This window comes from Enterobacter sp. CP102 (assembly GCF_025152625.1).
GTDB lineage: Bacteria > Pseudomonadota > Gammaproteobacteria > Enterobacterales > Enterobacteriaceae > Enterobacter > Enterobacter soli.
Map to the genome: position 1 here is coordinate 4077136 of NZ_CP104014.1, position 57671 is coordinate 4134806.

51 protein-coding genes, 1 tRNA gene and 1 pseudogene (2 of these 53 only partly in view) are annotated in these 57671 nt (G+C 54.3%); 31 read left to right on the forward strand and 22 right to left on the reverse strand.

Going from position 1 to position 57671, the window contains the following annotated elements; genetic code table 11:
* Nucleotides 1–245: the 3' end of an urease accessory protein UreG gene (gene ureG / locus N1249_RS19210; RefSeq protein ID WP_259832098.1), read on the forward strand. Its footprint begins 373 nt before the window's first position; only the last 245 of its 618 coding nucleotides appear in the window; its start codon lies off the left edge, out of view; the stop codon is at nucleotides 243–245.
* A gap of 35 nt (nucleotides 246–280) precedes the next feature.
* Here the strand turns inward: ureG and N1249_RS19215 are convergent, their stop codons facing one another.
* On the reverse strand, nucleotides 281–2329 hold the full coding sequence (locus N1249_RS19215) for a S8 family serine peptidase (protein ID WP_259832100.1): 2049 nt from the start codon (nucleotides 2327–2329) through the stop codon (nucleotides 281–283).
* A 302-nt stretch (nucleotides 2330–2631) separates the two neighbouring features.
* Between N1249_RS19215 and N1249_RS19220 the strand changes: the two genes are divergently transcribed.
* Nucleotides 2632–3306 carry a response regulator transcription factor gene (locus tag N1249_RS19220; RefSeq protein ID WP_259832101.1) on the forward strand — a complete coding sequence of 225 codons (675 nt, stop codon included), beginning with the start codon at nucleotides 2632–2634 and terminating at the stop codon, nucleotides 3304–3306.
* Between the two features lie 16 nt (nucleotides 3307–3322).
* Here N1249_RS19220 and tsaD read toward each other — a convergent pair whose 3' ends face one another.
* Nucleotides 3323–4336 carry a tRNA (adenosine(37)-N6)-threonylcarbamoyltransferase complex transferase subunit TsaD gene (gene tsaD, locus N1249_RS19225; RefSeq protein WP_259832103.1) on the reverse strand — a complete coding sequence of 338 codons (1014 nt, stop codon included), beginning with the start codon at nucleotides 4334–4336 and terminating at the stop codon, nucleotides 3323–3325.
* Nucleotides 4337–4572: 236 nt separating this feature from the next.
* Between tsaD and rpsU the strand changes: the two genes are divergently transcribed.
* The 5 genes from rpsU to N1249_RS19250 all read left to right on the forward strand — a co-directional run bounded on the left by rpsU (nucleotide 4573) and on the right by N1249_RS19250 (nucleotide 11886).
* Nucleotides 4573–4788 (forward strand): 30S ribosomal protein S21, encoded by a 216-nt coding sequence (gene rpsU / locus N1249_RS19230; protein WP_001144069.1) that lies wholly within the window; start codon nucleotides 4573–4575, stop codon nucleotides 4786–4788.
* 115 nt (nucleotides 4789–4903) lie between these two features.
* Nucleotides 4904–6649, forward strand: coding sequence for a DNA primase (dnaG, locus tag N1249_RS19235; protein ID WP_259832104.1), 1746 nt, complete (start codon nucleotides 4904–4906; stop codon nucleotides 6647–6649).
* A 171-nt stretch (nucleotides 6650–6820) separates the two neighbouring features.
* Nucleotides 6821–8668, forward strand: a complete 1848-nt coding sequence (gene rpoD / locus N1249_RS19240; RefSeq protein ID WP_259832106.1) for an RNA polymerase sigma factor RpoD — start codon at nucleotides 6821–6823, stop codon at nucleotides 8666–8668.
* Nucleotides 8669–8828: 160 nt separating this feature from the next.
* A complete protein-coding gene (locus N1249_RS19245) occupies nucleotides 8829–9878 on the forward strand; it encodes a YncE family protein (protein WP_259832108.1) in 1050 nt (349 codons plus the stop codon).
* A gap of 10 nt (nucleotides 9879–9888) precedes the next feature.
* Nucleotides 9889–11886, forward strand: coding sequence for a TonB-dependent receptor domain-containing protein (locus N1249_RS19250; RefSeq protein WP_259832109.1), 1998 nt, complete (start codon nucleotides 9889–9891; stop codon nucleotides 11884–11886).
* A 30-nt stretch (nucleotides 11887–11916) separates the two neighbouring features.
* Here N1249_RS19250 and mug read toward each other — a convergent pair whose 3' ends face one another.
* On the reverse strand, nucleotides 11917–12423 hold the full coding sequence (gene mug, locus N1249_RS19255) for a G/U mismatch-specific DNA glycosylase (RefSeq protein WP_259832111.1): 507 nt from the start codon (nucleotides 12421–12423) through the stop codon (nucleotides 11917–11919).
* A 124-nt stretch (nucleotides 12424–12547) separates the two neighbouring features.
* Between mug and N1249_RS19260 the strand changes: the two genes are divergently transcribed.
* The 3 genes and pseudogenes from N1249_RS19260 to N1249_RS19270 all read left to right on the forward strand — a co-directional run bounded on the left by N1249_RS19260 (nucleotide 12548) and on the right by N1249_RS19270 (nucleotide 14959).
* Nucleotides 12548–12623 (forward strand) — tRNA-Ile (locus tag N1249_RS19260).
* A gap of 502 nt (nucleotides 12624–13125) precedes the next feature.
* Nucleotides 13126–13296: pseudogene (locus N1249_RS23300) on the forward strand (hypothetical protein); the annotation flags it as partial.
* A gap of 493 nt (nucleotides 13297–13789) precedes the next feature.
* On the forward strand, nucleotides 13790–14959 hold the full coding sequence (locus N1249_RS19270) for a DNA repair protein (RefSeq protein ID WP_259832115.1): 1170 nt from the start codon (nucleotides 13790–13792) through the stop codon (nucleotides 14957–14959).
* Here N1249_RS19270 and N1249_RS19275 read toward each other — a convergent pair whose 3' ends face one another.
* On the reverse strand, nucleotides 14960–15724 hold the full coding sequence (locus N1249_RS19275) for a siderophore-interacting protein (protein ID WP_259832121.1): 765 nt from the start codon (nucleotides 15722–15724) through the stop codon (nucleotides 14960–14962). It lies immediately after the preceding gene.
* 225 nt (nucleotides 15725–15949) lie between these two features.
* Between N1249_RS19275 and N1249_RS19280 the strand changes: the two genes are divergently transcribed.
* The gene (locus tag N1249_RS19280) at nucleotides 15950–16444 is read left to right on the forward strand and encodes a PadR family transcriptional regulator (protein ID WP_409193152.1); all 495 of its coding nucleotides are present in this window, start codon (nucleotides 15950–15952) and stop codon (nucleotides 16442–16444) included.
* Here the strand turns inward: N1249_RS19280 and N1249_RS19285 are convergent.
* Nucleotides 16441–18000, reverse strand: coding sequence for a methyl-accepting chemotaxis protein (locus N1249_RS19285; RefSeq protein ID WP_259832123.1), 1560 nt, complete (start codon nucleotides 17998–18000; stop codon nucleotides 16441–16443). The two genes, N1249_RS19280 and N1249_RS19285, sit on opposite strands and share 4 nt — an antisense overlap.
* A 338-nt stretch (nucleotides 18001–18338) precedes the next feature.
* Nucleotides 18339–19859: a PAS domain-containing methyl-accepting chemotaxis protein gene (locus tag N1249_RS19290; RefSeq protein WP_259832125.1), complete on the reverse strand. Its 1521-nt coding sequence runs from the start codon at nucleotides 19857–19859 to the stop codon at nucleotides 18339–18341.
* 435 nt (nucleotides 19860–20294) lie between these two features.
* Here N1249_RS19290 and ygjG point away from each other — a divergent pair, with 435 nt between their 5' ends.
* Entirely contained in the window at nucleotides 20295–21674 is a 1380-nt protein-coding gene (ygjG, locus tag N1249_RS19295) for a putrescine aminotransferase (RefSeq protein WP_041162132.1), read from the forward strand.
* Nucleotides 21675–21712: 38 nt separating this feature from the next.
* On the opposite strand, the gene lsrG is transcribed toward ygjG, so the two are convergent.
* The 6 genes from lsrG to lsrA are packed head-to-tail and all read right to left on the reverse strand — an operon-like array spanning nucleotide 21713 to nucleotide 27398.
* Nucleotides 21713–22006 carry a (4S)-4-hydroxy-5-phosphonooxypentane-2,3-dione isomerase gene (gene lsrG / locus N1249_RS19300; RefSeq protein WP_259832127.1) on the reverse strand — a complete coding sequence of 98 codons (294 nt, stop codon included), beginning with the start codon at nucleotides 22004–22006 and terminating at the stop codon, nucleotides 21713–21715.
* Nucleotides 22003–22890 (reverse strand): 3-hydroxy-5-phosphonooxypentane-2,4-dione thiolase, encoded by an 888-nt coding sequence (lsrF, locus tag N1249_RS19305; RefSeq protein ID WP_182062540.1) that lies wholly within the window; start codon nucleotides 22888–22890, stop codon nucleotides 22003–22005. The genes lsrG and lsrF overlap by 4 nt, the downstream gene beginning before the upstream one ends.
* Before the next feature lie 11 nt (nucleotides 22891–22901).
* Entirely contained in the window at nucleotides 22902–23903 is a 1002-nt protein-coding gene (gene lsrB / locus N1249_RS19310) for an autoinducer 2 ABC transporter substrate-binding protein LsrB (protein ID WP_259832129.1), read from the reverse strand.
* A 1-nt stretch (nucleotide 23904) separates the two neighbouring features.
* On the reverse strand, nucleotides 23905–24882 hold the full coding sequence (gene lsrD, locus N1249_RS19315; protein WP_259832131.1) for an autoinducer 2 ABC transporter permease LsrD: 978 nt from the start codon (nucleotides 24880–24882) through the stop codon (nucleotides 23905–23907).
* The gene (gene lsrC / locus N1249_RS19320) at nucleotides 24883–25914 is read right to left on the reverse strand and encodes an autoinducer 2 ABC transporter permease LsrC (protein WP_259832133.1); all 1032 of its coding nucleotides are present in this window, start codon (nucleotides 25912–25914) and stop codon (nucleotides 24883–24885) included.
* Nucleotides 25911–27398 carry an autoinducer 2 ABC transporter ATP-binding protein LsrA gene (gene lsrA, locus N1249_RS19325; protein WP_259838223.1) on the reverse strand — a complete coding sequence of 496 codons (1488 nt, stop codon included), beginning with the start codon at nucleotides 27396–27398 and terminating at the stop codon, nucleotides 25911–25913. Before lsrA ends, lsrC begins: the two co-directional genes overlap by 4 nt.
* Nucleotides 27399–27613: 215 nt before the next feature.
* On the opposite strand from lsrA, the gene lsrR reads away from it, so the two are divergent.
* From lsrR to N1249_RS19340, 3 genes are all read left to right on the forward strand, one after another.
* A complete protein-coding gene (lsrR, locus tag N1249_RS19330; protein WP_014071831.1) occupies nucleotides 27614–28585 on the forward strand; it encodes a transcriptional regulator LsrR in 972 nt (323 codons plus the stop codon).
* Nucleotides 28586–28622: 37 nt separating this feature from the next.
* On the forward strand, nucleotides 28623–30203 hold the full coding sequence (gene lsrK / locus N1249_RS19335) for an autoinducer-2 kinase (RefSeq protein WP_259832140.1): 1581 nt from the start codon (nucleotides 28623–28625) through the stop codon (nucleotides 30201–30203).
* A 189-nt stretch (nucleotides 30204–30392) separates the two neighbouring features.
* Nucleotides 30393–32414, forward strand: a complete 2022-nt coding sequence (locus N1249_RS19340; protein ID WP_259832147.1) for an NADPH-dependent 2,4-dienoyl-CoA reductase — start codon at nucleotides 30393–30395, stop codon at nucleotides 32412–32414.
* A gap of 82 nt (nucleotides 32415–32496) precedes the next feature.
* Here the strand turns inward: N1249_RS19340 and rlmG are convergent, their stop codons facing one another.
* A complete protein-coding gene (gene rlmG / locus N1249_RS19345) occupies nucleotides 32497–33633 on the reverse strand; it encodes a 23S rRNA (guanine(1835)-N(2))-methyltransferase RlmG (protein WP_259832149.1) in 1137 nt (378 codons plus the stop codon).
* An 85-nt stretch (nucleotides 33634–33718) separates the two neighbouring features.
* Here rlmG and N1249_RS19350 point away from each other — a divergent pair, with 85 nt between their 5' ends.
* From N1249_RS19350 to sstT, 4 genes are all read left to right on the forward strand, one after another.
* Nucleotides 33719–34222 (forward strand): YgjP-like metallopeptidase domain-containing protein, encoded by a 504-nt coding sequence (locus N1249_RS19350; RefSeq protein ID WP_259832151.1) that lies wholly within the window; start codon nucleotides 33719–33721, stop codon nucleotides 34220–34222.
* Nucleotides 34223–34292: 70 nt separating this feature from the next.
* Nucleotides 34293–35291: a Gfo/Idh/MocA family protein gene (locus tag N1249_RS19355; protein ID WP_259832152.1), complete on the forward strand. Its 999-nt coding sequence runs from the start codon at nucleotides 34293–34295 to the stop codon at nucleotides 35289–35291.
* 250 nt (nucleotides 35292–35541) lie between these two features.
* Complete coding sequence (locus tag N1249_RS19360; RefSeq protein WP_259832153.1) at nucleotides 35542–36507, forward strand: TerC family protein; 966 nt, start codon at nucleotides 35542–35544, stop codon at nucleotides 36505–36507.
* 208 nt (nucleotides 36508–36715) lie between these two features.
* Nucleotides 36716–37957 (forward strand): serine/threonine transporter SstT, encoded by a 1242-nt coding sequence (gene sstT / locus N1249_RS19365; RefSeq protein WP_259832159.1) that lies wholly within the window; start codon nucleotides 36716–36718, stop codon nucleotides 37955–37957.
* 16 nt (nucleotides 37958–37973) lie between these two features.
* Here sstT and N1249_RS19370 read toward each other — a convergent pair whose 3' ends face one another.
* From N1249_RS19370 to uxaC, 3 genes are all read right to left on the reverse strand, one after another.
* Complete coding sequence (locus tag N1249_RS19370; RefSeq protein WP_259832160.1) at nucleotides 37974–38528, reverse strand: YgjV family protein; 555 nt, start codon at nucleotides 38526–38528, stop codon at nucleotides 37974–37976.
* 78 nt (nucleotides 38529–38606) lie between these two features.
* On the reverse strand, nucleotides 38607–40094 hold the full coding sequence (locus N1249_RS19375) for a UxaA family hydrolase (RefSeq protein ID WP_259832161.1): 1488 nt from the start codon (nucleotides 40092–40094) through the stop codon (nucleotides 38607–38609).
* Nucleotides 40095–40111: 17 nt separating this feature from the next.
* Nucleotides 40112–41524, reverse strand: a complete 1413-nt coding sequence (gene uxaC / locus N1249_RS19380; protein ID WP_259832162.1) for a glucuronate isomerase — start codon at nucleotides 41522–41524, stop codon at nucleotides 40112–40114.
* Nucleotides 41525–42001: 477 nt separating this feature from the next.
* On the opposite strand from uxaC, the gene N1249_RS19385 reads away from it, so the two are divergent.
* The 11 genes from N1249_RS19385 to N1249_RS19435 all read left to right on the forward strand — a co-directional run bounded on the left by N1249_RS19385 (nucleotide 42002) and on the right by N1249_RS19435 (nucleotide 49384).
* Complete coding sequence (locus tag N1249_RS19385; protein ID WP_259832163.1) at nucleotides 42002–43300, forward strand: MFS transporter; 1299 nt, start codon at nucleotides 42002–42004, stop codon at nucleotides 43298–43300.
* A gap of 188 nt (nucleotides 43301–43488) precedes the next feature.
* Complete coding sequence (exuR, locus tag N1249_RS19390; protein ID WP_014071843.1) at nucleotides 43489–44265, forward strand: transcriptional regulator ExuR; 777 nt, start codon at nucleotides 43489–43491, stop codon at nucleotides 44263–44265.
* Between the two features lie 343 nt (nucleotides 44266–44608).
* Nucleotides 44609–45271 carry a DedA family general envelope maintenance protein YqjA gene (yqjA, locus tag N1249_RS19395; RefSeq protein WP_259832166.1) on the forward strand — a complete coding sequence of 221 codons (663 nt, stop codon included), beginning with the start codon at nucleotides 44609–44611 and terminating at the stop codon, nucleotides 45269–45271.
* A 2-nt stretch (nucleotides 45272–45273) separates the two neighbouring features.
* Complete coding sequence (gene mzrA / locus N1249_RS19400) at nucleotides 45274–45657, forward strand: EnvZ/OmpR regulon moderator MzrA (protein WP_259832168.1); 384 nt, start codon at nucleotides 45274–45276, stop codon at nucleotides 45655–45657.
* A 153-nt stretch (nucleotides 45658–45810) separates the two neighbouring features.
* Nucleotides 45811–46179: a DUF1090 domain-containing protein gene (locus N1249_RS19405; RefSeq protein WP_259832171.1), complete on the forward strand. Its 369-nt coding sequence runs from the start codon at nucleotides 45811–45813 to the stop codon at nucleotides 46177–46179.
* Nucleotides 46180–46207: 28 nt separating this feature from the next.
* Nucleotides 46208–46513, forward strand: a complete 306-nt coding sequence (locus N1249_RS19410) for a YqjD family protein (RefSeq protein WP_014071847.1) — start codon at nucleotides 46208–46210, stop codon at nucleotides 46511–46513.
* 2 nt (nucleotides 46514–46515) lie between these two features.
* Nucleotides 46516–46914 carry a phage holin family protein gene (locus N1249_RS19415; RefSeq protein WP_259832172.1) on the forward strand — a complete coding sequence of 133 codons (399 nt, stop codon included), beginning with the start codon at nucleotides 46516–46518 and terminating at the stop codon, nucleotides 46912–46914.
* Nucleotides 46911–47207 carry a YqjK-like family protein gene (locus N1249_RS19420; protein ID WP_259832175.1) on the forward strand — a complete coding sequence of 99 codons (297 nt, stop codon included), beginning with the start codon at nucleotides 46911–46913 and terminating at the stop codon, nucleotides 47205–47207. The genes N1249_RS19415 and N1249_RS19420 overlap by 4 nt, the downstream gene beginning before the upstream one ends.
* Nucleotides 47208–47460: 253 nt before the next feature.
* Entirely contained in the window at nucleotides 47461–47853 is a 393-nt protein-coding gene (locus N1249_RS19425) for a DoxX family protein (protein ID WP_014071850.1), read from the forward strand.
* 70 nt (nucleotides 47854–47923) lie between these two features.
* A complete protein-coding gene (locus N1249_RS19430) occupies nucleotides 47924–48910 on the forward strand; it encodes a glutathione S-transferase family protein (RefSeq protein WP_259832178.1) in 987 nt (328 codons plus the stop codon).
* 108 nt (nucleotides 48911–49018) lie between these two features.
* On the forward strand, nucleotides 49019–49384 hold the full coding sequence (locus N1249_RS19435; RefSeq protein WP_259832181.1) for a DUF805 domain-containing protein: 366 nt from the start codon (nucleotides 49019–49021) through the stop codon (nucleotides 49382–49384).
* Between the two features lie 41 nt (nucleotides 49385–49425).
* On the opposite strand, the gene yhaJ is transcribed toward N1249_RS19435, so the two are convergent.
* Nucleotides 49426–50328 carry a DNA-binding transcriptional regulator YhaJ gene (gene yhaJ, locus N1249_RS19440; protein ID WP_259832184.1) on the reverse strand — a complete coding sequence of 301 codons (903 nt, stop codon included), beginning with the start codon at nucleotides 50326–50328 and terminating at the stop codon, nucleotides 49426–49428.
* Nucleotides 50329–50432: 104 nt separating this feature from the next.
* Between yhaJ and N1249_RS19445 the strand changes: the two genes are divergently transcribed.
* Entirely contained in the window at nucleotides 50433–51134 is a 702-nt protein-coding gene (locus N1249_RS19445) for a pirin family protein (protein ID WP_259832187.1), read from the forward strand.
* A 38-nt stretch (nucleotides 51135–51172) separates the two neighbouring features.
* On the opposite strand, the gene N1249_RS19450 is transcribed toward N1249_RS19445, so the two are convergent.
* From N1249_RS19450 to tdcD, 5 genes are all read right to left on the reverse strand, one after another.
* Nucleotides 51173–52474: a serine dehydratase subunit alpha family protein gene (locus tag N1249_RS19450; RefSeq protein ID WP_259832189.1), complete on the reverse strand. Its 1302-nt coding sequence runs from the start codon at nucleotides 52472–52474 to the stop codon at nucleotides 51173–51175.
* A gap of 21 nt (nucleotides 52475–52495) precedes the next feature.
* Nucleotides 52496–53827 carry an amino acid permease gene (locus tag N1249_RS19455; protein WP_259832192.1) on the reverse strand — a complete coding sequence of 444 codons (1332 nt, stop codon included), beginning with the start codon at nucleotides 53825–53827 and terminating at the stop codon, nucleotides 52496–52498.
* 261 nt (nucleotides 53828–54088) lie between these two features.
* On the reverse strand, nucleotides 54089–54499 hold the full coding sequence (locus N1249_RS19460; RefSeq protein WP_259832194.1) for a Spy/CpxP family protein refolding chaperone: 411 nt from the start codon (nucleotides 54497–54499) through the stop codon (nucleotides 54089–54091).
* Nucleotides 54500–54652: 153 nt separating this feature from the next.
* Nucleotides 54653–56947 carry a formate C-acetyltransferase gene (gene pflB, locus N1249_RS19465; RefSeq protein ID WP_259832197.1) on the reverse strand — a complete coding sequence of 765 codons (2295 nt, stop codon included), beginning with the start codon at nucleotides 56945–56947 and terminating at the stop codon, nucleotides 54653–54655.
* A gap of 15 nt (nucleotides 56948–56962) precedes the next feature.
* Nucleotides 56963–57671, reverse strand: the 3' portion of a protein-coding gene (gene tdcD / locus N1249_RS19470) for a propionate kinase (protein ID WP_259832199.1). The gene runs 500 nt beyond the window's last position; only the last 709 of its 1209 coding nucleotides appear in the window; its start codon lies beyond the right edge, outside the window; it ends in the stop codon at nucleotides 56963–56965.

The following is a 57671-nucleotide window of genomic DNA, read 5'->3' on the forward strand; positions in this document are numbered from 1 at the left end:
TGATCGACGTTGCCGAAGGCGAGAAAATCCCGCGTAAGGGCGGGCCGGGGATCACAAAATCCGATTTTCTGGTGATCAATAAAACCGACCTCGCGCCGTACGTTGGCGCCTCGCTGGAGGTGATGGAGCGTGACACCAACCGGATGCGCGGCGAACGTCCGTGGACCTTTACCAACCTGAAGGCGGGTGACGGTCTGGCAACGATCATTGGATTTTTAGAAGAGAAAGGAATGTTGCGGATCTGAATAAAAAGGCCTGGCACAATGCCAGGCCACGATAATTATTTGCAGCTGTTATTCGATGACCCTTGTTCACGCCATGCGCCCCACTGGCCGCCGGTTCCCGGTGTTTCCTGACCCGGGTTGACATACCACTGGTTGAACCACACTTTACCGTTGTAAGACACTTTGGTGCATTTGACTGGATAGGCAATTTTGGCGTTATAGGCCGGTGCCGTATCGGTGGCAGGTGTATCGTCTTTTGCCGTGGTGTCATCCTTCGCCGGGGTGTCGTCTTTCGCTGGCGTGGTATCATCCTTCGCCGGCGTGTCGTCTTTCGCTGGCACAGCGGGTTTAGTGACTTTTATGGTCATACTATCTACAGCAGTACGTCCGTCCGCTCCGGTTGTGGTCAGCGTAAAGGTGGCTTCCCCCTCCGTATTCGCCGGGATCACCGCATAGGCGTGAGCAGCGTCAACGCTGTTCACCTGCGCACCGTTCAACCGCTCCTGCACGAAGAAAGTGCCAGCCCCTTGAGTCACGCTCCAGTTATACGACCTGGCGTTCAGGCTCTTACTGCCATCAAGGGGATAAGTACTGACACCCGTCATCGGAGAGACCATGGCGTAATCCGCACCGGCCACCGCCGTAGGTGCCGGGATCGCAACATCTCCGCCATCCTTCAACGCCAGGATGCGGGCGACGGCGCGCTCCATATCGGGCTGTGTCCCCACTCTCGCAGAGTCACCGTTCGCGAGCGGCGTGCCGGTCTCAGCAAGAATTTGACGCATCTGCCGCGGCGTAACCGTAATCCCGTGAGCTTTGGCAATGCCTGACAGACTGGCCACCACACCCGCCACAATTGGCGTGGCTGACGATGTCCCGCCAAAGGTACTGGTATAAGTGGCGTTGGTCCTGTTATAGAGATTGCCGTAACCGGTTGTGGTGACATCATTACACCCCCTTGAGGAGCTGGTCACGCGCGAACCATAGGTGCTAAAACTCGCCTTTTTACCGTCTTTTGAGCAGAATGCTCCGGCGATAATTGCACCGGAATCCCGGACGTTAAGATCCCACTTACCATTAAATGCCGGCGAATCCAGATTAATGTTTCCGTTAGCTGCGGAGGTAATAACAAACACGCCTTTATCGGTCAGTGCCTTAATGACGTTGTAGTAACTGTCCAGCCATTCAATAGGAATATAACAGTTACTGGTACAGGTTCCTGCGATTTCACCGCCGTAGGTCTGCATGTTTAGCGAGACAACATCCCCCGCTTTTAAGAGTGGGATAACGTTATAAAGGTTCGATGCTGGCCACGCGGCATAGCCGATTTGGCTTTTATCACTTAACCCGCGTACGCCACTGCCAATATCCCGCGCCGCTAAAATTCCGACAGACGCGGTATTATGTTCCCGTTCTTTACAGTTTACATCATTGGGCCCCTTTACGAAGGCCATAGGCGGTAAATTCACATGGTTAGTATTCCAGCCGCAATTTTCAGATGAGACGATCGTGATATCCTCACCTTCATTGCCTTTATACTGATTAACACTATTGCGGTTAACCCCACCCATATAATAGCCGGCACGCTTATCGGTGGGGGCTTTCAGATAATCCTGCAGATCCCGATAATCAGGTACCGATACTGCACCAAGATTATTATTCGCTGATGACTTTAATTTCGTCGAGGCCTGTTCTGTCTCCTGAAAAACAGGCAACGCTTCGGGATAAACGGACTCCACATCCTGATTCTGTTCAAGCCCGATGATGATATTCTCGATATAGTTTCGATCCTGCTTTTTATCTGCAGGCAGCGTAATACGCAGATAACGATCAAACCCATAGCGTTCATTCAGTTTAGTCAGTTCAGCAAGACGTTCACTGCTCAGGTTTTCCGCATGATACATGCGGGTTGCAACCAAAGAGGGATCGTTGATTTTCAGCTGATAAGACTTCGCTTTACCGGGTTTCAATTTAATAACAATTGCGTCATACGACACCCCCTGTATAACCTGCGGTTGTTCCTGCTGCACCGAAGGCCCGGTTTGCGCGTACGCTGTGCAGGTGAACGCTGCACAAATAAGCATTGATAAGATACTTTTTTTCATTTTGCCAATATTCCTTTATGACGGGGTAAATAATTTTCCTTTTTCAAAATTAAAATATAATCGCCAAACGAAACAGCAGAGTGTTCTTTTAATTAATAAGATAATTCTGCACCTTCGTTTTAAGAGAAAAGTTATATACACAGCAAAAAATCAATTAATAAAGAGAATAAAAATACTCTCAATAGTCTTTTCAGGACGGCAGTGAAGGCTACTGGATTTTTTTAAATTAAAGTATCCAGGGAAAGGCAATCAATATACGCGGGTGGCAGGTAAAATATCTCTCTTTTAAACTGGAGAATGCAATGTTAACAAAAATAGTGATTGCCGATGAACATCCTCTTATTCGCCGGGGCGTACGGGCGATGATTGAGGGCATAGGCATTTCTTTTGCAGGCTCCGGCAGCGTTCCAGCTTTTTCGCCAGCGGGTGAGACCGGATCAACCGATGCGTTATTGACCCTGCTGGCGGAGAATACGCCCGACATTCTGCTGCTCGGGTATACGCTGAACACCGCGCAACGCCCGGGGCTGTCAAGCGACAGGGACGGGCTGGCGCTGGTGAGAGGATTGCATCAAAAATATCCAACGCTAAACATTATTCTGTTGTCTCCGTTTAAAAGCCCCCAGTTGATCCGTCTGGCGATTGAGGCAGGAGCAAAGGCCTATGTCAGCCACTCTCTGGGTGAGAAGACCCTGCGCAACGCGCTCATCTGCGTGATGAAAGGTGAGATCTATATCGAACCAGCATTGATGAAAGGTATTCTTCAGAGCGAAGCATCGCTGTCAGCCCGAGAGATAGACGTACTGCGGTTACTCTGTAAAGGGGGAAACCTGACGGATGTTTCGCGTCAAATGCACCTGAGCATCAAAACCGTAAGTGCACATAAAATACGGGCAATGGAAAAATTACAGGTAAAAAATGATTGTCAGCTTTACGGTCTGCTTGCCAGAACCCGGATGTTTGATATTGCGTTTTGACACCCGGGTTAAGGGTTCAGGCTGCGGGTAATTCCGCCAGCGGCCAGCGCGGACGTACGGACACGCTCAGGTCAGACGTTGCCCCGGCGTTCAGACGTACCATCCCGGCGTAGGCAATCATCGCCCCATTGTCGGTACAAAACTCCGGACGCGCGTAGAACACTTCGCCGCGACGTTTTTGCATCATCTCTGCGAGCTTCGCGCGCAGGGTACGGTTAGCGCTCACGCCCCCCGCCATCACCAGACGCTTAAAGCCGGTCTGATCCAGCGCACGCTTGCACTTGATCATCAGCGTATCCACCACTGCATCTTCAAATGCGCGGGCGATGTCCGCACGCGTCTGATCGTCGTTTTCGTTATTGCGAATAGTATTGGCCGCGAAAGTTTTCAGGCCAGAGAAGCTGAAATCCAGCCCCGGGCGATCGGTCATCGGACGCGGGAAGACAAAACGCCCTTCCGTACCCTGAGATGCCATTTTCGACAGCATCGGGCCGCCAGGATAATCCAGCCCCAGCAGCTTGGCGGTTTTATCGAACGCTTCACCGGCCGCGTCGTCGATAGACTCGCCCAGCAGTTCGTACTTGCCAATGCCCGTCACGCTAATCAGCTGGGTATGGCCGCCAGAAACCAGCAGTGCTACAAACGGGAATTCTGGTGGGTTATCTTCCAGCATTGGCGCCAGCAGATGCCCTTCCATATGGTGTACCGGAATAGCCGGAACATCCCAGGCGAACGCCAGCGAACGCCCGACCGTTGCGCCAACCAGCAGCGCACCGACCAGACCCGGGCCTGCGGTATAAGCAACTGCATCGATATCTTTTGCGCTCAATCCGGCTTCTTTCAACGCCGCCTGAATCAAAGGAACCGTTTTACGTACGTGGTCACGAGAGGCCAGTTCAGGGACAACGCCGCCGTAATCAGCATGGAGTTTCACCTGACTATACAGTTGGTTGGCGAGCAGCCCTTTTTTGTCGTCGTAAATCGCGATGCCGGTTTCATCGCAGGATGTTTCTATACCCAGTACACGCATGGCTTGTTTTACCTCATTTCAATACCGCGCAGTGTAGAGCCTGGGCGGGTTGATGTAAAACTTTGTTCGCCCCAGGAAGAAGGCTCGTGTATACTCCTCACCCTTATTAAAGTCCCTTTCAAAATCGCATCGGTGCTTTACAAAGCAGCAGCATTTGCAGTAAAATTCCGCACCATTTTGAAATAAGCTGGCGTTGATGCCAGCGGCAAACCGAATTTATTAAAGGTGAGAGTTACATGCCGGTAATTAAAGTACGTGAAAACGAGCCGTTCGACGTAGCACTGCGTCGCTTCAAACGTTCATGCGAAAAAGCAGGTGTTCTGGCGGAAGTTCGTCGTCGTGAGTTCTATGAAAAACCAACGACCGAACGTAAACGCGCTAAAGCTTCTGCTGTGAAACGTCACGCGAAGAAACTGGCTCGCGAAAACGCACGCCGTACTCGTCTGTACTAATCTGTTGAGGGCTACAGCCCTCAATTGACAGACAGAGTAGTAGTCGTAAGGCCGTGCTTCCGGAAGGAATGCGCGGCTTGTTTTCGTTTATAAGTCGCTTAATTTTTTGGGGCATATGGCCGGAAGAATCCCACGCGTTTTCATCAATGACCTGCTCGCCAGAACCGACATCGTCGATCTCATCGACGCGCGGGTAAAGCTGAAAAAGCAGGGCAAGAATTACCATGCGTGCTGTCCGTTCCATAACGAAAAAACCCCCTCTTTCACCGTAAACGGTGAAAAACAGTTTTACCACTGCTTCGGCTGTGGCGCTCACGGTAATGCCGTCGATTTTTTAATGAATTACGACAAGCTCGAGTTCGTTGAAACCGTCGAAGAACTGGCGGCGATGCACAACCTTGAAGTGCCGTATGAAGCAGGCAGCGGGCCCAGTCAGATAGAGCGCCATCAACGCCAGACGCTGTATCAACTGATGGACGGCCTGAACTCGTTTTACCAACAGTCTCTTAAGCACACTGCTGCTGAGCCTGCGCGTCAGTATCTGACTAAGCGCGGACTGAGCGACGATGTCATTGCGCGTTTCGCTATTGGTTACGCCCCGCCCGGCTGGGACAACGTGTTAAAGCGTTTTGGCGGCAATAGCGAAGATCGTAAATCACTGATCGATGCAGGAATGCTGGTCACCAATGACCAGGGACGAAGCTACGATCGCTTCCGTGAACGGGTGATGTTCCCGATTCGCGACAAGCGTGGCCGGGTGATTGGTTTTGGTGGTCGTGTACTGGGCGATGCCCTGCCGAAATACCTCAACTCCCCGGAAACCGATATTTTCCATAAGGGCCGCCAGCTTTACGGTCTTTATGAAGCGCAACAGGATAACGCGGAACCTCAGCGTCTTCTCGTCGTCGAAGGGTATATGGATGTTGTCGCACTGGCACAGTATGACATCAACTATGCCGTTGCTTCGCTGGGGACATCGACAACTGCCGACCATATCCAGCTGCTGTTCAGAGTGACCAACAACGTCATCTGCTGTTACGACGGTGACCGTGCCGGACGCGATGCAGCCTGGCGAGCACTGGAAACGGCGCTGCCGTACATGACCGACGGTCGCCAGTTGCGCTTTATGTTTCTGCCTGACGGCGAAGACCCGGATACGCTGGTGCGTAAAGAGGGCAAAGCGGCGTTTGAAGCGCGGATGGAGCAGGCACAGCCGCTCTCCACGTTTTTGTTTAACAGCCTTATGCCGCAGGTCGATTTGAGTACGCCTGATGGCCGTGCGCAGCTCAGTACGCTGGCACTGCCGTTGATAAGCCAGGTGCCTGGCGAAACGCTGCGTATTTATTTGCGTCAGGAGTTAGGCAACAAGCTCGGCATTCTGGATGACAGCCAGCTTGAACGTTTAATGCCAAAACTGGCTGAAACCGGGGCGGTTCGCCCTGCGCCACAGCTAAAACGTACAACCATGCGTATACTGATAGGGTTGCTGGTGCAAAACCCTGAGCTGGCACCGTTAGTACCGCCTCTCACAGGGTTAAATCAGGAAAAACTGCCTGGACTTGGCTTATTTTCAGAATTGGTCAACACTTGTCTGTCGCAGCCAGGTCTGACCACCGGACAACTTTTAGAGCACTATCGCGGTACAAAAGAGTCCGCAACCCTTGAAAAACTGTCGATGTGGGACGATATAGCAGATAAGGATATCGCTGAAAAAACCTTCACCGACTCGCTGAATCATATGTTCGATTCGATGCTTGAGCTGCGCCAGGAAGAGTTGATTGCTCGCGAGCGCACACACGGCCTAAGCAGCGAAGAACGCCGGGAACTCTGGATGCTAAACCAGGAACTGGCGAAGAAATAAAAGACAAATAAAGACAAAAGTATTTAACGGCTTAAGTGCCGAATATCGATCGGGAAGCCCCCGGCAGCCGCACTGAGAGGCAGCGGCAAAAATATAAGTACGCCCTCGCTTTAAAGGTTGGCAGCACCATCGCCAACACCAATCAAACGAATTAAGTGTGGATACCGTCTTATGGAGCAAAACCCGCAGTCACAGCTGAAACTTCTTGTCCAACGTGGTAAGGAGCAAGGCTATCTGACCTATGCCGAGGTCAATGACCATCTGCCGGAAGATATCGTCGATTCAGATCAGATCGAAGACATCATCCAAATGATCAATGACATGGGTATTCAGGTGATGGAAGAAGCACCGGATGCCGATGATCTGTTGCTGGCTGAAACCTCCAACAACACTGACGAAGATGCGGAAGAAGCTGCTGCACAGGTACTGTCCAGCGTGGAATCTGAAATCGGGCGCACCACTGACCCGGTCCGCATGTACATGCGCGAAATGGGCACCGTTGAACTGTTGACCCGCGAAGGCGAAATCGACATCGCTAAGCGCATCGAAGACGGGATCAACCAGGTTCAGTGTTCCGTTGCCGAATACCCGGAAGCAATCACTTACCTGCTGGAACAGTACGACCGCGTTGAAGCTGAAGAAGCGCGTCTGTCTGACCTGATCACCGGTTTTGTTGACCCGAACGCAGAAGAAGACATGGCGCCGACCGCCACTCACGTCGGTTCTGAGTTGTCCCAGGAAGAGATGGATGACGACGAAGACGAAGATGATGAAGACGGCGACGACGACAGCAGTGATGACGACAACAGCATCGACCCTGAGCTGGCCCGCGAGAAGTTCGGTGAACTGCGTACGCAGTACGAACTGACCCGTGACACCATCAAAGCAAAAGGCCGTAGCCACGCCGCTGCTCAGGAAGAGATCCTGAAACTGTCTGAAGTATTCAAACAGTTCCGCCTGGTGCCAAAACAGTTCGACTACCTGGTAAACAGTATGCGCGTCATGATGGACCGCGTGCGTACCCAGGAACGTATCATCATGAAACTGTGTGTTGAACAGTGCAAAATGCCGAAGAAGAACTTCATCACGCTCTTCACCGGCAACGAAACCAGCGAAACCTGGTTCAACGCCGCTATCGCGATGAACAAGCCATGGTCTGAAAAACTGCATGATGTGAAAGAAGACGTGCATCGCGGGCTTCAGAAACTCCAGCAGATTGAAGAAGAAACCGGCCTGACCATCGAGCAGGTGAAGGATATCAACCGTCGTATGTCTATCGGTGAAGCGAAAGCCCGCCGTGCGAAAAAAGAGATGGTTGAAGCGAACTTACGTCTGGTTATCTCTATCGCTAAGAAATACACCAACCGTGGTCTGCAATTCCTGGATCTTATCCAGGAAGGCAACATCGGTCTGATGAAAGCGGTAGATAAATTTGAATACCGTCGTGGTTACAAGTTCTCCACCTACGCAACCTGGTGGATCCGTCAGGCTATCACCCGCTCTATCGCGGATCAGGCGCGCACCATCCGTATTCCGGTGCATATGATTGAGACGATCAACAAACTCAACCGTATCTCCCGCCAGATGCTGCAAGAGATGGGCCGTGAGCCAACGCCAGAAGAGCTGGCTGAACGTATGCTGATGCCGGAAGACAAGATCCGCAAAGTGCTGAAGATTGCCAAAGAGCCTATCTCCATGGAAACGCCAATCGGCGACGATGAAGATTCGCATCTGGGTGATTTCATCGAGGATACCACCCTCGAGTTGCCGCTGGATTCTGCCACCACCGAGAGCCTGCGTGCCGCAACGCACGACGTTCTGGCTGGCCTGACCGCCCGTGAAGCAAAAGTTCTGCGTATGCGTTTCGGTATCGACATGAATACCGACCACACGCTGGAAGAAGTGGGTAAACAGTTCGACGTTACCCGCGAACGTATCCGTCAGATCGAAGCAAAGGCGCTGCGTAAACTGCGCCATCCAAGCCGCTCTGAAGTGCTGCGTAGCTTCCTGGACGACTAATCGGTCCTCGATGAAAAAGCTCCCTCCGGGGAGCTTTTTTTTTGGGGATTTTCCACAGAGTACAAAAATTAGTAGGTACCACCGCAATAGATGCAATTGTAAATGATATTTATTTTCATTATCATTTTTCTTTTCGTAAACTACTGTAAAGAAAAATTACATGAATTTCAAAATATTAAAAAATCAATCTCTCTGCGCGCTCGCGATTTCTCTGGCCCTTCATGCGGGTTCTGCCTGTGCAAAGGACTTCTCCGAGGATCGGTTTACTTCCCAACCGCTGGGTCACGGCGTTTACGAACTGGCTTATGATGCCGGACAAAACGCGGTCTATGCGGCGTCCGCCCCCTCTTTCGATAAAGATAAAACCGCCGGTGAAATGTTCCTGCTTTCAGCTGATTCGCTGAAGGTTGATAAGCGGATCGCGACCCAACGCCGCCCCTTCGCCGTTTCACTGGATGAAGCCAACCACATTCTCTGGTCAGGCAATGCGCTGGATGGCTCATTAACTCTGCTGGATACCCGCACCAACAAAGAAGTGAAGACACTCCAGCTCGCGGATGATGAAAACAAAGCGCACGTCCGCGAAGTGGTCCTCGATAAGAAACACCAGCGGCTCTACGTCTCCGGGATTGGCAGTGAAGGCAAAGGCGTGCTGTGGGTAGTCGACACTAAAAACCAGACGCTTGCGCATACCCTGAAAGGGATGGATCCGGTCGGTTTTGCGGTCAACGAATCCGACGACAAAGTGTATGCCGTCACCGGCAAAGGCGAACTGGTAACGCTGGATGGCAAAACGTCCCAGGTTATCTCCCGCGTGAAAGTTGACCCGTCCGAGCCAAAACATTACTTCCTGAATATCGCCCTGAACCCCGCCAAAGGCGTAGGTTTTATCGCCGATACCAATACCGCAGATGTGCTGGTTGTACAGCTCGATTCCGGTAAGTTAGTGCACCGCATTCCCACGCCGAACTCCATTGCCGCCGTCTACAACCCGGCGCGCAACGAAGTGTACGTTACCCATCGCAATGCCCGTCAGATAAGCGTTATCGATGCCAACACATACAGCCTGAAACACACCATTAAAACGGCTGCCATGCCCAACAGCATGGTGCTTTCTCCGGACAGCAAAACGCTCTTTGTCAGCGTAAAGCAGGATGAAAAAGCCACCCAGGCTGACTATGTGCTCAAACTCGATTTAACCCAATTCTGAGGATTGCTTTGTGATTAACCAGACACGTACGGCGCTGGCGATTTCGCTCGCCCTCGCCAGCCTTCCTGTGGCCGTTTTCGCCGAGGAGACAACTCCCGCTAATGAAGATCAGATGGTGGTCACCGCCACCGGTTTCGCCCAGGAGCGCCGCGAAGCACCGGCGACCATCTCCGTGGTCGGCGAGAAAGAGCTGAACACCCGTTCGAACCAGAACGTGACCGAAGCGCTGCGTGAAATGCCCGGTGTATTAGTGGGGAACGGTAACGGGAGCCTTGCCACCGGCGATGTGCAGATGCGCGGCATGGACTCCACGTATACCTCCTACATGGTCAACGGCATCAAACAAGGGACCCGCGAGTCCCGCCCTTACGGCCACCATATCGGCACAGAAGCGGCATTCCTGCCCCCCCTTGCGGCTATCGAACGCATCGAGGTGATCCGTGGGCCGATGTCCTCGCTGTATGGTTCAGACTCCATTGGTGGCGTGGTGAACGTCATCACCAAAAAAGGCTACAACCTGGATAAATGGACCGGGGTGCTGGAGGATAACTACTTCCTTCAGGAGAAAAGCGAGTACGGCAACACCAACCAGACCAATGCCTTTTTGATGGGGCCGGTTATTCCTGGCAAACTCGGCGTGAGCGTGGCGGCGGATTACCTTGATCGCCGTGACGATGACAGCCAGAACGATGAGCGTTTTGTTAAGCACCAGGCCGGCAACCTGGATGCCACCATTAATATGGCCCCGACCGACACCCAGCTGTGGGATTTGAACGTCGTTAAAGGGCATCAGGTAAAATCACACAACGATAAAGCCTGGCAATGGGACTTCGACCGGGACGCCGCGTCGTTATCCCAGCACGCGTGGTACGGCGACGACCTGGTGGAAGTGAAGAACTTCATCAGCTACGAGAACGCCAAAACCGAATACCGCGTGCCAGGCATGAGTTCGCAGTTTATCAAGCAGAAAAACTATGAAGCCAACAGCGCTAACACCTTTAATCTTGGCGATCATAAGCTGACGCTTGGCATCAACTTCACCCGCAACGAACTGGATGATACGTTCGGCATCGCCGACAAAGAGGTTCCGGGGATCACGCCGGTCAGTGAGATCAGCCGCAACGGCTGGGCCGTGTTTGCTGAAGACGCATGGATGATGGTGCCGGACTTCACGCTGACCACGTCGGCACGTCTCGACCACGACAGCTACTTTGGCTACCACGTGACGCCGAAGCTCTACGGGAACTGGACGATTGATGAAAGCTGGGCGCTGAAAGGCGGTGTATCGGCGGGGTATAAAAAGCCTGACCTGCGTGAGAACAACGAAGGCTTCACCAGTGTCTATGGCTCTTATCCTTACTCGTATATTGGGATCGGTAACGATGACCTGAAGCCAGAGCAAAGCGTTAACACCGAGCTGGGCGTCTACTGGCAGCAGGATACGCTGGCACTGGATGCCACCGTGTTCTTCACCAAATTTAAAGACAAGATCAGCGACTACACCATTTGTACTGCAACCGCCACGCAGAAGTGTATTTACAACAGCTATGAAGCTGAAGAAGTGTCCCAGTATTTCAACGTCAGCGACGCGGAAATCTATGGTCTGGAGCTGAATGCAGACTGGCAGGTCACTCCTGCGCTGAAGGCTAACGCAAACTACACCTACACCCACAGCGAGCAAAAAAGCGGCCAGTATAAGGGAGAGGCGCTGAACGAATTCCCGAGCAGTATGGCCAACCTGTCACTGACGTGGAATGCGCTCAACGACCTGGAGCTGTGGACCACCAGCAACTGGCGCAGCAATACGCCAAACACCGGTAAATCCACCTCAACCGAGGCCTATGCGCTGGTCGATTTAGGCGCCCGCTACCATCTCAACAAGAGCATTACGCTGATGGCGGGGGTTTACAACCTGTTCGACGTGAACCCGATTTACAAGACGTCCTATAACCAGTCTTCCATCCTGGAAGGACGCCGCTACAACATGGGCGCGCGATTCGAGTTCTGATAGTGACGCCGGAGCCTCAGGCTCCGGCAGTTACAGCCCGCGCACAACTAACGCTTCATCGAGTTCGCGATACGCCTCAACCAGCTTATCCAGCGTCGCCCTGTTCAGGCCGCTTGGGTTTGGCAGCACCCACACCTGCGTGACGCCGATAGTGATGCGTTGTTTACCCCACTGTGTCCCGCGCTGGCTAAATGCCTGCTCATAAGCCTGCTTACCGAGGATCGCCAGCGCCGCAGGCTGGTAGTCTTCAATCTTTTTAATCAGCTCGCGCCCGCCGCTGCGCAGTTCGTGCAGATTCACTTCGGTTGCCTGCACCGTTGGCCGCTCAACCAGCATGGTGATGCCACATCGTGTATCCAGCAGATGCTGTTCCTCTTCGGGCTTCAGCAACCTGTCGGTAAACCCCGCCTGGTGGATAACCTTCCAGAAGCGATTACCCGGATGAGCAAAGTGAAAACCGGTGTGCGCCGAGGACTTACCGGGGTTGATACCGCAGAACACCACCCGCAGGCCGGGGGCAAGAATATCGTTGATCATGTTTACTCCGATCGATACATCATCCGGGAAGTATAAAGGATTGATTATGCATTGTTTATAAAAACAGCAGGCAGGTGTGAATGGCTGGATTGCTGCGGGGAGTTACTTTATAATTCACCGCCACGGCCCCTTAGCTCAGTGGTTAGAGCAGGCGACTCATAATCGCTTGGTCGCTGGTTCAAGTCCAGCAGGGGCCACCAGACTTGATTAAGGGCTTAGATAAGAAATTATCTAAGCCCTTTTTCTTTGCTTCACATTTGCGTCGGCCAGCGTTTTACGCCTTTCTGAAGGCTCCCAATATGTTCTTTCGCTTATGATTTTCAGCATAAGTCCAGCCATAAAGAGATCAGCGTTCTTGTTTAAAAGGAAAAATAAACCCGAAACGTTCATTCGATGTATTTTTTAAAATAAAAGTAAACATTAGCTCACTGTAAAAATGGATCGTTAGTTAATTAAAATAAATACAATCAGAAAACAATTTAGATGCAATAAAATAACACATTGCAACAAGTTATATAAATAAAAACCATTTAAAATCAATCAAAGAAAATAAAAACAATCAAAATAAAAAACATCTATACAAGAAACCAAAAATAAAAGCATTATATCAACCAGAGCTAGCTATTAACTCAAGTCCAAAAAAGTGAAAAACACTCCCCATCAGAAATGGAAGCAACATAAATTTAGTCTGGGTAATAACAAATGATAAAGATGGCTTTATACGCAATACCTTTGGTCGTTCTGACCGCATCACCAGCGCACGCTATCAGCGAAAAGTACCGCTCACAACTCGAACGGTCGGGCTGTACCCAGGTCACTGACGGGCACGGATGCGATATTCACAAAACCCGAGCCCAAAACGCCGCTTCAGCAGCTAAGCCCGCTCTTTCGCCTGAGCAGCAGCACGGTCAGATAGCCGGCGAAGCAGAAAGCATCCTGGCAATGAAAGGGATTGCCGCGGAGGAATATCTGGTTGAGAAGGGATGGAAACAACAGTCCAGCAGTCAGTGGACCAAAGCAGGTCATGTCCTGAACATTGTTGAAGATGGTGGTGTCGTGCACAGCGCACAACTCACTAAATGATGATGTGGCTCCTCAGGGGGCCATTCTTTCAGAAAGCCAGCGTAATGCCCGAATAAAAAACATTAAAAACAACACATTAAATACAAGAAGGAAAAGAAAAATCTCACCCTTCTTTATTTGCGATGAAATTCATCATTCATTAAATCCGTAACTCATCGTCAAAAACCCGAAAAACTAAAGAAATCCCCCATCGCGCCGATCATCATCCGTGTGTATTATTTCCTGTAGCGTTTACAACAACTAACCTTAACTCAAATACTTAAGCCCCAAAGCGAAAGGCATCATGAGCACACCGATCAAACGGCTAGAAATCATTAAAAATGCCATTGAACTGGAAGATGACGACATCATCATAAGCCAGCTGGCACGCCTGAAAAATGAAGCGTTTGGCGATGAGCTACAGGCAATCGTCGTGGCGCTTGAGCAGAAGAACTACACCGCCGCCATCGCGGCTATCACCGCCTGGTTACAAAGCCAGCGGGCGATTACCCAGTGGCGCGATCCGCAGGTGGCAGCCAGCAAGCTGGAGCTCAAAGCACTGGAAGAACGTCTGCGGGATCTTATCGATCGTCGCAACGCGCGCGTGCAGCAGCTTGATGAGTTCAACGATCTCTATTTCTCCCGCCTCGGGCCGCTGATGCAGCAGATCCTCGCCCTGCGTAAAACACTTGCCGAGCTGAATCTGCGTCGTCAGCAGGCGGAAGCTCGTCGTCGCGAAGAGGACTATCGCCGCTGCCAACAGTACATGGCGCAGGCGGTAGAGGTATTAGCCACACTGACCCAGCGCTGGCGCGAGCTGCCAGCGGATTCCGTGCAGGCTGCGGAAGCACGCAAGCATCTTCAGCAGCAAAGCAACCTGATTGCTAACCTGCTGGCCGAAGCACTGGAGCTGGAAAGCGGGTTAACACGTGAAGAGGAGCCTGCGCGTCAGGCGCGGGATGATGCTAATAACGAGTATGAAAAATACCGTGAGCAGCACCACGATGCCGAAGTCCGTCTGCGGAAAGGGAAAAACCTCTCCGAAGAGGATCAGAACGAGCTAAAACGACTCTGGCGTCAGGCGAGCAAGCTGTGCCACCCGGATCTGGTGGCAGACGATCTGAAAGAAGAAGCCAACACCATGATGGTGCAGCTGAATCAGGCCAAACAACGTGGGGATGTGAAAGCCATTCGCTCTCTGGTTGCTCGTCTGCAACAGGGCTTTGAGCCGCTGATGGCAAGCGACCGGCTGAACGATCTGGAGCGTATCCGCAAAAAAATGGCGCAGGTACGCGAGCAAATCGACACCTTAGTGAACGAGCTGGCCGAGCTGGAAAAAGAAGAGTCCTGGCTGCTGGTCTCGTCGCTCAGCAATATGGAAGCTTACTTTGTCCAGCAAGAGAAAGCCCTGCATGACGTCCGCGCCTCGCTCGAACATCAGGTGAGCGAAGCGCAGCTGGATACTGCAGCGTAATTATTTGGCGTGCCAGTACGCGCTGGCACGCACTAGTTGCTGATCAATCTCGTCATTTTCAAACTGACGGCTCAGGCTTTTCACCACCTTCCCTTCCCCGGTTAACCAGATAAAGTAATCCTCTGCGGGTACGTTAAACGCCGCCAGATGATCAGCCACCGCCTGCTCGCTATGCCCGACAATCCAGGTGATGTTGAACTCACTCAGATGCGCCAGATAATCCTTGTAAGAGGCATCGCCAATGGTCACAACGGCATGAGCGTCAGGGCGCACCGGCAGTCTGGCTATCGCTTCTAAACGGCGACGCAGCGCGGGCATTCCGGACTCGTCGCACACGTACAACTGCCAGGCGTAATCCTCTGCAACGACCAGTGAACCGCGCGGGCCGCCGATGGTGAGTTTGTCGCCCACTTTCGCCTGTAGCGCCCAGTTACTGGCAACGCCGCCATCATGGATAAAGAAATCGAACGCCAGTTCATGACGCGCTTCATCGTACAGCGGTGTGTAGTCACGCGCCTGAGGGCGCACGCCTTCGCCCCAGTCGATCCCTTCATCGGTAACCACTGGCGGGACAAATGTCGCCCCAGGCTCCGGGAAAAAGACTTTGCTGTGGTCGTCGAAACCTCTGGAGCTAAAGCCCTCCAGGGCGTCTCCGCCTAAGACGATACGCTGGAAGCCAGCCGCGACACGCTCAACGCGGAGCACGGTCAGCTCGCGAAAGCGCAGGTCATTACGGACGCGTTGTGGGTAGCGGGTCGATGTCATTTTTATGCCTTCCTGAAGTGAATACGATATATCTAAATCAAACTGCAAATGATAATGATTGCTAACAATCAGGATTGCAAGCTATTTTTTGATATAGTTAACACCAGCCAAGCCACATAATAAAAATAACAATATAATCATATAATTAACTAATTATTTGATGGCTACATTGCTATTAAGACAAGTTTAGATATAAATTAGATATATCAATTTTGAGGAGATACGATGCGACACGCACATGAAGGTGGTGGACGCCGCCAGCGATTTTTTGGCCACGGCGAACTGCGGCTGGTGATTCTGGATATTCTGACCCGCAATGCGAGCCACGGTTACGAGCTGATTAAAGAGATTGAGAATATGACTCAGGGGAACTACACCCCGAGCCCGGGCGTCATCTACCCGACCCTCGATTTCTTGCAGGATCAGACCTTTATCACCATTACGGAAGAAGAAACCGGGCGCAAAAAGATTGCCATTACCCTGGCCGGGCAACACTGGCTGGATGAAAATCTGGAACATCTGGAGAACATTCAGCTGCGGATCAAAGCCCGCTGCGTTGGCTTCCAGTTGCGAAAAAACCCGCAGATGAAGCGGGCTCTTGATAACTTCAAGGCCGTGCTGGACCTCAGGGTAAACCAGGGGGAGATCAGCGACGCGCAGCTTAAGCAGATTATCGGCGTTATCGACCGCGCGGCGCTGGAGATCTCCCAGCTGGATTAAGCCGGTGCGTACTCGTTCACGCGGAAGACTTTTACCAGCTCTTTCAGCTGCGTCGCTTGCTCGTTAAGCGATGCGGCCGCGGCGACAGACTCCTCCACCAGCGCCGAGTTCTGCTGAGTGGTGGCGTCGATCAGGCCAATCGCGCTGTTAATCTGCGAAATCCCTTCAGTCTGCTCGTGGCTGGCCTGGCGGATCTCCCGCAGGATGACGTCCATCTCTTCCACGTTGCCGACCATGCCGTTGATAAGCCCGCTGGCTTTCTCGACCAGGTTCATCCCGTCCTGGGTCTGGCTGGTTGAGCTTTCAATCAGCTGGCGGATTTCACTGGCAGAAGACGCACTCTTCTGTGCCAGCTGGCGCACTTCACCCGCGACCACGGCAAAGCCACGACCGTGCTCACCCGCACGTGCCGCTTCCACTGCCGCATTCAGCGCCAGAATATTGGTCTGGAAGGCAATGGCGTCGATCAGGTCGATAATGTCGGACATCCGGTTCGACGTTTCGTTAATCAGGCGCATTTTGCTGGTCACCTGCTTCATCATCTCGCCGTTGTTTTTCACCACCGTGGCCGCATCGGCAGAGAGGTTGGTCGCTTCCCCGGTATGTGACGCGGTGTTTTTTACCGTTGCCGTGATTTGTTCCATTGATGCCGCCGTCTGTTCAACGGAGCTGGCCTGCTCTTCCGTGCGCGCGGCTAAATCCTGGTTACCTGCTACAATCTGCGCGGCAGCGCTGGAAATGTTTTCAGAGCCGGTCTGCACCTGCTGCACAATCTCCTGCAAGCGGGTTTTCATCTCCATCAGCGCATTGAGCAGATGGCCGGTTTCATCCTTACCGTGGGAGGTGATATTGCGCGTCAGGTCACCCTGAGCAATCGCTTCGGCAAAGGCCACCGCGGTACCCAGTGGGCGGGTAATCGAACGCACAATGTACCAGCCAATCAGGCTGCCTGCGCCCACGCTAAACAGCGTGATAATAATCAGCCACAGGCGGTTGTTTCTGAAATCACCATTCACCTGCGCGCCAGCACTTTGCATCTGGCCGTTCTGAATGCTGATAAGCTCCTTCACTTTGTCCTTGTAGGCCTTTTGCAGGTTGAGGGTATTGGTCATCATCTCCTGGATCGCCCCTGCGCGATCGTTGTTCTGTACGGCCTGCAAAATGCGGTAGCGGGAGTCAAGATACTGCTGGCGCACCCCGCGAATATCAGCCAGAACCTGCTGAGATTTTCGATCGTGCAGTTCGTTATTCAGGTCACCCAGGATAACGGTGATATGTTCGCTGATCTCTTTCAGGTGCTGTTGGGACTGCGCAGTATACTTGCCCTGCTCATCCAGCAACATGAGCTGCTGAGTGCTAATAAATTCCTGGAAGTTATCGATTAACTCGTTTGCTTTTACCGTGGTCGGATAATCACTGGTGATGATGGTTTGCATCCCGTTGTTGGCCCGGTTCAGGCTCAGCAAAGACAAGGTTGCACTGACCACCATCAGCGCAATAAAGAATCCAAACGCCAGAAATAATTTCGTGCCGATCTTTACGTCATGTAAGAACATATTTACTCCATCGATGTGATTATTTCCCAGACGTTCACCGTTATCGGTAACTCATCACCTAACTTTATGACTTTGATCGTTTTTTTATTCAATAACCACCTTAATGTATAGGCATTAGCTATTAATACTGGCGCATTGATCGTTACACAACCAATGGAATGGTGATTTCTGAAACAGTATCGGGGAAAACTGACTTAGGCAGGAATAAATAGCTGAGGTAATTTATTTAGTTATTTAATATATATTTAACATTAAATGGTAATAGTAATTACAAAGAGCGGAAACAATAAAGCCGTTTATTCCGGACGAAATAAACGGCTTTCTGGAACTTTACTGACTCAATGCAGCACTGTGACCGCGTCTTCCAGGCGTCCGGCACGGTGTTTAACCATGGCGGAAATCTGTGCGCTCTCTTCTACCAGGTCGGCATTTTTCTGGGTGATGCTGTCCAGCTCAGCGACTGCGCGGGTCAGCTCCGACAACCCGGTCGCCTGCTCAGAGGTCGAATGGCTAATCTGCGCGATAAGCTGAGTCACGTTCTTCACCTGCTCCACGATGTCGTCCATCGTGCGGCCTGCGGCGTGGACCTGGTCAGAGCCCGACTGCACCTTACTGGCGCTGGCATCAATAAGCTTACGAATATCGTTGGCCGCATTGGCGCTTCGGCTGGCCAGGTGGCGAACTTCACCTGCCACTACCGCAAAGCCTTTCCCCTGCTCGCCCGCTCTTGCCGCCTCTACCGCCGCGTTCAGCGCCAGGATGTTCGTCTGGAACGCAATGTCGTTGATAAGCGAGGTAATCGAGCCGATCCGCTGAGTACTGTCGGCAATATCGTCCATGGTTTTCACCACGGTCTGCATCGCATTTCCACCTTCAGTTGCCGCGCTGCTGGCGGCCATGGAAAGCTTATCCACTTCGGCGGCCGTTTCAGAATTGCTTTGTACCGAGGCCGCCATCTGGTTCATTGTCGCCACGGTCTGCTGCACGTTGGTGACGGTCTGGCGCGTGCGGTCGTTAAGATCCTCATTACCCTGTGCCAGCCTGTCGCTGCCATTACGCACGCTGACCACCTGGCTTGAAACGTCATTAATCAGCCAGCGGCACATCAGCCCCAGTTGCCCCACCGCCCGTAAGGTCAGCCCCAGCTCATCGCTGCGGTTGAGGTGCTGCACGGTGTTGCGATCGCCGGTGGCGACCTTCAGCGCCTGGCGCGCCACGTTTTCTACCGGGCGGACAATTTGCTGCTCAAACAGCAGGGTCCCCAGCAGCATGACAACAGCCGCCGCCACGAACGATGCCCAGCCCGCGGACGTGGCCCAAAGCGTTGCCGCCATCACCGCAAACAGCACCGCCATCACGCTGCGCACCCGCCAGCGCAGCGGCATTGCCGGCAGTTTGCCGAGCCAGCTTTTGCGTACCACCAGCCCTTTGTGGATACGTTTGTTACAGCGCCCGTCATTCAGCGCCTGATATAAAGGCTCCACGGTGGCAATCTCTTCAGCCGTCGCTTTGGTACGAATCGACATATACCCTGTGACCTGGCCGTGGCGCACCATCGGCACCGCGTTTGCGCGCACCCAATAGTGGTCGCCATTTTTACGGCGGTTTTTGACAATCCCGCTCCACGGCTCACCCTTTTGTAGCGTGTACCACATATCGGCAAAGGCCGCTTTTGGCATGTCCGGGTGGCGCACCAGATTATGCGGCTGTCCCAGCAGTTCATTGAGTGAGTACCCACTCACCTGCACAAAGGTGTCGTTGGTGTGGGTCATGTAGCTGTGCAGGTCGGTAGTCGACATTAAGGTGGTGTCATCGTCCAGAGGATATTCGTTCTGGGTGACATAGGATGGAGAGGACATTATGAGCATCCCTTGCAGGTTATTTGAATGTTAATTTTGTGGCTTAATCTTTTTTCGGCGGTAAACAGTTTATCTTTAGTTGTTAAATTTGACTGGGATCGCAAATCCAGGTTAAACCGCACTTTCTGTGCGTTTTTCTAATTAATTGATTTAAAATACTTTCGCTAAGAAATTACTCACGAAGCATGATCTGTTAACGCCCACTAAAGAAGCACGCCCTGCACCACTCAGGTGCAATTGACGAAACCGGCCGCTAAAACATCTCCTCTTTCTCTGTCGCTTAATCCCGTCCCGCTTATTTCGGCATGATTAAATATTGCGCAACATAAATTTAACCTGGTGTTTATCCCGATTTTCGTTAAGTCAGCTGAAGTGGCGTAATCCCTGCAATACTTAAACCAGTATCATGTGATACGCGATCCCCGGGAGCACATTTTGAACAGGTTACCTTCCAGCGCCTCGGCTCTTGCCTGTACCGCGCACGCACTGAATCTCATTGAGAAGCGAACGCTTGATCATGAGGAGATGAAACAACTTAACCGAGAGGTCATCGATTACTTTAAAGAGCATGTAAATCCTGGGTTTTTGGAGTATCGCAAATCTGTTACCGCCGGCGGGGATTACGGAGCCGTAGAGTGGCAAGCGGGAAGTCTGAACACGCTTGTCGACACCCAGGGACAGGAATTTATAGATTGCCTGGGTGGTTTTGGCATTTTCAACGTGGGGCACCGTAATCCAGTTGTGGTTTCCGCCGTACAGAATCAACTCGCGAAACAACCTCTTCATAGCCAGGAGCTGCTCGACCCACTTCGCGCCATGCTGGCGAAAACGCTGGCGGCCTTAACGCCGGGCAAACTGAAATACAGCTTCTTTAGTAATAGCGGCACGGAATCGGTCGAAGCGGCGCTGAAACTCGCCAAAGCGTACCAGTCGCCGCGCGGGAAATTCACCTTTATAGCCACCAGTGGCGCATTCCACGGTAAGTCATTAGGCTCGCTGTCTGCGACCGCGAAATCCACCTTCCGCAAGCCGTTTATGCCGCTGCTGCCTGGCTTCCGCCATGTGCCGTTTGGCGACATTAGCGCCATGCGCACCATGCTCAGCGAGTGCCGTAAAACCGGCGACGATGTGGCGGCGGTGATCCTGGAGCCGATACAGGGTGAAGGCGGCGTGATCCTGCCACCGCCGGGCTATCTGCCTGCCGTGCGTCAGCTGTGTGATGAGTTTGGCGCGCTGCTTATCCTTGACGAAGTGCAGACCGGCATGGGGCGCACCGGCAAGATGTTTGCCTGCGAGCATGAAAACGTGCAGCCAGATATCCTGTGTCTTGCAAAAGCGCTCGGCGGCGGTGTGATGCCGATTGGTGCGACGGTCGCGACCGAAGAGGTGTTCTCGGTGTTGTTTGACAACCCGTTCCTGCACACCACTACCTTCGGCGGTAACCCGCTATCCTGCGCGGCGGCACTGGCCACCATCAACGTGCTGCTGGAGCAAAACCTGCCTGCGCAGGCGGAGCAGAAAGGCGACATGCTGCTGGATGGTTTCCGCCAACTGGGGCGTGAATATCCTGACCTGGTGCAGGAAGCACGCGGCAAAGGGATGCTGATGGCCATTGAGTTTGTCGATAACGAAATCGGCTACAGCTTCGCAAGCGAGATGTTCCGCCAGCGGGTACTGGTGGCCGGTACGCTCAACAACTCAAAAACCATCCGTGTTGAACCGCCGCTGACGCTCACCATTGAGCAGTGTGAGCTGGTACTGAAAGCGGCGCGTAAAGCGCTGGCCGCGATGCGTGTCAGTGTGGAAGAGGCATAAACAACGCCCGGTGGCGCTAGCGCCACCGGGCAAATCCGCTACGCCGGTAACAACCCGACAAAACTGCGTTTCTTCCGCGGCTCTGACATCAATTCTTCGAGTTTTTCCACGCAGGCCAGGTAGTGAGGCGTTTTTTTATGCGCCAGCACCGCCTCTTCGTCCTTATAGGCCTCGTAAATAAAGAACCGGGTTTTCACGCGCGGATCCTGCAACACGTCAAAACGCAGGTTCCCTGGCTCCTGAATCGCCCCTTCGTGGTTGGCGCGAAACACCTCCAGAAATTCGTCCACCCGCTCGGGTTTGATGTTGATCTCCACTAACGTCACGTTCATTTTGCTTCTCCCTGTTTCTCTTCCTGCCAGAACTGGAACGCTTCCCGCGCGTTCATGTTCTCGTGAACCACTTTCTTCACCGCTTTCAGCATGGCCAGCGGTGCGCTGGACTGGAAGATATTGCGCCCCATGTCCACGCCAGATGCGCCCTGGTCGATCGCCCGCCAGCACATTTCCAGCGCCTCGTGCTCTGGTAGCTTTTTACCCCCGGCGATAACAATCGGCACCGGGCAGCTGGCGGTCACTTTTTCAAAACCTTCATCCACATAATAGGTTTTGACGAACTGCGCCCCCATTTCGGCGGCGATACGACTGGCAAGCGAGAAATACCGCGCGTCACGCGCCATCTCTTTGCCGACTCCCGTCACCGCCAGCGTTGGCACGCCGTAACGCGCACCGGCATCCACCAGCCTGATGATGTTGTTGATCGACTGATGCTCAAACTCACTGCCAATATAGACCTGCGCCGCCACCGCGCAGACATTCAGGCGCAGGGCGTCTTCCATCGCTACCGCCACGCACTCGTTGGAGAGCTCGCCCAGAATCGAGTTACCGCCAGATGCCCGCAGCACCACCGGCTTGTTAGTAGCAGCAGGCACCTGACTGCGCAGAATGCCCCGCGTACACATCAGCACATCGGTTTCGCCAAACAGCGGCGCAATAGAGAGATCAATACGTTCAAGGCCGGTGGTCGGCCCCTGGAAATAGCCGTGGTCAAAGGCCAGCATCACCGTGCGGTTGCTTTTCGGGTTAAAGATCCGCGCCAGCCTGGACTGCATTCCCCAGTCCAGCGAGCCGCAACCCTTCAGGGTGAATGGCACGTTCTGCTGCGGTGTGCCGATGCCAAAATCCTTGCCGTCTTTGATGTCGTCTAAATCAGCCATGTGCTCCCCCGTCAGAAATCGTATTTGTTGATGTTCTCTTTGGTGAATACCACGCGCTCTGGCAGCAGCACGATACCGTTGCCTTTCGCCTCATACTGATAGCCCTGCACGCTGTTCGGCTCGACCTTCAGCGCCCCGATGTCTTTTACATCCACGCTGTCGCCAACGTTAAGGTCGCCCTTTTTCAACAAATGATCGGCGACATTGACCGCAATTTTGCCCTGCTGAACCACATCCCACAGACCGAAGGCTTTCACCGTGCCGCGCTCCACGTACGGACGCATCACGTTCGGGGTGCTGAACCCGACAATCGCCACCCCTTCACGTTTGAGGTTTTCCGCCGCCTGTGCCGCCGCCGGCAGCGCGTTGGCGTCCGGAGCGATGATCGCATCCAGATCCGGGTAGGCTTTTAAGATCCCTTCTGCGGTTTGCAGGGATTTGGTGGCATCGTTATAGCCAAACTGGGTGGTCACGATTTGCCACTGAGGGTGCTCTTTCCCGATTTTGGCTTTGGCCTCTTTCACCCACTGGTTCTGGTCGGTGACGGTCGGGCTTGAGTAGAAGAACGCCACTTTGGCATTGGGTTTGGTCACCTGCTTGCCAGCCATATCAACCAGTAGGCCGCCGAGCTGTTCCGGGGTTCCCTGGTTGATATAAATGCTGCGGCACTCGGGTTTGGTGTCGGAGTCCCAGGTCAGGACCTTCACGCCGCGCTGCATTGCGCGCTTGAGCGCCGGGCAAAGCCCGTCTGGCGAGACGGCGGAGACGATAATGGCGTTATAGCCCTGGTTGACGAAGTTATTGATAAGCTGCACCTGGCCGGAGACGCTTGGCTCGGTTGGGCCATCATAGGTGACGTCTGCACCGAGGTCTTTGCCCGCCTCTTTTGCACCGTTACCGCCGCTGGTAAAGAAGCCAACGCCCACCAGCTTAGGAATAAAGGCAATGCGGTCTGCCGCCTGTGCAGACGCCACGCTAAGTGCTATCGCCAGGACTATCAGTTTTGTTTTCATCTTACGCTCCGGGTAGTTTTGTGAAGAGAGATCGCACCCATTCACGGTGCAGACTCAACGAACGTCCCATCACCACCACAACCAACAGCGCCCCTGACAGCGCGCTCGACACCTGGTTGGGGATGCCGACCATCTGTAAACCCTGTTGCAGATACCCCACCAGCAGCGCCGCCAGTGCTGTACCCAAAACCGAACCTGATCCCCCGTAGATATTGGCCCCGCCGAGCACAGCGGCAGTGAGAGCAGGCATTAATAAATCACGCCCCAAATCGGAGCGCGCCGAGCCAAAGTAAGAAACCATCACCAGGGCGGCAATTGCCGAGGCCACGCCCACCAGGCCATACAGCGCATAAGGCATCCCGTTGACCGACAGCGCCGCATAACGCGCCGCACGCGGGTTTTGCCCAATCAGAAACAGGTGACGGCCAAAGCGCCCCCGGTGGGTGATAAGCCAGAAAAAGACCGTAATCAGCGCGAACAGCACCAGCGGAACCGGTAGCCCTAACAGCGTGAGGTTGGCGAAGGCGGTAAAGCTGTCCGGGAAACCGCCAATCCCTTCATAACCCGTTGCCCCCGCCATACCGGAAAGCAGCAGTGCCCCGCCGCCGTAGAGGTACAGCGTGCCAAGGGTGATCACCAGTGGGCTGATGCCGGTGTAGTGAATGAGTGCGGCGTTAACCAGGCCGCACAGCAGACCCAGCAGCAGGGTCAGCGGAATCGCCACAAACATTGGCCAGCCGGCCTGCATCATGACGCCCAGCGCAATGGCGCACAGGCCAATGGTCGAGCCGAGCGAAATATCGATACCGCCGCTGATAATCACCAGCGTCAGCGGCAGGGCCACAATGCCGATGCAGATAAAATCGCTGGTGCTGAACAGCAACATATTGAGATCCAGCATCCGTGGGTTGATGGCGCCGAAAAGCAGGATTTCGAGCACCAGCAAGATCAGCAGCGCGCTTTCCCAGTTAAGCTTCATCTACGCCACCTCTTTTTTGCGTTTTGGGAACGGGGTGACGTGCTTTCCCCCCCGGTTACCTGGCTGGAAGCGGCTGTATTTCAGCGCCCGCTGATGACGCGCAAGGGCCTGACGCAGACGCCCGTCGAGCACCAGTACTCCCAGCAGCACCAGTCCGGCGATAAAGTCATTCCACCAGGCCGGAAGCTTAAACAGCACCAGCACGGTATCGATTTGGGTCAGGAAGAAGGCGCCGAGAAACGCGCCCACCAGCGTGCCGGTGCCGCCCAGCAGCGAAATCCCACCAAGCACACAGGCCGCGATGGCTTTCATCTCCAGCCCGCTGCCAGTCTGGTTCGGTACAAAGCCAATCTGCGAGGCAAAAACGATCCCCGCGCAGGCCGCCAGTACACCGTTCAGCGTGAAGGCAATCATCCTGGTGCGGTTCACCGCCACGCCAAGCTGGCGCGCAGCGGCAAGGTTATCGCCCACGGCGTAGAAATCCCGGCCAAACAGGGTGCGCGAGAAGATCCACGCCCCCATGCCTGCCAGAATTAGCACGCCAAACCCTATCGGTGAGATCCCGATAACCACCGGCTCTGAGAGTGATTTCAGGCCCGACGGCAACCCTTCTATCCACTTGCCACCCGTCCAGAGCAGCATCCCGCCGCGATACAACCCCAGCGTACCAAGGGTGGCGACAATCGCCGGGATGCGTAGCCCGACCACCAGAAAACCGTTAAAAGCCCCTGCCAGGGCGCCAATGGTCAGCGCAAACAGCATCGCCACCGGCAGGCTGTAACCGCTGTTGAGCGCGACTCCCACGGCAATGGCGCACAGACCCACCGTTGATCCCACAGAGACATCAATATTGCGGGTCAGCATCACCATCGCCGCGCCCAGCGCCAGCAGGATCAGAATTTGCGAGCTGGCGAAGATCATTCCCAGGGTCTGGAAACTGAAATAGGCCGGGTTAAGGGCCACCAGCACGGCAAACAGCGCCAGGATCGCCAGCAGCGCGCTAAGCTCGCGGTTTCTCAGTAACATCTTCATGATTGTCCTCCGAAGGCCAGCGACATCATTTTGTCGAGGCTGACGGCATGGCGTGGCAGCTCCCCGCTGAGCATCCCCTGATGCATCACCAGCACGCGGTCAGCCAGGCCTGGGAATTCGTCGAGATCGCTTGAAATCATCAGCACCGCGACATTTTGCGCCGCCACGCTTTTAATCAGCTGATAGATGTCAGCTCGCGCTGAGACATCCACGCCGCGCGTGGGTTCATCCACAATCAGCAGCAGCGGGTTAGCCTCCAGACAGCGCGCCAGCAGGACCTTTTGCTGATTGCCACCGGAGAGCGTTCGCACCGTCTGATCTGCATTGTTGAGTTTGATCCCCAGCGCCCGGTGATAACGCTCCACCACCGCCGCCTCGCGCTTGCGCTGCTGCCAGATGGACGGCTCATTCAGGGCGACCGTGTTCCAGCGAACTGGCGCATCCAGGAACAACCCGGAAACCTGCCGGTCTTCCGGCAGATACACCAGCCCCTTATCCAGCCGCGAAAATACCGAATCGCTGCTGATATCCTGGTTTTCCAGCCAGACGCGCCCCGCACGTACCGGGCGCAGGCCATAGAGGGTTTCGGCGAACTCGGTGCGCCCGGAGCCTACCAGCCCGGCCAGGCCGACAATTTCGCCGGCGTAAATCTCAAGACTGAGGTCGATAAACCCTTCCCCGGTCAGCGTTTCAACCCGCAGCACCGGAAAATCCTGTGCCTGGGTGCGCCGGTTGCCCGGCAGCGCCAGCCACAGCTTTTGGGTGTCGCTTAATTCTTTATCGCGGCTGACCGGCGTCATCGCGCCAATGAGAGCGTTATCGTCGTAGTGTGCCGTTTCACCACTGAGCACAATGGCGCCGTCGCGCATCACTGAAACATGGCTCGCCAGCTGGCGGATCTCCGGCAATTTATGCGAGATAAACACAATGCCAACCCCCTGCTCCTGCAACGCCCGGATCTGGCGAAACAGACGATCGGTTTCCCCTGGCGTTAAAGACGCCGTTGGCTCATCCAGGATCAGGATCGTTGCATTGCGCATTAAGCCGCGCAGGATCTCCACCATCTGTTGATCCGCCACTTCCAGCGTGCTGGCGGTGGCATCCAGGTTGATCTGGCACTGGAGCTGCCGGAGTTTATCCGCCAGCTTTTTATCCAGACCGTTTTCACGGGGCAGACGGAAAAGGATGTTTTCCCGCACCGTCAGATTCGGAAACAGCATCGGCTCCTGCGGGACAAGGTAGATCCCGAGCTTGTGCGCCTGCCCGGGTTTCAAACGCGCAAATGACTGCCCGGCGACTGAAAGTTCACCGCTGTCCGGTGTCTCGACCCCGGCGATGATTTTCATCAGCGTCGATTTTCCAGCGCCGTTCCCCCCCATCAGCGCATGAACCTGGCCCGCAAGTAGCGTGAAATCAATGCCTTTTAGCACCGGCACGCCAGAAAACTGTTTGCAGATATCACGTGCTTCGATAAGTGGGGTCATCATCGCTCCGCTATTGAACAAATGATTTTTAGAATTAATAATGTTCAAAAGCGTAGACGGTGAACTATATTTACAACCGTGCAGGGATCACAGTTTTATCGATTAAGATCCAGATAAACCAGAAACAATCTAAAAGATCCGTTTTGCCGCGTGGCTCACACTTTCCACCCGCGCCATCACGAACATATGATCTAAATTTTTATAAGAGTTCAAATATGGGCGATAAACGCATTGCTGAAGAAGGCCGGTTTGCAGGGCTTGCACTGGCGGAAGAAGAACTGGTGGCACGCGTCGCCTGGTGCTATTACCACGACGGCCTGACCCAGAACGATATTGGCGAGCGACTTGGCCTGCCCCGTCTGAAGATTTCGCGCCTGCTGGAAAAGGGGCGTCAGTCCGGGGTGATTCGCGTCCAGATAAATTCCCGCTATGAAGGATGTCTGGCGCTGGAAACCGAGCTACAGAGGCGCTTTGGCCTGAAGCTGGTGCGGGTCTTGCCTGCCCTGAATACCCCGCCGATGAACGTGCGGTTAGGCATTGGCGCGGCGCAGTCGTTGATGGGCGTACTGGAGCCCGGGCAGCTGCTGGCGGTGGGATTTGGTGAAACCACCATGAGCAGCCTGCAACACTTAAGCGGCTTTATTAGCTCGCAGCAGATCCGCCTGGTCACGCTTTCGGGCGGCGTGGGGCCTTATATGACCGGCATCGGTCAGCTGGATGCGGCCTGTAGCGTCAGCATGATCCCGGCGCCGCTTCGCGTTTCATCCGCCGAAGTGGCCGGGATATTAAAACGCGAAACCAGCGTGCGGGATGTGATCCTCGCCGCTACTGCAGCCGATGTTGCCGTGGTGGGAATTGGAGCGGTGAACCAGCGCCGCGATGCCACTATTTTACGTTCCGGCTATATCAGTGAAGGCGAACAACTGATGTATGCCCGCAAGGGTGCCGTGGGCGATATCCTGGGTTACTTCCTCAATGCCGAAGGGGAATGCGTAGACGAACTGGAGATCCACCGTGAATTACTGGGTGTAACGCTCGATGAGCTGGCGCAGTTACCCACCATCGTTGGCGTGGCCGGAGGTGAAGAGAAAGCCGATGCGATTTATGCCGCACTCAAAGGTCGCCGTATCAATGGCCTGGTGACGGAAGAGACGACAGCCCGCGCGGTGCTGGCTCTGGCGAACTGAGAGCCTGCCTTTCCCGCGCTAACAACGAGGCAAACTCATGAGTTACCTTTTAGCGTTAGATGCAGGGACAGGCAGCGTTCGCGCCGTTATTTTCGATTTGCAGGGCAACCAGATTGCCGTCGGCCAGGCCGAGTGGAAACACCTGAGCGTGGAGAACGTGCCGGGGTCGATGGAGTTTGACCTCGACACCAACTGGCGGCTGGCCTGCCAGTGCATCCATCAGGCTCTGGATCGCGCGCGCCTGAGCGCCGCCGATATCCAGTCGGTCGCCTGCTGCTCGATGCGTGAAGGCATTGTATTGTATGACCGCAACGGCGAGGCCATCTGGGCTTGCGCCAACGTCGACGCCCGCGCCAGCCGCGAGGTGGCCGAACTCAAAGAGATCCACGACTACCGTTTTGAATCCGAAGTGTACGGTGTTTCCGGGCAGACGCTGGCGCTCAGCGCCATGCCGCGCCTGCTGTGGCTGGCCCACCATCGTCCGGATATTTACCGTAAGGCCGCTACCATCACCATGATCAGCGACTGGCTGGCGGCGAAGCTCTCCGGCGAGCTGGCGGTCGATCCGTCCAATGCGGGCACCACCGGGATGCTCGATCTCTTCAGCCGCGACTGGCGTCCGACGCTGCTGGATATGGCCGGGTTGCGCGCCGATATCCTCTCCCCGGTGAAAGAGACAGGCACGCTGCTGGGTGCGGTAACCGGGGCGGCGGCTCAGCAGAGCGGCCTGCGCGAAGGCACGCCGGTGGTGATGGGCGGTGGCGATGTGCAGCTTGGGTGCCTGGGTTTGGGCGTGGTGCGCGCCGGGCAAACGGCGGTGCTGGGCGGTACCTTCTGGCAGCAGGTGGTGAATTTACCGCAGGTGCGTACCGATCCCGATATGAATATCCGGGTTAATCCCCACGTGATCCCTGGCATGGCGCAGGCGGAATCCATCAGTTTTTTCACCGGATTAACCATGCGCTGGTTTCGCGATGCCTTCTGCGCAGAGGAAAAACTGATTGCCGGGCGAATGGGCATGGATACGTATTCCCTGCTGGAAGAGATGGCGGCACGCGTTCCGGCAGGTTCGCACGGCGTGATGCCGATTTTCTCCGACGCGATGCATTTTAAGCAGTGGTACCACGCTGCGCCGTCGTTTATTAACCTCTCCATCGATCCGGAAAAGTGCAACAAAGCCACGCTGTTCCGTGCGCTGGAAGAGAACGCCGCGATTGTCTCGGCCTGCAATCTGGCGCAGATTTCGCATTTTTCCGGCGTGACGTTTGAAAGCCTGGTCTTTGCCGGCGGTGGCGCGAAAGGTGCTTTGTGGAGCCAGATCTTAAGCGATGTGACCGGGTTGCCGGTGCGTGTGCCTGAAGTCAAAGAAGCCACGGCGCTGGGCTGTGCAATCGCCGCCGGAACAGGTGCGGGCCTGTTTGCGGATATGGCATCCACCGGGGAACGGCTGGTGAAATGGAGCCGGGAATTTACGCCAAATCCGGAACACCGCGAGCTGTACGACGGCATGATGCAAAAATGGCAGGCAGTCTACGCCGACCAGCTTGGGCTGGTGGACAGCGGGCTGACCACGTCGATGTGGCAGGCGCCGGGGCTTGTGCGGGCGGTGGCTCCGTAAAAAAACCAGCCGGATGGCGCTGCGCTTATCCGGCCTACGAGCCTGTAGCCCCGGTCAGCGCAGCGCCACCGGGGACCTTTCTTTGAATCCCATCACAATCATTCGATCCCGCTTTTACCTTTCCGCTGCCGCTGGCTAAATTAGTAACTCATCCGACCACATAACAATAATTTTACACTGGAAGAGAGTATGAGCCGCTACCCGTCGTTATTCGCCCCCCTCGATCTGGGGTTCACAACGCTCAAAAACCGCGTGTTGATGGGCTCGATGCATACCGGTCTGGAAGAACATCCCGACGGCGCTGAGCGCCTGGCTGCGTTCTACGCCGAACGTGCGCGCCATGGTGTGGCGCTGATTGTCACCGGTGGCGTGGCGCCCGCCCCATCGGGTGTGGGTATGGAAGGCGGAGCCGTGCTGAACGATGCGTCACAGCTGGCGCATCACCGCATTGTGACCGATGCGGTTCACAACGAGGGCGGGAAGATCGCCCTGCAAATTCTGCATACGGGCCGCTACAGCTACCAGCCGAAACTGGTGGCGCCCTCGGCCATTCAGGCCCCCATCAACCGTTTCAAACCGCACGCCCTTAGCCACGACGAGATCCTGACGCTGATTGACGACTTCGCCCGCTGCGCCGCACTGGCGCGGGAAGCAGGCTACGACGGCGTGGAAGTGATGGGCTCTGAAGGGTATCTGATTAACGAATTCCTGGCGGCCCGCACTAACCAGCGCGACGACGAATGGGGTGGCGATTACGCGCGCCGGATGCGTTTTGCCATCGAAGTGGTACGCGCCGTGCGTGAACGTGCGGGCGCTGATTTTATCATCGTCTTCCGCCTGTCGATGCTCGACCTGGTTGAAGGCGGCGGGACGTTTGACGAAACCGTACGGCTGGCCCAGGCCATTGAAGCGGCAGGCGCAACCATAATCAACACCGGGATCGGCTGGCACGAGGCGCGAATTCCCACCATCGCCACGCCGGTACCCCGTGCGGCATTCAGTTGGGTGACGCGCAAGCTGAAAGGCAAAGTGTCGATCCCACTGGTAACCACCAACCGTATTAACGATCCGCAGGTGGCTGACGATGTGATCTCGCGGGGCGATGCCGATATGGTATCGATGGCGCGTCCGTTCCTGGCCGATGCCGAACTGCTGTCCAAAGCACAAAGTGGCCGCGCAGATGAGATTAACACCTGTATCGGCTGTAACCAGGCCTGTCTGGATCAGATCTTTGTTGGCAAAGTCACCTCGTGCCTGGTCAACCCGCGCGCCTGCCACGAAACCAAAATGCCGGTGATCCCGACGAGTAACAAGAAGCGTCTGGCGGTGGTTGGCGCAGGTCCTGCGGGGCTGGCATTTGCCGTCAATGCCGCTTCACGCGGGCACAGCGTGACGCTGTTTGATGCGGCCAGTGAGATTGGCGGGCAGTTTAATATCGCCAAACAGATCCCCGGCAAAGAGGAGTTCTACGAAACCCTGCGTTATTACCGCCGGATGATCGCCCTGACAGGCGTGGATCTGCGATTAAACCAGTTTGTGAATGCCGCGGATCTGGCTGGTTTCGATGAGGTGATCCTGGCAAGCGGGATCGCCCCACGCCTGCCTGCGATCGAGGGGATTGATCACCCTAAGGTGCTGAGCTACCTCGACGTATTGCGTGATAAAACCCCGGTTGGGGAGAGCGTTGCCATTATCGGCTGCGGCGGGATCGGCTTTGATACAGCAATGTATTTAAGCCAGCCGGGTGAAACCACCAGCCAGAACATTGCCGAGTTTTGTGTGGAATGGGGTATCGACACCAGCCTGAATCAGTCAGGCGGTTTGCGACCAGAAGGCCCACAGCTGCCGAAAAGCCCGCGCCAGATTGTGATGTTGCAACGTAAAGCCAGTAAACCAGGCGAAGGGCTGGGCAAAACGACGGGCTGGATCCACCGCGCCACGCTGTTGTCGCGCGGCGTGAAAATGATCCCGGCGGTCAGTTATCAGAAGATCGACGACGAGGGCCTGCACGTGCTGATCGGCGGTGAACCGCAGCTGCTGCGCGTGGACAACATCATTTTATGTGCCGGTCAGGAGCCGAAACGCGATCTGGCCGATCCGCTGCGTGAGGCAGGTAAAACGGTGCATTTGATTGGCGGGTGTGATGTGGCGATGGAGCTGGATGCACGACGTGCGATTGCGCAGGGGACGAAGTTAGCTCTGGCGATCTAGGGCATTGCCCGGTGGCGCTGCGCTTACCGGGCCTACAAAACAGTAGGCCTGTGCAAGCGAAGCGCCGCCAGGCAAAACAATCTTAACGACGACGACCCAGCTTAACCGCTTTCAGCACCACGAACTTGTTGTTGGTGGCAATGGTGGTGCAGTTACCGAAAATCTTCTTCAGCTTGTGGAAGTAGTCCAGGTGGCGGTTCGCCACGATATACAGCTCACCGTTAATTTTCAGACAACGACGCGCATGGTGGAACATCTCCCAGGCGACGTTATCGGTCAGGGCATGTTTCTGGTGGAACGGCGGGTTACACAGCACCGCGTTGAAGCGGAAAGGCTCCACGCCTGACAGCGCGTTGTTAATCATAAACTCGCAGCGATCCAGCGCCTCTGGCATGTTGGTTTCCACGTTCAGACGGCTGGACGCTACCGCCATTGGCGATTCATCGCTAAACACCACGCTGGCTTCCGGGTTCTTCGCCAGCAGCGTCAGGCCAATCACCCCGTTACCACAGCCCAGATCGACAATCTCACCTTCCAGATTTTCCGGCAGATGTTCCATAAAGAAACGCGCGCCGATATCCAGACCGGTGCGGGAGAAGACGTTAGCATGGTTGTGGATGGTCCAGTCGGTTCCTTCCAGTTTCCAGCTCAGCGTTTCTGGCGCGTCAGCCAGTTCAGGCGCACTGAAGGTACAGTTGATGAGACGCGCTTTTTTCCACGCCAGCGTGGTGGTGGTTGGGCCGAGCACTTTCTCGAACAATTCCAGCGTCGAGGTGTGAATATCACGCGCTTTAGCACCCGCGATAATACGGGTTTCCGGGGTGACGACTTTACGCAGCGCGCGCAGCTGTTGTTCCAGCAACGCCATGGTTTTCGGCACTTTGATCAGCACCACACCCGGCGCCTGCGGGTAATCCGCAGTGCTGTCCAGGAACTTCACGCTGGATTCTTCGAGGTCGTTGTGGCGCAGGTTTTCACGCGTCGCCAGCTCGCTTAAGTAGGAATCACCGATGCTGTAAGGGGTGTGTTCTGCCAGAGCACAGCCCAGCGCGCCAAACGCATCATTCAGGATCAGAACCGGGCCGCTGATTTCAGTGTCATCCAACTGTTGCAGCAGATATTCATCCGCCGCTTCCCACGCCATAAGCGGGTTGACGTCGTCCGTTTCCGGGAAACGTTTAAGGTTGAGTGAACGGAAACCGTTGTCTAAGTGGCTCATCGGCCCTCCTGAATGGTAAAATTTTGGCGTAATCCCTGAAAAGGGTGCGTGAGTATACCCGTTTTCTCATTATTTTGGGGTTTTGATGAACCAGCTGACTTATCTCCAGGGCTACCCGGAGCATTTACTTTCTCAGGTACGCAGCCTGATTGCTGAGCAAAAGCTGGGCGCGGTACTGGAAAAACGCTACCCAGGCACCCATGATTTCGCGACCGATAAAGCCCTCTGGCAGTATACGCAGGATCTGAAAAGCCGGTACCTGAAGAGTGCGCCGCCGATCAATAAGGTGATGTACGACAACAAGATCCACGTGCTGAAAAACGCGCTCGGCCTGCATACCGCTATCTCCCGCGTACAGGGCGGCAAGCTGAAGGCGAAAGCCGAGATCCGCGTGGCGACCGTGTTCCGCAACGCGCCGGAAGCGTTTCTGCGCATGATCGTAGTGCATGAACTGGCGCACCTGAAAGAGAAAGAGCACGATAAGGCGTTCTATTCCCTGTGCTGCCATATGGAGCCGCAGTACCACCAGCTCGAGTTTGATACCCGCCTGTGGCTTACGCATTTATCGTTAAATGGTAATGAGCAATAGCGCACTCGTTTTGTCATCATGACGTGCTACAGTGGCTAAAGGTTCCCAGCTACGGAGTACGTAAACGTTTATGATACGTTTCGCAGTCATTGGTACGAACTGGATCACACGCCAGTTCGTCGACGCCGCCCACGAAACCGGCAAATATAAGCTCACCGCAGTCTATTCCCGCAGCCTTGAGCAGGCGCAGGCCTTCGCGAATGATTACCTTGTCGAACACCTGTTCACCTCGCTCGATGAGATGGCGCAAAGTGATGCCATTGATGCGGTCTATATTGCCAGCCCAAACTCCCTGCACTTCCCGCAAACGAAGCTGTTCCTCAGCCATAAAAAACATGTGATTTGCGAGAAGCCGCTGGCCTCTAATATTGAGGAAGTGGAAGCCGCCATCGCCCTGGCGCGTGAAAATCAGGTGGTGCTGTTCGAAGCATTCAAAACTGCCAGCCTGCCAAACTTCCTGCTGTTGCAGCAGTCTCTGCCGAAGCTTGGCAACGTGCGTAAGGCTTTCATCAACTACTGCCAGTACTCTTCACGCTACCAGCGCTACCTGGACGGCGAGAACCCGAACACCTTTAATCCGGCCTTCTCGAACGGGTCGATTATGGATATCGGCTTTTACTGCCTGGCCTCGGCGGTGGCGTTGTGGGGCGAGCCGCACGGCGTAACTGCCACCGCCAGCCTGCTGGATAGCGGCGTGGATGCACACGGTGTCGTGGTGCTGGATTACGGTGATTTCAGCGTTACGCTGCAACACTCTAAAGTCAGTGATTCGGTGCTGCCGAGCGAAATTCAGGGTGAAGCCGGATCGCTGGTGATTGAGAAGATCTCCGAGTGTCAGAAACTGAGCTTCGTGCCGCGCGGCGGGAAAGCGCAAGAGCTGACGCAACCACAGCATATTAACACTATGCTCTATGAGGCAGAGGTCTTTGCACGCCTGGTAGAAAACAATGAAGTGAATCACCCTGGGCTTTCGGTCAGCCGCACTACGGCGAAGCTGCAAACGGAGATCCGCCGTCAGACTGGCGTGGTGTTCCCGGCAGACGATGTGAGCGAAAAAGCGATCGCGTAAAGCTGTGTAATGAAACCGTGCAGACCATTGACGAAACCAATGGTCTGACATATTTTGTTACCTGCAAAGGGGAGTAACTTCTTCGCTGGTGGATCGTCATTACGATGCGTTAAACACGCATCCGGTCGCCGGGCAACCCTCGTGGTTGTAAGTGAGACCTTGCCGGAAGGCGAGGTCTATGCATAAAAAGCTAACGGCTATCGTCTTCTGACCATAGCCGTTTTTGTTTTTTATGTGTAAGGAAAATAGTATGCATTCTGTCGGCACTCCAATGTTGTGGGGCGGATTCGCGGTTGTCGTGCTCATCATGCTGGCAATCGACCTCTTTTTGCAGGGCCGTCGCGGCGCGCACGGCATGAGCATCAAACAGGCTGCGGCCTGGTCGCTGGTGTGGGTTACCCTCTCCCTGCTGTTCTGTGCCGCCTTCTGGTGGTATCTGGCCTCAACCGAAGGCCGCGCGGTTGCCGACCCTCAGGCGCTGGCCTTCCTCACAGGCTATCTGATTGAAAAAGCCCTGGCGGTGGATAACGTCTTCGTCTGGCTGATGCTGTTCAGCTACTTCGCCGTACCTGCCGCATTGCAACGCCGCGTACTGGTATACGGCGTGCTGGGGGCGATCGTTCTGCGTACCATCATGATCTTTGCTGGTAGCTGGCTGATAACCCAGTTCGAATGGCTGCTGTATGTCTTCGGGGCCTTCCTGCTGTTCACCGGGATCAAAATGGCGCTGGCGAAAGAGGACGGCTCCGCCATTGGCGATCGTCCGCTGGTGAAGTGGATCCGTGGGCATCTGCGCATGACGGACAAGATCGAGAGCGAACACTTCTTCGTGCGTAAAAATGGCCTGATGTTTGCCACTCCGCTACTGCTGGTGCTGATTCTGGTTGAGCTGAGCGACGTTATCTTCGCGGTAGACAGTATTCCGGCGATCTTCGCCGTGACCACTGACCCGTTCATTGTGCTGACCTCTAACCTGTTCGCGATCCTCGGCCTGCGTGCGATGTACTTCCTGCTGGCAGGCGCGGCGGAACGTTTCTCAATGCTGAAATACGGTCTGTCGGTGATCCTGGTGTTTATCGGTATCAAGATGCTGATTGTCGATTTCTACCATATCCCGATCGCCATTTCGCTTGGCGTGGTGTTTGGCATTCTGATCGTGACGCTGATTATCAACACCTGGGTTAACCGCCAGCACGATAAGAAGCAGCAGGTGTAGTGGTTTTGCCGGGTGGTACAGCGCCACCCGGCACTTTCGTTAATCAATAGTTAAAAAACATGACGCAACACGTAAAATCCAGCATTTTACGCTTCCCTCCCCTGCCACTTTCCCTATACTCGACCAGGCAAACATTTACTTACATCCGGACATAAATGTGACTTAGAGCACATCCGGGATGGAACGCAATTTCACTTAAGGAATCTCCATGACCACATCATCATCTGGACTGTTTGCGCGCCTGTCGCGTGGCAGCCTTGTTAAACAAATACTGGTTGGCCTGGTGCTGGGTGTTGCGCTGGCACTGATCTCTAAACCCGCCGCAGAGGCCACCGGCCTGCTCGGTACCCTGTTCGTCGGCGCGTTGAAAGCCGTTGCGCCGATTCTGGTCCTGACCCTGGTGATGGCTTCCATCGCCAACCATCAGCAGGGACAAAAAACCAATATCCGCCCAATCCTGTGGATGTACCTGTTAGGTACTTTCTCGGCGGCGCTGACTGCGGTCGTCGTCAGTTTCATCTTCCCTTCAACGCTTCAGTTAACGACCGGCGCAACCGATGTTACGCCGCCTGCGGGTATCGTTGAGGTGATGCACGGTCTGTTGATGAGCGTCGTGGCTAACCCTATCCATGCCCTGATTAACGCTAACTACATCGGCATTCTGGTGTGGGCAGTCGGTCTTGGCTTTGCCCTGCGTCACAGCAATGACACCACCAAAAACCTGATTAACGATGTGTCCAATGCCGTGACCTTTATCGTGACGCTGGTGATCCGCTTTGCCCCGATTGGTATTTTTGGCCTGGTATCCTCAACGTTTGCAACCACCGGTTTTGGCGCACTGTGGGGTTATGCCCAGCTGCTGCTGGTGCTGATTGGCTGTATGGCCGTGGTGGCGCTGGTGATTAACCCGCTGCTGGTGTTCTTACAGACGCGCCGTAACCCTTATCCGCTGGTGTTGATGTGCCTGCGTGAGAGCGGCGTCACCGCCTTCTTTACCCGCAGCTCAGCCGCGAATATTCCGGTAAACATGTCGCTGTGTGAAAAACTGAATCTGGACCGTGATACTTACTCGGTGTCGATCCCACTGGGTGCGACCGTCAATATGGCGGGCGCGGCAATCACCATCACGGTTCTGACCCTGGCGGCAGTCCATACGCTGGGTATTCCGGTAGATTTACCGACGGCACTGCTGTTGAGCGTGGTGGCTGCACTTTGCGCGTGCGGGGCTTCTGGCGTGGCGGGTGGTTCGCTGCTGCTGATCCCGCTGGCCTGTAATATGTTTGGCATTCCGAACGAGATTGCCATGCAGGTTGTCGCCGTTGGTTTCATCATTGGCGTGTTGCAGGACTCCTGCGAAACCGCGATCAACTCCTCCACCGATGTGATGTTTACCGCGGCCGTATGTCAGGCGGAAGACGCACGCTTAGCGAAAAATGCCCTGCGTAACTAATCTGTCAGCCCTTCCGTCAGCGGACGGAGGGGCTCTCTTCCTGCACCTGGTTTTCCACTTTAAACGGATCGATACCGCGCTGCTGCATTCGCCAGAAACGAATGATGTTCAGCCCGTTCATGATGAGAAAACTGCCTTCAATTAATGTCCCGCCAATCGACCCAAGCCAGAAGTTGTGGATCACCCAGCAACAGGTTGAACACCAGATCACACAGCGCATCGTCAGGCCTTTACTGCGAAACAGCGCCCAGGTACTGACAATGGTGCCAATCACCGGTAGCAGCTCTACCGGATGATGAAACTTCGCCAGCCCGATTCCCCCGGTCAGCACAATAAACACCGCCATCACCCACAGGCTGCGGGTGCGCAACGTAATGAGCGTACGCACGGTGTTGAGCATGGCGCTTGAGCCTGCCGGAAATGCGCCCATCAGAAAGAAGTGCACGCCGATAACAGCACTGTAAACCGAAAGCTGGATTTTGAATTTCCGCTCGTCGCGATTGATAAAGGTGGTGATACCAATCAGAAAGGCGATGACGCCAACGCCCTGGGCCAGCCAATACGCGCTCATGAAGGAGTCCTGTGTTCAGGCAAAAAGAAACGGCGCTTCATTATATGAAACGCCGTTTCGGATTTAAAGCATAATGACTTACAGCGTGACGCCGCTTTTGAATATCGCCAGCTCGCGGAAGTCGTTTTTCTCGTTACAGGTCTGCTTGCCGTTAGCGAAGTCCACAATGGTATCAACGAATTCGTTCAGCAGCTGCGGCATTGCTTTGCCATGGATCAGCTGGCCGGCATCGAAGTCGATCCAGTGTTTTTTCTTCGCCGCCAGCTCGCTGTTGGTGGCAATTTTCACCGTTGGCACAAAGCCACCGTACGGTGTACCGCGGCCAGTACTGAACAGCACCATGTGACAGCCTGCTCCGGCCAGCGCGCTGGTTGCTACCGCATCGTTACCCGGTGCGCTAAGCAGGTTCAGACCGTGGGTTTTCAGGCGTTCGCCATAGCGCAGCACGTCAACCACCTGGCTTGCCCCTGCTTTCTGGGTACAGCCGAGCGATTTTTCTTCCAGCGTGGTGATCCCGCCCGCTTTGTTGCCCGGCGATGGGTTCTCGTAAATCGGCTGGTTGTGCGCAATGAAGTACTGTTTGAAGTCGTTCACCATGGTGACGGTTTTTTCAAACGTCTCTTCGTCGCGGCAATGGCTCATCAGAATACGTTCAGCACCAAACATTTCTGGCACTTCGGTCAGCACGGTGGTGCCACCGTTGGCGATCATGTAATCCGAGAAGCGGCCCAGCATTGGGTTCGCAGTGATACCGGACAGGCCATCAGATCCGCCGCACTCAAGCCCGAATTTCAGCTCGCTCAGTTTGCCTGGTTCGCGTTTGTCGTGGCGCATCACTTCATACAGCTGATGCAGCTGCTCAAGCCCTGCTTCCACTTCATCGTCCTGGTGCTGGCACACCATAAAGTGCACGCGCTCAGGATCAAACTCGCCCAGCGTTTCGCGGAAGGCATCCACCTGGTTGTTTTCACACCCCAGGCCAATCACCAGTACCGCGCCCGCATTCGGGTGGCGTACCATGTTTTGCAGCATGGTACGGGTATTAATATGATCGTCGCCTAACTGTGAACACCCGTAGGTATGGCTAAACAGGTGCACACCATCGGTGCCTTCGGCATCGTTGGTTTCTTTCAGGAAACGCGTCTGGATTTGCCGCGCGATCCCGTTAACACAGCCCACCGTCGGGAGGATCCACAGTTCATTGCGGATCCCCACGTCACCGTTGGCACGGCGGTAAATCTGTACGTCGCGATCTGCCGCCTGCCCGATGTCCGCCGGGGATTCAGGTTGATAGCTATACTCGTCCAGATCGCTCAGATTGGTGCGGGTATTGTGGGAATGAATATGTTCACCCGGCGCAATATCCGCCAGCGCATGACCAATAGGCAAACCGTACTTCACGACGTTTTCACCTTTCGCGATAGGACGTATGGCAAATTTGTGCCCACGTGATATCGCCTGACGCAACGTGACGGTCTCATTTTCAACAGTCACGTCGGTACCTTCGGTCAGATCCGCCAGTGCTACGACAACGTTATCCAGCGAATGGATTTTGATGTATTGCATATCAACCTCAAACGGCCTTAGTTCAGTTCAATGGCGAAGTAGTCACGCGCATTGTTAAAGCAGATGTTTTTCACCATTTCGCCCAGCAGCTGAATATCCGCCGGTGCTTCACCCGCAGCCACCCAACGGCCAATCATCTGGCACAGAATGCGGCGGAAATATTCGTGACGGGTATAGGACAGGAAGCTGCGGCTGTCGGTCAGCATCCCGACAAAACGGCTTAACAGACCCAGTTGCGCCAGTTGCGTCATCTGACGCTCCATGCCGTCTTTCTGGTCGTTGAACCACCAGCCGGAACCGAACTGCATCTTGCCTGGCATCCCTTCGCCCTGGAAGTTACCGATCATGGTGCCCAGCACTTCGTTATCGCGCGGGTTCAGGCAGTACAGGATGGTTTTAGGCAGCAGATTCTGTTCGTTCTGTTTGCTCAGCAGTTTGGACAGCTCTTCCGCCAGCGGACGGTCGTTGATGGAGTCAAAGCCCACATCCGCGCCCAGCAGTTTGAACTGACGCAGGTTGTTATTACGCAGCGCGCCAATGTGATACTGCTGAACCCAACCGCGACGGGCATATTCTGCGCCGAGGAACACCAGTACCGCTGTTTTAAACTGAGCCACTTCGTGCTCGCTTAATGTCTCACCGGACAGACGACGCGCCAGGATGCTATCCAGCTCGGCTTCGTTTGACTCCGCGAACAGCACCACATCAAGCGCGTGGTCAGACACCTTACAGCCGTGTGCAGCAAAGTGATCCAGACGTTTGGTCAGGGCCGTTTGCAGGTCAGTGAAACGACGAATGTCGGTATCAGACACTTCCGCCAGCTTCGCCATGTAGTCGTTGAAGGTTGCCAGTTCAATGTTGAACGCTTTATCCGGGCGCCAGCTTGGCAGCACTTTGATATCGAAAGAGGTGTCTTTCGCCACAACGGCGTGATGCTCCAGTGAGTCGATTGGATCGTCAGTAGTACCTACCATCTTCACGTTCATCTGTTTCATGATGCCGCGTGCGGAAAACTTATCCTGCGCCAGCAGTTCGTTGCACTGGTTCCAGATTTCATCCGCCGTGGTTGGGGAGAGCAGTTTGCCGGTGATACCAAACGGACGACGCAGCTCGAGGTGCGTCCAGTGGTATAACGGGTTGCCGATGGTGTGCGGCACGGTCGCTGCCCATGCGTCAAACTTCTCGCGGTCAGTCGCGTCGCCGGTACACAGGCGCTCAGCCACACCATTGGTGCGCATTGCGCGCCATTTGTAGTGGTCACCCTTCAGCCAGATGTCATACAGGTTTTTGAAACGATAATTTTCGGCAACCTGCTGCGGTGGTAAATGGCAGTGATAGTCGAAAATTGGCTGGTCTTTTGCGTAGTCGTGGTACAGCCGGCGAGCAAATTCAGTATCTAGCAGAAAATCTTCAGTCATAAACGGAGTCATTTATCGTCTTCCTCTTAACGAGTGCGTCAAAAAGCTTATGTTCAGATGCTGCAAAGTTATCACACCAATTTCCAGAGGCCGAAGTTTTTTTCGTGAGTTAGATCAATAAACGTCAACAAATAAAATACCCTCAACGGAGTAAACCCTCTCGCAGCCCGCGCCGTATCTGGCTTTGCGTGCAGAAGATAATGTCCCTACAAAGAATCACACTTTTGTGATGTCACTCACCTTTTAAAGTTGTATGACAAGTTATCTTTTCGCCGTCGCAAACAATTAGCCGACGGAATGCATTACTGGTGTGAAAAGCATCGGATTTAACGGTACGGATACCGACTTATGCACGATTACTTATGGCAAGGTTCGGGCCGTTCCGGGAAATTATCCCGGTTACGCCCCTCCCGTTACACAACAGCTCCCGGCAACGGTTGAGAGGTTGCCGTGCTCCGGCACGGAAATAACATAACGATGAGGTTTTACATGCGTAAAATTAAAGGGTTACGTTGGTACATGATTGCACTGGTGACGTTGGGCACCGTGCTGGGCTACCTGACACGTAACACCGTGGCAGCAGCGGCTCCTACGTTGATGGAAGAATTGCATATCTCCACACAGCAATACTCTTACATCATTGCTGCTTACTCCGCGGCTTACACCGTAATGCAGCCTGTAGCAGGTTATGTTCTTGATATTCTGGGTACTAAAATCGGTTATGCGTTCTTCGCTGTTGCATGGGCGATTTTCTGCGGTGCAACAGCACTGGCAGGCAGCTGGGGCGGTCTGGCACTGGCGCGCGGTGCGGTAGGTGCAGCAGAAGCCGCCATGATCCCGGCAGGCCTGAAAGCCAGCTCCGAGTGGTTCCCGGCAAAAGAACGTTCTATTGCTGTCGGTTACTTTAACGTCGGTTCTTCTATTGGCGCGATGATTGCTCCGCCACTGGTAGTCTGGGCTATCGTGATGCACAGCTGGCAGATGGCGTTCATCATCTCTGGTGTACTGAGCTTTGCATGGGCAATGGCGTGGCTGATTTTCTATAAACACCCACGTGACCAGAAAAAACTGTCTACTGAAGAACGTGATTACATCATTGGCGGTCAGGAATCTCAGCACCAGACTAACAACGGCAAAAAAATGTCTGTCTGGCAGATTCTGGGCACCCGTCAGTTCTGGGGTATCGCACTGCCACGCTTCCTGGCAGAACCAGCCTGGGGTACGTTTAACGCCTGGATCCCACTGTTCATGTTTAAAGTGTATGGCTTTAACCTGAAAGAGATCGCGATGTTCGCCTGGATGCCAATGCTGTTCGCTGACCTGGGTTGTATCGTGGGGGGTTACCTGCCACCTCTGTTCCAGCGCTGGTTTGGTGTGAACCTGATTGTCTCCCGAAAAATGGTGGTTACCATGGGCGCGCTGCTGATGATTGGCCCAGGTATGATCGGCCTGTTCACCAGCCCATACGTAGCAATTGGTCTTCTTTGTATTGGTGGCTTTGCTCACCAGTCCCTGTCTGGCGCACTGATTACGCTCTCATCAGACGTCTTTGGTCGTAACGAAGTTGCTACCGCAAACGGCCTGACCGGTATGGCCGCCTGGACTGCAAGTACCCTGTTTGCTCTGGTGGTTGGTGCACTGGCTGACACTATCGGCTTTAGCCCACTGTTCGCTGTGCTGGCTATCTTCGACCTGCTGGGTGCGGTGGTTATCTGGACGGTGCTGAAAAGCAAATCGGCAGAGGAGCTACAAAAAGAGTCCGTTGGGGGACCCGCAACGCAAAATTAGCGGTGATGCAGTTGTGCCGGGTGGCGGCTTCGCCTTACCCGGCCTACAAAACCCGTAGGCCCGCGCAAGCGAAGCGCCGCCGGGCATTTAAAGGCCGCTCAGTTGCGGCTTTTTTCATGGCGAAATCTGGAGACTGGCTCGCAAAAGTGGTATAACAAATAATCCGTCGTACCCTGCCTGGAGCGCATATGGAAATCACCGAATCACGTCGTTTATATCAGCAACTTGCTGCCGAGCTGAAAGATCGCATCGAGCAAGGTGTCTATCTTGTCGGTGATAAACTCCCCGCTGAGCGCTTTATTGCTGATGAAAAAAGCGTGAGCCGCACGGTGGTGCGTGAAGCAATCATCATGCTGGAAGTCGAAGGCTATGTTGAGGTACGCAAAGGCTCCGGTATTCATGTGATTTCCAACCAGCCAAAACACTCCCCGGTGCCGGACGAAAGTCTGGAGTTCGCCAGCTACGGGCCGTTTGAGCTGCTTCAGGCGCGTCAGCTGATCGAAAGTAATATTGCCGAATTTGCCGCCACACAGGTGACCAAGCAGGACATCATGAAGCTGATGGAAATTCAGGAGAATGCGCGTAAGGAAAAATGCTTCCGCGATTCAGAATGGGATTTGCAGTTCCATGTTCAGGTTGCGCTGGCTACGCAAAACACCGCCCTGGCGGCAATTGTTGAAAAAATGTGGACTCAGCGCGTTCACAACCCGTACTGGAAGAAACTGCACGATCACATCGATTTGCGCACCGTGGATAACTGGTGTGACGACCACGACCAAATTCTTAAAGCGCTGATTCGTAAAGACCCGCACGCGGCAAAACTGGCCATGTGGCAGCACCTGGAAAATACCAAGCAGATGCTGTTTAACGAAACCAGTGATGACTTCGAATTTAACGCCGATCGCTATCTTTTTGCTGATAATCCTGTCGTTCACCTCGATACGGCAGCCAATCTCGCAAAATAGTTTCCCTTTCCGCTGGCAGGCGCTTCGCTGCGCCTTCCGGCGCAGGTGGGTAAGCAAAACATATATAGTGTCAGCCTTTGTAAATCCCCTCGCTCACCTTCATGGCTTAAGCCAAAATCACTCCGCCCCATGCAAAATCTGTGACGCAGAACGTTGGGCTTTGTTACAATTGGATTCAATTTGCTTTCTTGTAAGTTAGTGCTTGCTAACCAGCCATTTAACAGGGAACAGTTCTGGCCACCACAATGTGTCCGCGAGCGACCATAATGAAATCATAAAAATGTCGCCGTACTGTTTTTCCCGGATAACAGGCGTGACGTTAACCGATTTCCAGGAACACTGAATGGAACTTTTGACCCAACTACTACATGCCTTATGGGCCCAGGACTTCGAAACGCTGGCCAATCCGTCCATGATTGGGATGCTCTATTTCGTTTTGTTTATGATCCTGTTTCTTGAAAATGGATTGCTTCCTGCCGCCTTCCTGCCTGGCGACAGTCTGTTAGTGTTGGTCGGCGTGCTTTGTGCCAAAGGCGCAATGGCATTCCCCCAGACCGTCCTGTTATTAACCATTGCTGCAAGCCTCGGCTGCTGGGTGAGCTATATCCAGGGACGATGGCTGGGTAATACGCGCATCGTGCAAAACTGGCTTTCGCATCTGCCGGCGCATTACCACCAGCGGGCGCACCACCTGTTCCACAAACATGGGCTTTCAGCGCTGCTGATTGGCCGCTTCATTGCGTTTGTGCGCACCTTATTGCCAACCATCGCCGGGCTCTCCGGCCTGAGCAGCGCACGCTTCCAGTTCTTTAACTGGATGAGTGGCCTGCTGTGGGTACTGATCCTGACAACGTTAGGCTATGCACTTGGCAAAACGCCTGTGTTTATGAAATATGAAGACCAGTTAATGTCCTGCCTGATGCTGCTGCCGGTTGTGCTGCTGGTCTTTGGTCTGGTCGGTTCGCTGGTTGTCCTGTGGAAGAAAAAATACGGGGCCAAGGGCTAACGATGGTCATTTCACCGTTATCCCTGCGCCGCTTGTCTTACGCATTGATTGTGCTGGTATTCATCAGCGCGATGCTGCTGGTATGGACGGCGCTCCAGCACCAGGAATCCACACTGGCAATCCGGCCGGTGAATCAGGGAGCCAGCGTGCCAGACGGTTTTTCCATCTGGCATCACCTGGATGCAAACGGGATCCGCTTCAAGAGCATCACGCCACAAGATGATGTTTTACTGATTAAATTTGATTCCAGTGCGCAAAGCGCAGCAGCCAAAGCCGTGCTCGACAGAACGTTGCCGCACGGATACATCATTGCCCAGCAGGAAGATAACAGCCAGCCAGCAGCCTGGTTGTCTCTTCTGCGCGACACATCGCACCGGTTTGGATAATTTCCAGGATTCTGAATCTTTTCACTCACTTTGGTGATTACCCCGTTTACTTACTATGCTTAAGTACGCGGAGCATCATATCTATGTTCTCCGCATGACTTTGGACATCAGCACACTCCCCGGACGTGCTGCAAACAATGGAAGGTTCCAATAATGAAATACCGCATCGCCCTGGCTCTGGCCCTTTTTTCATTAAGCACAGCCTCTTTCGCCACCTCTCTGTGTCTGGAGAAGGAGAAAGACATTCAGCGTGAAATCAGTTATGCCGAAAAGCATAACAATCAGAACCGAATCAATGGCTTGAAAAAAGCGCTTAGCGAAGTGAAAGCTAACTGTTCCGACAAGGAGCTTCGCGCAAGCCACCAGAAGAAAATCACGGAGCAAAAGGAAGAAGTAGCAGAGCGCCGTCAGGATCTTCAGGAAGCGAAAGAGAAAGGGGATGCGGATAAAATTGCCAAACGCGAGAAGAAACTGAAAGAAGCGCAAGAAGAACTGAAAGCGCTGGAATCCCGCGATTATTGAGTTAACGGAAGTCTCACAGGAGAAAATCATGTCAAAAGATACTACGTCAGAAAACCTGCGCGCTGAGTTGAAATCCCTGGCGGATACCCTGGAAGAAGTGCTGAATTCCTCTACCGATAAATCAAAGGAAGAAGTCAGCAAGCTGCGCAGCAAAGCTGAGCAAGCATTGAAAGAGAGCCGTACCCGCCTGGGTGAAACCGGTGATGCGCTGGCGAAGCAGACCCGTGAAGCGGCAGCACGCGCTGATGAATACGTTCGCGATAACCCATGGACCGGTGTAGGCATTGGTGCCGCTGTTGGTGTGGTTCTGGGTGTCCTGCTCACGCGTCGTTGATTATGGAAGACAATCGTCATACTGAAGGTCCGGCAAAGAACATCATTGGCATCGGGCAGCGGATGTTAACCACCCTCGTCGGTATCGCTGAAACGCGCATTCGTCTGGCAGTGGTTGAACTGGAAGAAGAGAAAGCCAATATCTTCCAGATCCTGCTGATGCTAGGTCTTACCCTCCTCTTTGCCGCATTTGGCCTGATGAGCCTGCTGGTGCTGGTTATCTGGGTTGTCGATCCGCAGTATCGTCTTAACGCCATGATTGCGACCACCGTGGTGTTGCTGCTGGGTGCTGTGATAGGCGGTATCTGGACGCTGCGAAAAGCACGCAAATCCACGTTGCTGCGTCATACCCGCCAGGAGCTTGCCGCCGACCGCACGCTGCTGGAGGACGACAAACCATGAGCAGCAAAACCGAGCTCAGGCAGCGAAAAGCGTTTCTGTTAAGCCAGATCCAGCAGCAACGGCTGGATCTGTCCGCCAGTCGTCGTGACTGGGTGGATGCAACGCGCCCGCTGGATCGTGGCTGGAATACCTTCCTGAACCTGCGTTCATGGGTGCTGGTTGGTAGCAGCGTGATGGCAATCTGGGGTGTGCGCCATCCCAGCAAGCTGATTCGCTGGACGCGTCGCGGCTTTGGTGTCTGGAGCGCATGGCGTCTGGTGAAAGCAACGTTGCGGCAGCAGCAGTTACGCTAGCCTCCTCGCCGGGTGGCGGCTGTGCCTTACCCGGCCTACATTTTATCCGTAGGCCGGGTAAGCGCAGCGCCACCCGGCAAAAATCCCTCCCCACACTTACTCAATATCTTTGATAAAGATTGACAGTTTTCCTTGCTAACAATTGTCATTCGTCACGTTTATGATTCTCTCCATCGACAGCAAAGACGCGGTATCTACCCGAATTTGCACACAAATAAAGATCAGCCGCTCATGTGGTTTCCTGGAGAGTAAAATGAAAAAATTAGAAGATGTTGGTGTACTGGTAGCGCGTATCCTGATGCCAATTCTGTTCATCACCGCAGGTTGGGGCAAAATCACCGGTTATGCGGGTACACAACAGTATATGGAAGCAATGGGCGTGCCGGGGTTCCTGCTGCCACTGACCATTTTGCTTGAGTTCGGCGGCGGCCTGGCAGTACTGTTCGGCTTCCTGACCCGTACCACTGCACTGTTTACTGCGGGCTTCACCCTGCTGACAGCATTTATCTTCCACAGCAACTTTGCGGAAGGCGTGAACTCCCTGATGTTCATGAAAAACCTGACTATCGCTGGCGGCTTCCTGCTGTTGGCTGTGACCGGTCCAGGCGCATTCAGCATCGACCGCGTTCTGAATAAGAAGTGGTAAGCACGCTATACTGACTTAAAAAAGCGAGGAGATATCTCCTCGCTTTTGCTATCTGACGGAGGAGGAAAAAATGGGACAACTCGTAGACGGCGTCTGGCAGGATGTCTGGTATGACACTAAATCCACCGGAGGACGCTTCAAGCGCTCTGTTTCGGCCTTCCGTAACTGGCTGACCGCCGATGGCGCGCCAGGCCCCAGTGGCGAAGGGGGTTTTGCCGCCGAAAAAGACCGTTATCATCTCTACGTTTCACTCGCCTGCCCGTGGGCGCACCGTACGCTGATTGTGCGTAAACTCAAAGGTCTGGAATCATTACTGCCTGTCTCAGTTGTCAATCCGCTGATGCTGGAAAACGGCTGGACATTCGACAGCGATTTTCCTGCCGCAACGGGTGACAACCTTTACCATCACGATTTTCTGTACCAGCTGTATCTGCGCGCAGATCCGCACTATACCGGCCGCGTCACCGTACCGGTGCTCTGGGACAAGAAAAACCAGACGATTGTCAGCAATGAGTCTGCCGAAATCATCCGTATGTTCAACACCGCGTTTGATGCGCACGGCGCCCGCGCCGGTGATTACTATCCGGTTGAGCTGCGCGATAAAATTGATGAGCTGAACAGCTGGATCTACGACAACGTGAACAACGGTGTCTACAAAGCCGGTTTTGCCACCAGTCAGGAAGCCTATGACGAAGCAGTCGCGAACGTCTTCACATCGCTGGAGCGTCTGGAGCAGATCCTCGGTCAGCATCGCTACCTGACGGGCGATCGCCTGACGGAAGCAGACATCCGCCTGTGGACAACCCTGGTGCGTTTTGATCCGGTGTATGTCACCCACTTTAAGTGCGACAAGCACCGCATCAGTGACTACCTGAACCTGTACGGTTTCCTGCGTGACATCTACCAGATGCCGGGCATTGCTGAAACGGTCGATTTCGGCCATATCCGCACCCACTATTTCCGCAGCCACAAGACCATTAACCCAACGGGCATTATCTCCATCGGCCCGTGGCAGGATCTGGATGAACCGCACGGGCGAGATGTGCGTTTTGGATAAACATTAAGGGCATCAATAGATGCCCTTTTTTAATTCACAATATCCATCTATCCTTACTTTGATTGCTTAGAAAACAAGTGATTGACCGATCATTGAGGCAAGGAAAAAATGGACTGGTATTTAAAAGTACTGCGCAACTACATTGGATTTGGTGGCCGTGCCCGCCGCAAAGAATACTGGATGTTCGTTCTGGTGAACTTCATCCTGATCATGGTGCTGGGCATTGTCGATAAAATTCTCGGCTGGGAACGGGCTGGCGGTGAAGGCGTTCTCACTACAATTTATGGCCTGTTGGTTCTGCTGCCATCATGGGCCGTGCTGTTTCGTCGGCTGCATGACACCGACCGTTCGGCCTGGTGGCTACTGCTGCTGTTGATCCCAATTATCGGCTGGCTGGTGATTCTGATCTTTAACTGTCAAAGCGGCACGCCGGGTGAAAACCGCTTTGGTCCCGATCCTAAGATCGGCGCATAAATTAAGGCCCGGTGGCGTTTACGCTTACCGGGCCTACACGCTTATTTATTGTAGTGGGCAAACAGCTTCGGTATTTCTCGCAAACACCACGACTTCGCTTCTCCCATGCTGTCACGGCGCCACGCCATAATAATATCGACCTCACTGGTGTATTCCGGGCTCACCACGCGCAGCCGTCCTTCGGCAATATCTTTTTCCACAAACGGATAAGGCATCGTCGCCACGCCCAGACCAGCCAGCAGTGCCTGGCGCTTATCTTCCAGCGATGTCACCGTCAGACGCGGCTGTTTATCCAGCAGCTGTACCGTTAATACCGGGCGCTCACGCGCGGTATCCGCTACCGCCACACCGCGATATTTCACGCGCGTCACTTCAGAAAGCGGCTCCGGCTCCTGGTGAATCGGGTGGTCGGGTGCAGCCACGTACACGTTCATCACGCTGTAGAGCTTACGGGAGTTGATTTCAGACGACGAACGGAAGTGCATATCCGGCGCAATCACGATATCCGCCCTGCCCGTTTCCAGACGCTCCCACGCCCCTGCCAGCACTTCGGTAATGATCGACAACTGGGTGTTGGCTTTATCCGCCAGGCGGTCCACCAGCGGGAACAGCGCCTCAGTTGGCACTAACGCTTCCGTGACCAGCGTCAGATGCGTTTCCCAGCCACGCGCCAGCGCTTCGGCGTCGGTAGTTAGTTTATCGGCCGCTTCCAGCAGCACGCGGCCACGCTCCAGCAGCATCCGCCCAACGTTGGTGAATTTTGTTCTATGACCGGAACGATCGAATAACACCACGTCCAGCTCTTCTTCAAGCTTCTGCATGGTGTAACTCAGCGCAGACGGAACGCGCCCCAGTTCATCTGCCGCAGCGGCAAAGCTGCCACGCCTGTCAATCGCGTCCATGACGCGAAGCGCCTCAAGCGTCAATGCTCTCTCTTTTGCCATCTCGTTCTCATTCAGGAAATTTGAACATACCAGGCAGAATATCTGGCTAACAATGAAGCGTCCATACCTTTACCATTGTTTTAGTGTAAAGAGAGGTCAAGTTTATGATTACGACAAGAACAGCTAAACAGTGCGGACAAGCTGATTTCGGTTGGCTACAGGCCCGCTACACCTTTTCCTTTGGACACTACTTTGACCCAAAACTCCTCGGTTACGCATCACTGCGCGTATTGAATCAGGAAGTGCTCGCCCCGGGCGCGTCCTTCCAGCCGCGCACGTATCCGAAAGTCGATATCCTGAACCTGATCCTGGAAGGCGAGGCAGAATACCGCGACAGCGAGGGCAATCATGTCCAGGCGAAGGCTGGCGAAGCGTTGCTGATTTCAACGCAGCCGGGCATTAGTTACAGCGAGCATAACCTCAGCAAAGACAAGACGCTGACCCGAATGCAGCTGTGGCTGGATGCCTGCCCAGAGCGGGAAAATCCGCTGGTACAGAAGATAGATTTGAAGGGCGAAAAGCAGCAGTTGCTTGCATCGCCTGATGGCAGCAACGGCAGTCTGCAACTGCGCCAGCAAGTGTGGCTGCACCATATTGAACTGAAAAAAGGTGAGCAGGCGAGTTTCCAGCTTCACGGCCCGCGCGCCTATTTGCAGTCGATTCATGGCACGGTACATGCGGTGACGCACACGGAAGAAAAAGAAGCGCTCACCTGCGGCGACGGAGCGTTTATTCGTGATGAAGCGAATATTACGCTGGTTGCCGATACGCCGCTGCGTGCGCTGTTGATTGATTTGCCGGTGTGATGTAAAAACCCTCTCCTCCAGGAGGAGAGGGGAAACACCTATACCTTACTCGCCATTATCTCAATGATCTGCCGGTCTGTTGCCTGCATCGAGCGGCACGCCAGTGAGCACAGATTAGCGATAGACTGCTCAACATCGTGCGCGACAATCCCTTCATTGCCTGTCACAGCTGAATCATCCAGCGCCATCATCACCGCCTTCCAGGCGCTCCCGACGCTGGTTGATACCTTCATCGCGCAACTGTTAGATGCTCCGTCACAGATAATCCCGCTGACATCACCGATCATGCTGCTGATGGCCATCGCAATCGTCTGGTAACGCCCGTCCATCAGCCACGCCATTCCTGCCGCCGCGCCCATGGCCGCCGTTGTTGCAGCGCACAGCGCCGACAAGCGCGGAAGCTGGTCATGGATATAAATGGCCGCCAGATGTGACAACATCAATGCCCGGGCAAGACGTTCATCATCAGCCTGAACATACTCAGCCACCACCACAACCGGCATCGTCGCGGTGATCCCCTGATTGCCCGAACCGGAGTTGCTCATGGCCGGCAGCGTTGCGCCCCCCATTCTGGCATCAGAAGCTGCACTGGTGCGGATAACAATGTCTGAACCTATATCCTGCGCCATCCATCCTCGCGCGCGCTGTTTATGCAGCGTGGCACCGATGTGCAGCCCCCACGTTCCGCTTAACCCTTCGCGAGAGAGCGCATCGTTCAGACGTGCCGCTTCCAGGATAAAGCGGATCGCATCGAACGGTACCTGCTCCACAAACTCGACGATCTGCGACAGCGTGGTGTGCGAAAACACCGCCAGCGGATCGCCGCCCATCTCACCGGACAGCTCGTTAAGGACAAAGCGCGTTTCGCCCTGACAAACGATCTCCACGACGCGGGTATGCCCACCGACAATGGTGACCATTGCCGATGTGTTACCAGCATGAACGCAGGCGCGGGAATAAAGGATCTCATCGCAAGGTTCTTGCAGCTTCACCTGTACCCGTCCGGCTTGTAGCAGTGCTTTTGCCTTTGCTAACGCGTCGCCTGAGGCATCTTTCAACACCTCCAGCCCGGCCTGCGCGTTACCGCCAATGGCGCCCAGTGCTGCGGCAATAGGTAGCCCGACCATGCCTGTTCCCGGTACCGTAACGCCAAGCCCGTTTTTCATCAGGTTTGGCGACACCCACGCATCTATCTGCGTGACCTCACCGGGAAGTTGTTCCGCGGCAATGGCACAGGCCAGCGCCAGTGAGACAGGCTCTGTACACCCCAGCGCAGGTTTAACTTCTTCCTGCACGGCGCGAATAAAATGGTTCCATAAAGGATTGATTTGCTCAGACATCGTTACGACCTTTATTGCTCCTCAGGAGAACGCGAGGAAAGGAGAAACACAAAGCAGCAGCCCGGTGATAATAATAATCACCAGCGATACGCCTTTATATTTATGTAGCGCGGGGACTTTGCAGACCAGCCACGCCGGGATCAGGCAGCCAACCATTCCAAAGATAGGGCTACAAATAGAAGTGAAGCTCAGGACCGGCGCGTTTAAGACAATGGCGCTCCAGGCGAGCAGGATGGCGAACAGCATGATCCCACGCTGAACGGTACGTTCATTGATATTCTCTGCCGGCATTCTGCGGCGCAGGATATTCATCACAATGCCCTGCGTGGCTTCGCGAAAGCCGAGATAAACGCCGAAGAAGGCAGTCATGACGGCGAAAATATTCAGGATCACGCTGACGATTTTGACCCAGCCCGCACCGTCGCCGCTAATAAACTGCGCGGCGATCGCCAGAGCCGAAATATTTTGCTCATAGGCTTTTACCGCCTCATCGTGACCCATCGCCAGCGTGAAGGAGACGGCATAGAAGAAGACCGTCACAAACAGCACGCCAAAGGCAATATTCATCGCACGTAACGCTTTATGTCGTGCCACTTCAACCGATTTTTCCCGTGAACGATAAGAGATAACCATCGGGCTTAAGGTCTGGATAAACAGAATCGACGTTAAGGTGAAAGGCAGCGTAATAATGGCGTTTTTGATCAGCAACCCCATCGGTGGCAGCATACCGACGTTGGCTAAATGCCAGAGGCCAATCATCGACAGCCCCAGAGCGGCAACCACAAATAGCTTGGTGAGCACCATCAGGCTGGAAACTTTAAACAACAGCTTTTCACCACGAGATGAAATAGCCACCAAAATACAAATCAAAAATAAACCGTAGAACGGGTTTTCGGAAAGCAAACCGTCGGTGATGCCGAAGGTGTGCAGATACGAGGCGCTGTCGTTAGTGATGGCGGTGGAATAGACAAACATCCAAATCACCAGCATCACAAAATAAAGTGCCCCTAATAAAATCCCCCAGTTTTTCCCCAGATAACCGCTAATCACGCTCGGGTAATCTTTGCACTCCGGGGATTCCGCCAGCGTATTAATAAACAGGCGCTGGAACAGATACATGGCCGGATAACCAATAATAGACGAGAGCAAAAACACCCACAGCCCCATTAAACCTACCTGCACCGGGAGAAAAACTATCCCCGCGCCGATGGCCATCCCGATACTCATAATGACCCAGCCTGTGTCGGTGCTGTCGAATTTAATGGCCTCGCGCCATTCACGTTCACTCATCCCTGCCCGCCTTGCCGCGGGAGAGTCATTCACAATCACACTGCTATTTGTTGCCGTATCCATAAGGCACTCGCTTATTTTGTAGGGTAAATAGTTGTTTTTATAAGGTTCTGCTCACCAGCGATAATGAGCCAGACGTTTGCAGGTGCTTGTTAGTAGAGTGAAAAGATCATACCTGGAGAGAGGGAGAAAAAAGTCACAAGTTTTATGTGGCTTTTGACTGATGGGAGGAAAAATTACTTCGACATATGGAAATTAAGCGTGTTTTTTCTAAAAGTGATGGGGATCAAGAAATAAAAACCCGCGCCAGGCGCGGGTCAGAAATCATTCAGCCAACGCATTCGCCATATCGGTTCGAATCTGCTTACGCTGCTCAGGCGTCAGGACCTGGCTTACGTCGAAGTAGTATTTCACGCGGTAGTAGCGGGTCTGTTCCTCAATTTTGCTGAAAGCCGCAAGCTGGCTTTTCACCGTGCTTTCATCCCATTTACCGGCCTGGAACATGTCGATTAACGCGCCATCTTTGACACCAGTCATGGGGATTTTAGCGACGTTTTGTTCCAGCTTCTGGTGCAGATCTTCAATCTTCTTCACTTGCTCGTTGCTCAGCTTCAGGTGCTGTACCAGCGGATCCTGTGCAGGCGACGGTGCGGCTTCAACATTGGCCGCCTGCGCCGTAAAACTGCACACTGCCAGCGACACAGCAACCAAAGCAATACGGGTCATTTTCATCATCTTACTGTCCTTAAATACTGTTTACGTGGAAAACAGGTGCATTGTTTTTCAAGAGCGGATGAATATGTGTGAATAATTATATAAACAATTTTGTATGTTCAGCGGACAAAAAAAAGCCCCCTGATGGAGAGGGGGCATGGAGGCTGGTTTACGTCAGATCGACTGCGTAAACGTCCTTGAAATTACATCCTGCTGCTGCTCACGCGTCAGCGCATTAAAACGCACCGCATAGCCTGAAACGCGGATCGTCAGGTTCGGATAATTCTCTGGATGTTCGATAGCATCCATCAGCATTTCCCGGTTCATGACGTTAACATTCAGGTGCTGCCCGCCTTCGATAGTGGCTTCGTGGTGGAAGTATCCGTCCAGCAGCCCTACCAGGTTGGTTTTGCGCACTATCTCATCTTTACCCAGTGCCTGTGGCACAATCGAGAAGGTATAAGAGATGCCATCTTTCGCGTAGGTGAACGGCAGCTTCGCCACAGAGGTTAATGATGCCACCGCCCCTTTCCGGTCGCGCCCGTGCATCGGGTTTGCGCCTGGCGCAAACGGCGTGCCGCCACGGCGTCCGTCCGGTGTGTTACCAGTTTTCTGACCATAAACCACGTTTGAGGTAATGGTCAGGATCGACTGGGTCGGCACTGCGTTGCGGTAGGTTGGTAACGCCTGAATTTTCTTCATAAAACGTTCAACCAGGTCGCAGGCAATGCTGTCCACACGGTCATCATTGTTGCCGTACTGCGGGTAATCGCCTTCTATTACGAAGTCGACCGCCAGGCCGGTGTGGTCACGCACCGGTTTCACCGTGGCGTATTTGATGGCCGACAAGGAATCTGCCGCGACCGACAGCCCCGCGATCCCACACGCCATCGTACGATGGACATCCCGGTCATGCAGCGCCATCAACGAGGCTTCATAGCTGTACTTATCATGCATGTAGTGAATAAGATTCAGCGCGCTAATGTACTGCACCGCCAGCCAGTCCATAAAGTGATCCAGGCTCGCCATCACGGTGTCGTATTCCAGCACGTCATCCAGCAGCGGCTCGGTTTTCGGCCCGACCTGGATTTTCAGCTTCTCATCCACCCCGCCGTTGATTGCGTACAGCAGTGTTTTGGCAAGGTTGGCGCGTGCGCCAAAGAACTGCATCTGCTTACCGATCACCATCGGGCTGACGCAGCAGGCAATGGCGTAGTCATCGCTATTGAAGTCGGCACGCATCAGATCGTCGTTCTCATACTGAAGTGATGAGGTCACAATCGACACCTGCGCCGCATATTTTTTGAAAGCAATCGGGAGTTGTTCAGACCAGAGGATCGTCAGGTTTGGCTCTGGCGCAGGCCCCATGGTGTGCAGCGTATGCAGATAGCGGAAGCTGTTTTTGGTTACCAGCGTGCGGCCGTCCAGCCCCATACCGCCGATCACTTCTGTAGCCCAGATAGGATCGCCTGAGAAGAGCGTGTCGAACTCCGGCGTGCGCAGGAAGCGCACCATGCGGATCTTCATAATGAAGTGGTCGATCAGCTCCTGTGCCTGAACCTCATTCAGCCGCCCGGCCTGCATGTCGCGCTCAATGTAAATATCGAGGAACGACGCCGTGCGCCCCAGCGACATCGCCCCGCCGTTCTGGGATTTCACCGCGGCAAGGTAGGCAAAATAGACCCACTGCACCGCTTCCTGGGCGTTCATCGCCGGACGTGAAATATCAAAGCCATAGTTCGCCGCCATCTGCTGAATTTGCAGCAATGCGCGCTTATGTTCAGCCAGCTCTTCACGCAGGCGGATCGTGGCTTCCAGATCTTCGCCACGCTCCAGTTTTGACTGAAGATCCGCGAACTGGAGTTCGCGCTCGCGCACCAGATAGCTAATGCCATACAGCGCCACGCGGCGATAGTCACCAATGATGCGCCCGCGTCCGTAACCGTCCGGCAGGCCCGTCAGCACGCCTGATTTGCGACAACGCATCATCTCCGGTGAGTAGACATCAAACACGCCCTGGTTATGGGTTTTACGCAGGTCGGTAAACAGATATTCAAACTGCGGATCCATCTCACGACCGTAGGCTTCGAAGGAGCTGCGGATCATGTTGATCCCGCCATACGGATGCAATGCGCGCTTGAGCGGTTTATCGGTTTGCAGCCCGACGATCGTCTCCAGATCTTCGTCGATGTAGCCCGGCCCGTGGGCGGTGATGGTGGTGGCGATATTGGTATCAAAATCCACCGGGGCGTGGGTGGTATTCTCCTGGCGAATACCGACCATCACCTTCTGCCACAGCGCCGTCGTTGCAGGCGTCGCCTGCGCGAGGAAAGCTTCATCGCCTTCATAAGGGGTGTAGTTATGCTGAATAAAATCGCGCACGTTAACGGCGTCTTTCCATTCTTCACCGCGAAACCCGGCCCATGCATCACTGTAGGGTGCAACGCTCGTATCGATTGTTACTTTCATGACATTCTCGCTTTATCAGGCGTAAGCCGCAGCCGGAGTCACCTTTCCAAGACGGAGGGCGTCCAGCGCGATCATTTTTTCTTCATTAGTTGGGATCACCGCGCAGGCCACGCGGGATAAATCAGTGGAAATCACGCGCTCACCCGCACTGCCCGGCAGCGCGTTTTTGGCTTCATCCAGAATGATGCCAAAGACTTTGAGGTGCTCAGCCACCAGGGCGCGAATGAGGATTGAGTTCTCGCCAATGCCTCCGGTAAAGACCACGCCATCCAGACGATGCAGTGACGCTGCATGGCCGGCGATATGCCGCGCGATGCGATGAACAAAGGTGTTAATCGCCAGCTGTGCGCGCTGATGTCCGTCATGCCAGGCCTTTTCCAGGGTGCGCAAATCGGACGACAACCCGGAAATCCCCAGCAGGCCGGATTCCTTATTCACAACGCGCTCCAGATCCTCGAAAGATTGCCCCGTTTGCTGGCCAATCCACGCCATCGCGCCAAAATCGACGTCACCGCAGCGCGTGCCCATCACCAGCCCTTCCAGCGGCGTCATCCCCATGGAGGTATCCACGCTTTCGCCGTTACGTACCGCGCAGATGGAGGCACCGTTGCCGAGATGAGCGATGACCAGGCCGCTGTCATTTTCTGCTAACGCCAGCAACTGATGCGCCTGCCCGGAAACATAGCGGTGGGAGGTGCCATGGAAGCCGTAGCGACGCACGCCC

Coding starts and splice junctions, on each gene's coding strand:
- rlmG (WP_259832149.1), bottom strand. CDS start 33,633: ATGAGCCACTTAGACAACGGTTTCCGTTCACTCAACCTTAAACGTTTC.
- lsrF (WP_182062540.1), bottom strand. CDS start 22,890: ATGGCTGATTTAGACGACATCAAAGACGGCAAGGATTTTGGCATCGGC.
- sstT (WP_259832159.1), top strand. CDS start 36,716: ATGACCACATCATCATCTGGACTGTTTGCGCGCCTGTCGCGTGGCAGC.
- N1249_RS19280 (WP_409193152.1), top strand. CDS start 15,950: ATGCGACACGCACATGAAGGTGGTGGACGCCGCCAGCGATTTTTTGGC.
- N1249_RS19340 (WP_259832147.1), top strand. CDS start 30,393: ATGAGCCGCTACCCGTCGTTATTCGCCCCCCTCGATCTGGGGTTCACA.
- dnaG (WP_259832104.1), top strand. CDS start 4,904: ATGGCCGGAAGAATCCCACGCGTTTTCATCAATGACCTGCTCGCCAGA.
- N1249_RS19435 (WP_259832181.1), top strand. CDS start 49,019: ATGGACTGGTATTTAAAAGTACTGCGCAACTACATTGGATTTGGTGGC.
- N1249_RS19275 (WP_259832121.1), bottom strand. CDS start 15,724: ATGACATCGACCCGCTACCCACAACGCGTCCGTAATGACCTGCGCTTT.
- N1249_RS19450 (WP_259832189.1), bottom strand. CDS start 52,474: ATGTCTGAGCAAATCAATCCTTTATGGAACCATTTTATTCGCGCCGTG.
- yhaJ (WP_259832184.1), bottom strand. CDS start 50,328: ATGGCAAAAGAGAGAGCATTGACGCTTGAGGCGCTTCGCGTCATGGAC.
- N1249_RS19285 (WP_259832123.1), bottom strand. CDS start 18,000: ATGTTCTTACATGACGTAAAGATCGGCACGAAATTATTTCTGGCGTTT.
- lsrR (WP_014071831.1), top strand. CDS start 27,614: ATGGGCGATAAACGCATTGCTGAAGAAGGCCGGTTTGCAGGGCTTGCA.
- mzrA (WP_259832168.1), top strand. CDS start 45,274: ATGGTCATTTCACCGTTATCCCTGCGCCGCTTGTCTTACGCATTGATT.
- lsrD (WP_259832131.1), bottom strand. CDS start 24,882: ATGAAGCTTAACTGGGAAAGCGCGCTGCTGATCTTGCTGGTGCTCGAA.
- rpsU (WP_001144069.1), top strand. CDS start 4,573: ATGCCGGTAATTAAAGTACGTGAAAACGAGCCGTTCGACGTAGCACTG.
- lsrK (WP_259832140.1), top strand. CDS start 28,623: ATGAGTTACCTTTTAGCGTTAGATGCAGGGACAGGCAGCGTTCGCGCC.
- N1249_RS19420 (WP_259832175.1), top strand. CDS start 46,911: ATGAGCAGCAAAACCGAGCTCAGGCAGCGAAAAGCGTTTCTGTTAAGC.
- tsaD (WP_259832103.1), bottom strand. CDS start 4,336: ATGCGTGTACTGGGTATAGAAACATCCTGCGATGAAACCGGCATCGCG.
- N1249_RS19405 (WP_259832171.1), top strand. CDS start 45,811: ATGAAATACCGCATCGCCCTGGCTCTGGCCCTTTTTTCATTAAGCACA.
- exuR (WP_014071843.1), top strand. CDS start 43,489: ATGGAAATCACCGAATCACGTCGTTTATATCAGCAACTTGCTGCCGAG.
- N1249_RS19425 (WP_014071850.1), top strand. CDS start 47,461: ATGAAAAAATTAGAAGATGTTGGTGTACTGGTAGCGCGTATCCTGATG.
- N1249_RS19370 (WP_259832160.1), bottom strand. CDS start 38,528: ATGAGCGCGTATTGGCTGGCCCAGGGCGTTGGCGTCATCGCCTTTCTG.
- rpoD (WP_259832106.1), top strand. CDS start 6,821: ATGGAGCAAAACCCGCAGTCACAGCTGAAACTTCTTGTCCAACGTGGT.
- N1249_RS19355 (WP_259832152.1), top strand. CDS start 34,293: ATGATACGTTTCGCAGTCATTGGTACGAACTGGATCACACGCCAGTTC.
- N1249_RS19410 (WP_014071847.1), top strand. CDS start 46,208: ATGTCAAAAGATACTACGTCAGAAAACCTGCGCGCTGAGTTGAAATCC.
- N1249_RS19430 (WP_259832178.1), top strand. CDS start 47,924: ATGGGACAACTCGTAGACGGCGTCTGGCAGGATGTCTGGTATGACACT.
- uxaC (WP_259832162.1), bottom strand. CDS start 41,524: ATGACTCCGTTTATGACTGAAGATTTTCTGCTAGATACTGAATTTGCT.
- lsrA (WP_259838223.1), bottom strand. CDS start 27,398: ATGACCCCACTTATCGAAGCACGTGATATCTGCAAACAGTTTTCTGGC.
- yqjA (WP_259832166.1), top strand. CDS start 44,609: ATGGAACTTTTGACCCAACTACTACATGCCTTATGGGCCCAGGACTTC.
- pflB (WP_259832197.1), bottom strand. CDS start 56,947: ATGAAAGTAACAATCGATACGAGCGTTGCACCCTACAGTGATGCATGG.
- mug (WP_259832111.1), bottom strand. CDS start 12,423: ATGATCAACGATATTCTTGCCCCCGGCCTGCGGGTGGTGTTCTGCGGT.
- N1249_RS19245 (WP_259832108.1), top strand. CDS start 8,829: ATGAATTTCAAAATATTAAAAAATCAATCTCTCTGCGCGCTCGCGATT.
- N1249_RS19385 (WP_259832163.1), top strand. CDS start 42,002: ATGCGTAAAATTAAAGGGTTACGTTGGTACATGATTGCACTGGTGACG.
- N1249_RS19360 (WP_259832153.1), top strand. CDS start 35,542: ATGCATTCTGTCGGCACTCCAATGTTGTGGGGCGGATTCGCGGTTGTC.
- N1249_RS19290 (WP_259832125.1), bottom strand. CDS start 19,859: ATGTCCTCTCCATCCTATGTCACCCAGAACGAATATCCTCTGGACGAT.
- N1249_RS19455 (WP_259832192.1), bottom strand. CDS start 53,827: ATGGATACGGCAACAAATAGCAGTGTGATTGTGAATGACTCTCCCGCG.
- N1249_RS19375 (WP_259832161.1), bottom strand. CDS start 40,094: ATGCAATACATCAAAATCCATTCGCTGGATAACGTTGTCGTAGCACTG.
- lsrG (WP_259832127.1), bottom strand. CDS start 22,006: ATGAACGTGACGTTAGTGGAGATCAACATCAAACCCGAGCGGGTGGAC.
- lsrC (WP_259832133.1), bottom strand. CDS start 25,914: ATGAAGATGTTACTGAGAAACCGCGAGCTTAGCGCGCTGCTGGCGATC.
- N1249_RS19445 (WP_259832187.1), top strand. CDS start 50,433: ATGATTACGACAAGAACAGCTAAACAGTGCGGACAAGCTGATTTCGGT.
- N1249_RS19415 (WP_259832172.1), top strand. CDS start 46,516: ATGGAAGACAATCGTCATACTGAAGGTCCGGCAAAGAACATCATTGGC.
- N1249_RS19460 (WP_259832194.1), bottom strand. CDS start 54,499: ATGATGAAAATGACCCGTATTGCTTTGGTTGCTGTGTCGCTGGCAGTG.
- N1249_RS19350 (WP_259832151.1), top strand. CDS start 33,719: ATGAACCAGCTGACTTATCTCCAGGGCTACCCGGAGCATTTACTTTCT.
- lsrB (WP_259832129.1), bottom strand. CDS start 23,903: ATGAAAACAAAACTGATAGTCCTGGCGATAGCACTTAGCGTGGCGTCT.
- N1249_RS19215 (WP_259832100.1), bottom strand. CDS start 2,329: ATGAAAAAAAGTATCTTATCAATGCTTATTTGTGCAGCGTTCACCTGC.
- N1249_RS19220 (WP_259832101.1), top strand. CDS start 2,632: ATGTTAACAAAAATAGTGATTGCCGATGAACATCCTCTTATTCGCCGG.
- N1249_RS19270 (WP_259832115.1), top strand. CDS start 13,790: ATGAGCACACCGATCAAACGGCTAGAAATCATTAAAAATGCCATTGAA.